Origin of the sequence: Castellaniella sp. (assembly GCF_004321985.1) — a bacterium.
Taxonomy (GTDB): Bacteria; Pseudomonadota; Gammaproteobacteria; order Burkholderiales; family Burkholderiaceae_B; genus Castellaniella.
The window spans coordinates 1-56,627 of sequence record NZ_SCQN01000022.1; the positions used below are offsets into that span (position 1 = coordinate 1).

51 protein-coding genes (1 of these 51 running past the window's edge) are annotated in these 56,627 nt (G+C 63.2%); 31 read left to right on the plus strand and 20 right to left on the minus strand.

The genetic code is table 11. The features are described from left to right. The 11 genes from EPN31_RS05570 to EPN31_RS05620 form a co-directional block, all read left to right on the plus strand. On the plus strand, positions 1–1,829 hold a 1,829-nt coding region (locus EPN31_RS05570; protein ID WP_291770607.1), incomplete at its 5' end, for a molybdopterin cofactor-binding domain-containing protein. After that, entirely contained in the window at positions 1,826–2,659 is an 834-nt protein-coding gene (locus tag EPN31_RS05575; RefSeq protein ID WP_291770608.1) for an FAD binding domain-containing protein, read from the plus strand. The genes EPN31_RS05570 and EPN31_RS05575, both read left to right, overlap by 4 nt. Further along, positions 2,643–3,167, plus strand: a complete 525-nt coding sequence (locus tag EPN31_RS05580) for a (2Fe-2S)-binding protein (protein ID WP_291770609.1) — start codon at positions 2,643–2,645, stop codon at positions 3,165–3,167. Before EPN31_RS05575 ends, EPN31_RS05580 begins: the two co-directional genes overlap by 17 nt. Further along, on the plus strand, positions 3,160–4,683 hold the full coding sequence (locus EPN31_RS05585; protein WP_291770611.1) for an AMP-binding protein: 1,524 nt from the start codon (positions 3,160–3,162) through the stop codon (positions 4,681–4,683). The genes EPN31_RS05580 and EPN31_RS05585 overlap by 8 nt, the downstream gene beginning before the upstream one ends. 62 nt (positions 4,684–4,745) lie before the next feature. Next, complete coding sequence (locus tag EPN31_RS05590; RefSeq protein WP_291770612.1) at positions 4,746–5,954, plus strand: amino acid ABC transporter substrate-binding protein; 1,209 nt, start codon at positions 4,746–4,748, stop codon at positions 5,952–5,954. A 72-nt stretch (positions 5,955–6,026) separates the two neighbouring features. Next, a complete protein-coding gene (locus tag EPN31_RS05595; protein WP_291770613.1) occupies positions 6,027–6,902 on the plus strand; it encodes a branched-chain amino acid ABC transporter permease in 876 nt (291 codons plus the stop codon). Next, positions 6,899–8,662 (plus strand): branched-chain amino acid ABC transporter ATP-binding protein/permease, encoded by a 1,764-nt coding sequence (locus EPN31_RS05600; protein WP_291770614.1) that lies wholly within the window; start codon positions 6,899–6,901, stop codon positions 8,660–8,662. Before EPN31_RS05595 ends, EPN31_RS05600 begins: the two co-directional genes overlap by 4 nt. After that, on the plus strand, positions 8,662–9,369 hold the full coding sequence (locus EPN31_RS05605) for an ABC transporter ATP-binding protein (protein ID WP_291770615.1): 708 nt from the start codon (positions 8,662–8,664) through the stop codon (positions 9,367–9,369). The genes EPN31_RS05600 and EPN31_RS05605 overlap by 1 nt, the downstream gene beginning before the upstream one ends. A gap of 43 nt (positions 9,370–9,412) precedes the next feature. Further along, positions 9,413–10,213: an SDR family NAD(P)-dependent oxidoreductase gene (locus EPN31_RS05610; RefSeq protein WP_291770616.1), complete on the plus strand. Its 801-nt coding sequence runs from the start codon at positions 9,413–9,415 to the stop codon at positions 10,211–10,213. Positions 10,214–10,263: 50 nt separating this feature from the next. Beyond that, positions 10,264–11,712, plus strand: coding sequence for an aldehyde dehydrogenase family protein (locus EPN31_RS05615; protein WP_367188296.1), 1,449 nt, complete (start codon positions 10,264–10,266; stop codon positions 11,710–11,712). 290 nt (positions 11,713–12,002) lie between these two features. Continuing rightward, positions 12,003–12,443 carry a MaoC family dehydratase gene (locus EPN31_RS05620; protein ID WP_291770617.1) on the plus strand — a complete coding sequence of 147 codons (441 nt, stop codon included), beginning with the start codon at positions 12,003–12,005 and terminating at the stop codon, positions 12,441–12,443. 4 nt (positions 12,444–12,447) lie between these two features. Here EPN31_RS05620 and EPN31_RS05625 read toward each other — a convergent pair whose 3' ends face one another. From EPN31_RS05625 to EPN31_RS05635, 3 genes are read right to left on the minus strand one after another with little or no spacing between them, the layout of a single operon-like run. After that, positions 12,448–12,981 (minus strand): flavin reductase family protein, encoded by a 534-nt coding sequence (locus EPN31_RS05625; protein WP_291770738.1) that lies wholly within the window; start codon positions 12,979–12,981, stop codon positions 12,448–12,450. Positions 12,982–13,001: 20 nt separating this feature from the next. Continuing rightward, entirely contained in the window at positions 13,002–13,637 is a 636-nt protein-coding gene (pdxH, locus tag EPN31_RS05630; RefSeq protein ID WP_291770619.1) for a pyridoxamine 5'-phosphate oxidase, read from the minus strand. Beyond that, positions 13,621–14,292 (minus strand): gamma-glutamylcyclotransferase, encoded by a 672-nt coding sequence (locus tag EPN31_RS05635; protein ID WP_291770620.1) that lies wholly within the window; start codon positions 14,290–14,292, stop codon positions 13,621–13,623. Before EPN31_RS05635 ends, pdxH begins: the two co-directional genes overlap by 17 nt. 103 nt (positions 14,293–14,395) lie before the next feature. On the opposite strand from EPN31_RS05635, the gene EPN31_RS05640 reads away from it, so the two are divergent. Then, positions 14,396–15,358 carry a tRNA threonylcarbamoyladenosine dehydratase gene (locus EPN31_RS05640; RefSeq protein ID WP_291770621.1) on the plus strand — a complete coding sequence of 321 codons (963 nt, stop codon included), beginning with the start codon at positions 14,396–14,398 and terminating at the stop codon, positions 15,356–15,358. Here the strand turns inward: EPN31_RS05640 and uvrA are convergent. Next, complete coding sequence (gene uvrA / locus EPN31_RS05645) at positions 15,345–20,996, minus strand: excinuclease ABC subunit UvrA (RefSeq protein WP_291770626.1); 5,652 nt, start codon at positions 20,994–20,996, stop codon at positions 15,345–15,347. The genes EPN31_RS05640 and uvrA overlap by 14 nt on opposite strands. A gap of 102 nt (positions 20,997–21,098) precedes the next feature. Between uvrA and EPN31_RS05650 the strand changes: the two genes are divergently transcribed. Then, positions 21,099–21,227, plus strand: a complete 129-nt coding sequence (locus EPN31_RS05650; protein WP_291770627.1) for a hypothetical protein — start codon at positions 21,099–21,101, stop codon at positions 21,225–21,227. Positions 21,228–21,350: 123 nt separating this feature from the next. Further along, positions 21,351–22,361: a glycosyltransferase family 2 protein gene (locus tag EPN31_RS05655; protein ID WP_291770628.1), complete on the plus strand. Its 1,011-nt coding sequence runs from the start codon at positions 21,351–21,353 to the stop codon at positions 22,359–22,361. A 46-nt stretch (positions 22,362–22,407) separates the two neighbouring features. On the opposite strand, the gene EPN31_RS05660 is transcribed toward EPN31_RS05655, so the two are convergent. Beyond that, positions 22,408–22,875: a hypothetical protein gene (locus EPN31_RS05660; protein ID WP_291770629.1), complete on the minus strand. Its 468-nt coding sequence runs from the start codon at positions 22,873–22,875 to the stop codon at positions 22,408–22,410. A 166-nt stretch (positions 22,876–23,041) separates the two neighbouring features. Between EPN31_RS05660 and ettA the strand changes: the two genes are divergently transcribed. The 4 genes from ettA (at position 23,042) to EPN31_RS05680 (ending at position 26,697) form a co-directional block, all read left to right on the plus strand. Further along, the gene (ettA, locus tag EPN31_RS05665; RefSeq protein WP_291770630.1) at positions 23,042–24,715 is read left to right on the plus strand and encodes an energy-dependent translational throttle protein EttA; all 1,674 of its coding nucleotides are present in this window, start codon (positions 23,042–23,044) and stop codon (positions 24,713–24,715) included. Between the two features lie 13 nt (positions 24,716–24,728). After that, positions 24,729–25,286, plus strand: coding sequence for an isochorismatase family protein (locus EPN31_RS05670; protein WP_291770631.1), 558 nt, complete (start codon positions 24,729–24,731; stop codon positions 25,284–25,286). Positions 25,287–25,417: 131 nt separating this feature from the next. Then, positions 25,418–25,645, plus strand: a complete 228-nt coding sequence (locus EPN31_RS05675) for a glycine zipper 2TM domain-containing protein (RefSeq protein ID WP_291770632.1) — start codon at positions 25,418–25,420, stop codon at positions 25,643–25,645. A 164-nt stretch (positions 25,646–25,809) separates the two neighbouring features. Then, positions 25,810–26,697: an AEC family transporter gene (locus EPN31_RS05680; RefSeq protein ID WP_291770634.1), complete on the plus strand. Its 888-nt coding sequence runs from the start codon at positions 25,810–25,812 to the stop codon at positions 26,695–26,697. Between the two features lie 61 nt (positions 26,698–26,758). On the opposite strand, the gene minE is transcribed toward EPN31_RS05680, so the two are convergent. The 4 genes from minE to EPN31_RS05700 all read right to left on the minus strand — a co-directional run bounded on the left by minE (position 26,759) and on the right by EPN31_RS05700 (position 30,504). Next, positions 26,759–27,031, minus strand: a complete 273-nt coding sequence (minE, locus tag EPN31_RS05685) for a cell division topological specificity factor MinE (protein WP_291770635.1) — start codon at positions 27,029–27,031, stop codon at positions 26,759–26,761. 2 nt (positions 27,032–27,033) lie between these two features. Continuing rightward, positions 27,034–27,849, minus strand: a complete 816-nt coding sequence (gene minD, locus EPN31_RS05690) for a septum site-determining protein MinD (RefSeq protein WP_291770636.1) — start codon at positions 27,847–27,849, stop codon at positions 27,034–27,036. Between the two features lie 113 nt (positions 27,850–27,962). Beyond that, positions 27,963–28,745, minus strand: coding sequence for a septum site-determining protein MinC (minC, locus tag EPN31_RS05695; RefSeq protein ID WP_291770637.1), 783 nt, complete (start codon positions 28,743–28,745; stop codon positions 27,963–27,965). A 7-nt stretch (positions 28,746–28,752) separates the two neighbouring features. Continuing rightward, entirely contained in the window at positions 28,753–30,504 is a 1,752-nt protein-coding gene (locus EPN31_RS05700) for a glutamine--tRNA ligase/YqeY domain fusion protein (RefSeq protein ID WP_291770638.1), read from the minus strand. Between the two features lie 33 nt (positions 30,505–30,537). Between EPN31_RS05700 and EPN31_RS05705 the strand changes: the two genes are divergently transcribed. From EPN31_RS05705 to ruvB, 4 genes are all read left to right on the plus strand, one after another. Continuing rightward, positions 30,538–31,863 (plus strand): cytochrome ubiquinol oxidase subunit I, encoded by a 1,326-nt coding sequence (locus EPN31_RS05705; protein ID WP_291770639.1) that lies wholly within the window; start codon positions 30,538–30,540, stop codon positions 31,861–31,863. Continuing rightward, on the plus strand, positions 31,860–32,909 hold the full coding sequence (locus EPN31_RS05710; protein WP_291770640.1) for a cytochrome d ubiquinol oxidase subunit II: 1,050 nt from the start codon (positions 31,860–31,862) through the stop codon (positions 32,907–32,909). Before EPN31_RS05705 ends, EPN31_RS05710 begins: the two co-directional genes overlap by 4 nt. Positions 32,910–32,913: 4 nt before the next feature. Next, a complete protein-coding gene (locus tag EPN31_RS05715) occupies positions 32,914–34,662 on the plus strand; it encodes a ClcB-like voltage-gated chloride channel protein (protein WP_291770642.1) in 1,749 nt (582 codons plus the stop codon). 85 nt (positions 34,663–34,747) lie between these two features. After that, on the plus strand, positions 34,748–35,815 hold the full coding sequence (ruvB, locus tag EPN31_RS05720; protein ID WP_291770643.1) for a Holliday junction branch migration DNA helicase RuvB: 1,068 nt from the start codon (positions 34,748–34,750) through the stop codon (positions 35,813–35,815). 137 nt (positions 35,816–35,952) lie between these two features. On the opposite strand, the gene recQ is transcribed toward ruvB, so the two are convergent. From recQ to EPN31_RS05755, 7 genes are all read right to left on the minus strand, one after another. Next, positions 35,953–37,821: a DNA helicase RecQ gene (gene recQ, locus EPN31_RS05725; RefSeq protein ID WP_291770644.1), complete on the minus strand. Its 1,869-nt coding sequence runs from the start codon at positions 37,819–37,821 to the stop codon at positions 35,953–35,955. Between the two features lie 5 nt (positions 37,822–37,826). After that, positions 37,827–38,408, minus strand: a complete 582-nt coding sequence (ruvA, locus tag EPN31_RS05730; protein WP_291770645.1) for a Holliday junction branch migration protein RuvA — start codon at positions 38,406–38,408, stop codon at positions 37,827–37,829. 16 nt (positions 38,409–38,424) lie between these two features. Then, a complete protein-coding gene (gene ruvC / locus EPN31_RS05735; protein ID WP_291770646.1) occupies positions 38,425–38,973 on the minus strand; it encodes a crossover junction endodeoxyribonuclease RuvC in 549 nt (182 codons plus the stop codon). Beyond that, positions 38,973–40,565, minus strand: a complete 1,593-nt coding sequence (gene purH, locus EPN31_RS05740) for a bifunctional phosphoribosylaminoimidazolecarboxamide formyltransferase/IMP cyclohydrolase (RefSeq protein ID WP_291770647.1) — start codon at positions 40,563–40,565, stop codon at positions 38,973–38,975. Before purH ends, ruvC begins: the two co-directional genes overlap by 1 nt. Before the next feature lie 45 nt (positions 40,566–40,610). Next, positions 40,611–40,847 carry a helix-turn-helix domain-containing protein gene (locus EPN31_RS05745; RefSeq protein WP_291770648.1) on the minus strand — a complete coding sequence of 79 codons (237 nt, stop codon included), beginning with the start codon at positions 40,845–40,847 and terminating at the stop codon, positions 40,611–40,613. Between the two features lie 17 nt (positions 40,848–40,864). Beyond that, positions 40,865–41,878 carry a tRNA dihydrouridine synthase DusB gene (gene dusB / locus EPN31_RS05750; protein WP_291770649.1) on the minus strand — a complete coding sequence of 338 codons (1,014 nt, stop codon included), beginning with the start codon at positions 41,876–41,878 and terminating at the stop codon, positions 40,865–40,867. A gap of 71 nt (positions 41,879–41,949) precedes the next feature. Further along, positions 41,950–43,101, minus strand: coding sequence for an FAD-dependent monooxygenase (locus tag EPN31_RS05755; protein ID WP_291770651.1), 1,152 nt, complete (start codon positions 43,099–43,101; stop codon positions 41,950–41,952). Positions 43,102–43,216: 115 nt separating this feature from the next. Here EPN31_RS05755 and EPN31_RS05760 point away from each other — a divergent pair, with 115 nt between their 5' ends. Together EPN31_RS05760 and EPN31_RS05765 are read left to right on the plus strand one after the other, a co-directional pair. Beyond that, positions 43,217–44,071 carry a cytochrome c oxidase assembly protein gene (locus tag EPN31_RS05760; protein WP_291770652.1) on the plus strand — a complete coding sequence of 285 codons (855 nt, stop codon included), beginning with the start codon at positions 43,217–43,219 and terminating at the stop codon, positions 44,069–44,071. Positions 44,072–44,179: 108 nt separating this feature from the next. Beyond that, positions 44,180–45,574, plus strand: a complete 1,395-nt coding sequence (locus tag EPN31_RS05765) for a M48 family metalloprotease (RefSeq protein WP_291770740.1) — start codon at positions 44,180–44,182, stop codon at positions 45,572–45,574. A 17-nt stretch (positions 45,575–45,591) separates the two neighbouring features. Here the strand turns inward: EPN31_RS05765 and EPN31_RS05770 are convergent, their stop codons facing one another. Genes EPN31_RS05770 through EPN31_RS05780 form a run of 3 tightly spaced genes read right to left on the minus strand, consistent with a single transcriptional unit; the run spans position 45,592 to position 47,206 of the window. After that, positions 45,592–46,014 carry a nuclear transport factor 2 family protein gene (locus EPN31_RS05770; protein ID WP_291770653.1) on the minus strand — a complete coding sequence of 141 codons (423 nt, stop codon included), beginning with the start codon at positions 46,012–46,014 and terminating at the stop codon, positions 45,592–45,594. Between the two features lie 7 nt (positions 46,015–46,021). Continuing rightward, positions 46,022–46,234: a zinc-finger domain-containing protein gene (locus EPN31_RS05775; RefSeq protein ID WP_291770654.1), complete on the minus strand. Its 213-nt coding sequence runs from the start codon at positions 46,232–46,234 to the stop codon at positions 46,022–46,024. Positions 46,235–46,285: 51 nt separating this feature from the next. Beyond that, entirely contained in the window at positions 46,286–47,206 is a 921-nt protein-coding gene (locus tag EPN31_RS05780; RefSeq protein WP_291770655.1) for a branched-chain amino acid transaminase, read from the minus strand. A gap of 124 nt (positions 47,207–47,330) precedes the next feature. Here EPN31_RS05780 and EPN31_RS05785 point away from each other — a divergent pair, with 124 nt between their 5' ends. After that, positions 47,331–48,704: a DEAD/DEAH box helicase gene (locus EPN31_RS05785; protein WP_291770656.1), complete on the plus strand. Its 1,374-nt coding sequence runs from the start codon at positions 47,331–47,333 to the stop codon at positions 48,702–48,704. Between the two features lie 20 nt (positions 48,705–48,724). Here EPN31_RS05785 and EPN31_RS05790 read toward each other — a convergent pair whose 3' ends face one another. Then, positions 48,725–49,099: a thioredoxin family protein gene (locus tag EPN31_RS05790; RefSeq protein ID WP_291770657.1), complete on the minus strand. Its 375-nt coding sequence runs from the start codon at positions 49,097–49,099 to the stop codon at positions 48,725–48,727. A 56-nt stretch (positions 49,100–49,155) separates the two neighbouring features. Here EPN31_RS05790 and EPN31_RS05795 point away from each other — a divergent pair, with 56 nt between their 5' ends. From EPN31_RS05795 to EPN31_RS05820, 6 genes are all read left to right on the plus strand, one after another. Then, a complete protein-coding gene (locus EPN31_RS05795) occupies positions 49,156–49,947 on the plus strand; it encodes an EI24 domain-containing protein (RefSeq protein ID WP_291770658.1) in 792 nt (263 codons plus the stop codon). Positions 49,948–50,081: 134 nt separating this feature from the next. Then, complete coding sequence (locus tag EPN31_RS05800) at positions 50,082–50,900, plus strand: molybdopterin-binding protein (RefSeq protein WP_291770659.1); 819 nt, start codon at positions 50,082–50,084, stop codon at positions 50,898–50,900. Positions 50,901–51,050: 150 nt separating this feature from the next. Further along, entirely contained in the window at positions 51,051–51,800 is a 750-nt protein-coding gene (locus tag EPN31_RS05805; RefSeq protein ID WP_367188298.1) for an IclR family transcriptional regulator, read from the plus strand. A 145-nt stretch (positions 51,801–51,945) separates the two neighbouring features. Next, complete coding sequence (locus EPN31_RS05810) at positions 51,946–52,521, plus strand: phasin family protein (RefSeq protein ID WP_291770662.1); 576 nt, start codon at positions 51,946–51,948, stop codon at positions 52,519–52,521. Between the two features lie 244 nt (positions 52,522–52,765). Then, positions 52,766–54,046 (plus strand): efflux RND transporter periplasmic adaptor subunit, encoded by a 1,281-nt coding sequence (locus EPN31_RS05815; protein ID WP_291770663.1) that lies wholly within the window; start codon positions 52,766–52,768, stop codon positions 54,044–54,046. Next, positions 54,043–56,627: the 5' portion of an efflux RND transporter permease subunit gene (locus EPN31_RS05820; protein ID WP_291770664.1), read on the plus strand. The gene runs 577 nt beyond the window's last position; 2,585 of the gene's 3,162 nt are visible here — the first part of the coding sequence; it begins with the start codon at positions 54,043–54,045; its stop codon lies beyond the right edge, outside the window. The genes EPN31_RS05815 and EPN31_RS05820 overlap by 4 nt, the downstream gene beginning before the upstream one ends.

Sequence of the window (56,627 nt, forward strand, 5' to 3'; positions counted from 1 at the left end):
TCGCGGTCGAGCTGAACCTGGATCCGCTCGATGTCATTCGCCGCAATCTGCTGACGCCGGACGTTTTTCCGTATCGTGCTCCGGCGGGGGCATTCATTGGATCGGGGAATTATCAGGAATCCATTGCTCTGGCGTGTTCACAGGGTAGGCTGGACGAGCTGCTGGAGAGGCGTGCGCAAGCGCGGGTCGAGGGGCGTCTCTATGGAATAGGATATACCGCCGTCGTCGAGCCATCGATTTCAAACATGGGCTACATCACGACAGTGATGACGGCGGAAGACCGCGCAAAGGCGGGTCCAAAGAACGGGGCCATCGCAAGCGCGACGGTCAGTGTGGATCCCCTGGGCAGCGTGACCGTCATCATCGATTCAGTCCCCGGCGGACAGGGGCACCGGACTGCGGCCGCACAAGTCGTGGCGGACGTGTTGGGACTGGATACGGATGATGTGATCGTCAATACCGAACTCGATACCCAGAAGGATGCCTGGTCGATCGCGGCGGGGAACTATTCGAGCCGGTTTGCCGGCGCGACGGCAGGCAGCGTGCATCTGGCAGCCGTGAAAATCCGCGAAAAGATGGCGGCCATCGCGGCCGATATCCTGAAGCAGCCCGTCGATACGATCGAGTTTGCCGACCATTCCGTGTTCTCACGAGTCGACTCCGGGCATTCGCTTCGGTTTCACCGGGTGGCCGGAACGACGCACTGGTCTCCTGGCACGTTGCCAGAGGGCATGGCGCCGGGCCTGAGGGAAACCGTGTTCTGGACGCCACCCCATGCGGATGCGCCTGACGAGCACGATGTGATCAACAGTTCGGCGGCCTATGGTTTCATCTTCGATATCTGTGCCGTGGAGGTCGATCGTGTGACCGAGCAGGTGCGCATTGACCGGTATGTCACTTCACATGATGCGGGCAGGATCCTGAATCCGGCTCTTGCGGACGGTCAGATTCGCGGTGGCTTTGCTCAGGGCATTGGGGCAGCGCTGCTCGAAGAATATGACTACGCGGCGGATGGCAGCTTTCTGTCCGGCACGTTCGCGGACTATCTCGTGCCCACGGCTTACGAGGTTCCGGACCCCATCATTGTCCATCTGGAGACTCCTTCGCCCTTTACGCCGCTAGGGGCCAAAGGTCTGGGCGAGGGCAACAACATGAGCACGCCGGTGTGCATCGCCAATGCAGTTGCGGATGCGCTGGGCGTGGCGGATGTCCGGCTGCCGCTGACGCCTTCACGTATCCATGCGCTTCGAGGCATTCCTGATCCGCAGCCGTCCGGTACATCCAGACAAGTTGTCAATCAGGTTCCGCCGCCGGCCGGAGACAGCGCTCTGGTCATGTCGGGGGCAGTGGATCTTCCCGCGCCGCCTGAACGGGTCTTTGCCGTGTTGCTGGATCCCGATGCGCTGGCCAGCGTGATTCCGGGCTGTCACCGTCTGGAGAGGATGGGTGAGAACCGCTTCAGTGCGGACATCACGATCGGTGTCGGTATCGTGAGGGCGCGTTACCGCGCCGAGATCGAGCTGGGCGATCTGAAGCCGCCTCATCAACTTTCGCTGGGCGGCAAGGGAATCAGTGCGCTGGGAAGTGCAGAGGGGCGTGGCACTGTTCGTCTGGTTCCGCTGGAAGGTGGAACCCGGCTGTCGTATGACTACGCAGTATCGGTCAGCGGCAAGGTGGCCGCCGTAGGTGGGCGGATGCTCGAAGGCGCGGCACGAATCATCCTGCGCCAGATGTTCGACCGCCTTGGCAGGATGGCCTCCACCGGCGGCGTGGCTCCACGTCTGTCCTGGTGGCGGCGTGTACTGGTGTGGCTGGGGATGCGTCCATGAAACCGGTTCCTTTTGATTATGTCAGGGTCGAAAAGATTTCAGAGATTTTCGATGCCTTCGACTCGTATGGACAGGATGCGCGCATCCTCGCGGGTGGCCAGTCGCTGATGGCAATGCTGAATTATCGGTTGGCCAGGCCCAAGGCGCTGATCGACATTTCTCGGTGTCCGGAACTGGCGTATGTGCGGGTCGAAAAAGGCGCCCTTGTCGTTGGTGCGGCGGCCACCCAGGCTAGCGTGGAATGGCGCGAGTCGCTCGAGCGAGAAGTGCCTCTTCTCAAGCTTGCTTTCCCCTTCATCTCTCATTTTCAGATTCGTAATCGTGGAACAGTCTGCGGATCCATCGCGCATGCCGATCCCAGTGCGGAACTTCCGCTCTGCCTGACGGCGCTCCAGGGCGAGGTGGTGTTGCTGGCGCGGCATGGCCAGCGCATCTTGAAGCCGGATGAATTCTTTACCGGGATGCTTTCGACGGCGGTGGAACCGGGCGAATTGGTGAAGGAAGTGCGCTTCCCGCTGGTAGCCGACGGACATCGGTACGCCTTTGATGAGGTTGCGATGCGACGGGGGGATTTCGCGGTAGCCGGCGTAGCCCTTGATGCGTCTCCGCTGGAAATATCCCTGACCGTGGGCGGGGTCGCAGATCGGCCCGTGCGCCGCACGTGGCCGAGTTCCTTGGCTGAATCGGACGTCGATGACGCACTCAATGAGTTTGCCTGGGATTTGCAGGCACAGAGCGACAGCCACGCCAGCGCGGAATACCGGCGCCATCTGGTGCGGGAATTGGGACGGAAACTCATTTTTGGAACACGCCATGAAACGGTATCTTAAAGACAATCCGCACCTCGTCGCCCTGACTTTGAATGGCAGGGAAGCCAGCGGCTTGGCTGAACCTCGCACGCTACTGTCTGATTTCCTGAGGCACACGCTGGGGGCGACGGGAGTGCACGTGGGCTGCGAACATGGTGTCTGCGGGGCGTGCACGGTGAAGATCGACGGAGTCGCCATGCGTTCGTGCCTTCAATTGGCGGTCCAGGCAGAGGGGTCTGTCGTGGAGACCGTCGAGGGTCTGAATCGGGACTGCGGGCAGGAGCTCAATACCCTCCAGCTTTCCTTCAAGAACCATCATGCCTTGCAGTGCGGCTTTTGCACGGCGGGAATCCTCATGTCCTGCGACGATTATTTACGGCGTGTCCCCAATCCGACTCGGGAACAGGTCAGAGACATGTTGACCGGGCACCTGTGCCGTTGCACCGGCTACACGAATATCGTGGACGCGGTGGTGGATGCCGCTGTTTCACACGATGAACAGCAGAAGGGGGAGGTTTGGCATGCTTGACCTGGGTCGTAGTTTCGTTGCTTCGGTGGAGAGGGACCCCGGCGCGCTGGCCATCGTGGATGCCGACCTGCATCTGTCTTATGGCGACTGGTTCGACCGTATCAGACGCATCGAAGGGGGGCTGGAGAAGCTGGGGATCGAGCATGGCGACCACGTGGTGGCCATCTTGCAGAACCGCTGGGAAATGGCGACCCTTCATTGGGCGTGCCAGTTGCTGGGTGCCATCATGACGCCGCTGAATTGGCGCGCAAAGGCCGACGAGGTGGATTATTGCTTGACCATTTCAGAGGCCAGGGCGGTCGTCTACCAGGACGTTTCCGAGGAAGCGGTACGCGCCGCGCCCGCCGCCGGTAAGCTTCCGAAGATATCCGTTGGCGATTTGTCGGGTGGAACGGTCCAGTTCGGGGAGCTGCTGTCGTCGAGCTACGCCGGGAATCTGGTCAATGCCGATGCCAGTGACTGGTCCCTGATGCTGTTCACTTCGGGGACGACGGGCCGGCCGAAGGGTGTTCCCCGACGCCATTGCCATGAGCGCTCCGCGGCACTTGCGCATATCGCCCAGAATCTGTACGGGCGCGGTGAGTGCACGCTTGGTGTCATGCCTCTCTATCACACGATGGGTGTGCGGTCGTTGTTGTCCATGGCCATGATCAACGGGTGCTTCGTTTGTGTTTCAAGATTTGATCCGGCGGCGGTGTTGCGGGTCATCGAGCAGGAGCGTGTCACCAACCTCTATCTGGTTCCGACCCTGTATCACGACATTCTCGCTCATCAGAATCTGCCGGCCACCGATATTTCTTCAGTGCGCAAGCTTGGTTTTGCCGGCGCTTCGATGACGGCCTCGCTGCTCAAGCGGCTGAACGAGACTTTCAAGCCGAATCTCTTCGTCAACCATTATGGTTCTTCGGAGGTCTACACCTGCACGATCGACCAGAACGCGGTTGCGAAACCCGGCAGTGCCGGGAAGGCGGGGCTCAATCAGCGCATTCGGGTTATCAAATTGGACGCCCAGAGTGGCGACGAGGTTGCCGGCGTTCGGGAAGAGGGGCAGATCATCGCGGACCTCGTGGGCGACGAGGCGTTCGAAGGATACTGGAAGCGTCCGGACGCAAACGAGAAAGCATTGCATGGTGGCTGGTTCCTGACGGGAGACCTTGGCTACTTCGATGAGGATGGGGATCTGTTCGTGACCGGACGGGTCGACGACATGATCATCAGCGGTGGCGAGAACATTTCTCCGACCGATATCGAGAGTCTGTTGTCCACGCACCCAGCTGTTGACGAGGTGGCTGTCGTCGGTTTGCCGGACCCCCGATGGGGTCAGAAGGTTGCGGCATTCATCAAGCTGAAGGCCGCTGCGACCAAGGATGATCTGGACGCGTATTGCCGGGAATCGGACCTGCCCAATTACAAAAGACCGCGTGAATACGTGTTTGTCGAAGAGTTGCCAAAGTCCGCCGTGGGAAAGATTCTACGCAGACTCATTGCAAAGGGAGCATCCGGAAAGCAGAGCTGATTTGCCGTTGCATGACCCGGGCTGCCGTTCTCGTTCTCGTCTTTATTGTATGGAGGAGTGACATGAATCTTAAAAAATGCACATTGGCGGTTTTCGCCAGCAGCCTGTTGTTCGTTTCCGCGCAGGCGGTTTCAAAGGTTGGTTCCTGCAATGATCCCATCGTTTTCGGGACCACGATTTCGGAGTCCGGTGCGTTTTCGACGTTAACGGACAACTGGAGCAAGATGACGGAGGAGTTTGCGAAAGAGATCAACGCATCGGGTGGCATCGAGGTAAAGTCCTGCGGCAAGAAGTTGCCGCTGAAATTCGTGATCTATGATGACCAGAGCATTCCATCGACAGCCGTGTCGTTGTATGAAAGGCTGGCGACGGTGGACAAGGTGGACTTCTTCGTTGGTCCGGACTGGTCCTCCATTGGTAACCCCGTGGCTGCCATTGCTGAGAAGCACAAGATCCCGATGGTGGCGGGGAATGTCGCCACACTGTCCATCTATCAGCACGGCTACAAATATCTCTTTGGGACACCTTACCCGGAAGTCCCGCTCTGGTCAGAGCGTTATTTCGATATGATTTCTAAGATGACGCCGAAGCCGAAGTCCATCTACTTCATCACGCAGGATAATCCGGTGATGCGGGCCATCACGGATACATGGTCCAAGAAGGCGGAAGAGCAGGGCTTGAAGGTCCTCTCGAAGGTCGTCTTTCCATCGGGCCTGATGGATTTCACAGGGATGCTCGCCAAGGTGCGCGCAGCCAAGCCGGATATCCTTTATATCAGCTCCTTTGATGGCGCTTCAGTTCCACTCGTCCAGCAGATTCGACAGCTCGGAATCCACGCGATGGATGTACATCACACGATGCTCACGGGATCGCTCTATCGGCAGGTGGGAAAGGACATCGAGGGTATGACCGGAGAACTCCCCTGGTATCCTGGCGTGAAGGGTGATTACAGCGATTTGGTGGAGAGCGTGCTGAAAAGATCGAAAGTTGACATGTTCGACGACATCTTCACGTTTGCGCGGGTTGCCTCTTATCTCGTGATGGTACAGGCCATCGAGAAAGCTGGTGTGGTGGATCGCGAGGCCGTCCGTCAGGCTCTGTACAAGGGCACGTTCAAATCACCGGCAGGGAATATCGTATTCTCGGACAATGGCTTCCCCGAGACCAACGGAGCTTTTACGCTTCAGATGCAACATGGCAAGCCTGTCGTCGTTTGGCCTTCCAGTGTGGCAACCGGCAAGGTGATCTGGCCTTCGCCTACTTGGCAATAATCGGTGGAAACCGCCTCCGGTAATGCGGTCCGCTTCGGGGGCGCTCCATCCTGAAATCATGGGTGTACGGTAATGCCTATCGAAGTCATCCTTCAGGTTCTAATAGGCGGTATTCTGCTGGGAGGCCTCTACGCGCTCATAGCGTTCGGGTTGTCTCTGATCTACGGGATCGTCAAGATCTTGAATTTCGCGCACGGGACCATGCTGGCGGTTTGCGGGATAGCCGCCAGCGTGTTGTATACCGGGCTTGGCCTGCACCCCTTGGTCATCGCGATCATCATCACGCCTCTCATGTTCCTTTTCGGGTATCTTTTTTACAGATCCCTGATCTACCCGCTGGAAAGCCGGAGTGAGTTCGAAAGCGTCGTTGGCAGCGTGCTGGTGACGGTCGGCGCCATGCTCATTTTGAGTGATGTCGCGACGTCTCTGGCGAGTGCGACACAACGGAATATCCAGCTTCCCTTCCATGCGATCAATCTGAACGGGATCGTGATATCCACGACTCAGATGTATGTCTTGCTGGGAATTGTGGTGCTAACGATTCTGGTGCAGCTTTTTCTGAGCAAGGCGTGGCTGGGCCGCGCAATCAGGGCGGTCACGCAGGATCGCGTTGGCGCGCAGATTTGCGGTGTGCATAGTATCAAGCTGAAAAGCATCACGTTTGCCTTCGGTTCAGCCACTGTCGCAATTGCCGCGATCCTGTACACCATGTCCTATCCGGTGAGCCCGTACATGGGGTTCCCTCTGACGGTCAAGGCATTCACGATCATCATATTGGGAGGTATCGGCAATCTTCGCGGGGCACTTTATGCCGGCGTTTTCCTTGGGGTGGCTGAGAGCATGACGAGCCTGTTCTGGGATGCCGAATGGGCCCCGGCGGTCAGCGTTGTCCTGATGTTGATGATTCTCATCATCTTTCCAAAGGCTAGCGGGCAGAGGCAGTCGTGAAAATAATCCATGGTAATCAGCTTCTGATCGCGGTCCCGGTAATATTGATCCTGGCCGCCGTGCCTATCTTTGGCAGTGTCTACGCTGTTTCCTTTTTGTTCAGTGTCCTGATATTTTATATATTGGCTGCCAGCTGGGACTGGGTCGCTGGCGAGATGGGCTACATCAATTTGGGGCATTATGTATTCTATGGTGTTGGCGCTTACCTTTTCTCGCTCTCTCTGGTGTCCGGCATTCCGATCTGGTTGTCCATACTGATCGCCTTGGTTGTGACGGGAGTCGTTGGGTTGTTGATTGCGTTTCCGCTGTTTCGCCTGCGAGGCGACTATTTTGCTTTTGCGACGCTGGCCCTTTTGCCCCTGTTCGAACTGATTGCCAGTAATCTCACCTCCATTACAAACGGCGTGGACGGTATCATTCTTCCGGCTGCCAATATTCTGACGCGGGCCTATTATCTGGCTGTCGTTCTGTGCGCGGTCACGTTCTTGACGACGCTCTGGTTGACGAAGCGCCGGTTCGGATACGAGCTCCGGAGCATCAGGAATGATGAGTCCATGGCGGAGATGGTTGGTGTCCGAATTACTCCTGTGAAGGTCTTGGTATTGGGGCTCAGCGCGAGTTTCGCGGCATTAGCCGGAGCCATTCAGGCTTGGCAGTTGAATTATATCGATCCCCGGACAGTGTTCGGTTTGGATATCGCACTCGTGCCGATTGCCATGGCGCTGTTTGGTGGCTCAGGGCTCCGTTGGGGCCCCGTCGTTGGCGTCGTGATTCTTGCCTTTATCCAGCAGTGGCTGCTGATCAACCTGCAGTTTCTTCATGTCGCGGTCTTTGGATTGATCATTCTTTTGATCGGCCGTTTCATGCCGGGTGGTTTGCTGCGGGCTACCTGGCTGAAGAGGATCCCGGCCTTGAATCCGTTGACCCGGGAGCATCATGAGTTTGTGGTTCAGGATGCGCTCATCGCAGCGCCCGCTGGTGCAAAGTTGCCTCTGGTGCGGGCGGCGGCGTCTGACAAGGCCGGACCTGTTCTGGAATGTCGGAACGTACGGATGGAGTTTGGTGGGAACATCGCGGTCAACGATGTGAGCCTGGTCGTGCAGCCTGGAGAGATCGTGGGGCTCATCGGACCCAATGGGTCGGGTAAGACGACGTTGTTCAACTGCATCTCCCGGGTTCTGACGCCTACTGCTGGAACGATACGGTTGGATGGTCGTGGCCTGGCCGCGCTTCGCCGAGACGAAATTGCTCAGCTCGGCGTGGGACGGACAAATCAGATCCCGCGACCTTTTGGCGATTTGACTGTCCGGGAGAACGTGGCGGTCCCACTGATGCATGGCAAGGGATGTCTGGAGCCTCGGGAAGCCCTTTCAAGGGCTGCCAGTTTTATTTCGTATGTCGGACTGGCCAATCGCATCGATGACAGAGCGGATGCGCTCTCCCTGCAGGAGAAGAAAGCACTGGAGTTTGCTAGGGCCATTGCGACACGCCCGCGCCTACTTCTGGTTGACGAGGTTGCGTCAGGTCTGACGCCTGTCGAGATCGACCGGTTCGTGGAGCACATCCGCGGTATCCGCGATGATTTTGGAATAACGGTCATCTGGGTCGAGCACATCTTTTCGGCGCTTGCAAAGGTTGTGGATCGGGTGGTGGTGCTCGAGCAGGGTACCTTGATCGCGGACGGGCCGTTGGAGTCGGTGATCCAGGACCAGCGTGTTCTGGACACGTACTTGGGCAGTGCCTTGAGGGAAGTCGCGTAATGCTTAAAGTCGAAGGTATTGCCGTCGATTACGGCAAGGTTCGGGCGCTGTGGGATGTCAGTCTCTTCGTGAGGGAGGGGGAACGTGTCGCGCTGTTGGGTGCCAATGGAGCGGGCAAGTCGACCACCGTCAATGCTATCGTGGGGCTCGTGCCCACGAGCGCCGGACACATCGCCTTTCAGGGTCAGCCATTGGCTCACCAGGATACGTCCGACACGATCGCGAAAGGGATTTCGCTGGTTCCCGAAGGACGAAGACTCTTCCCGGCCATGAGTGTCTATGAGAATCTCGCCATGGGGGCGTTCAGCCCGCGTTCCCGCAAGGGGGTCGATCGCGAGATGGAACGAGTCTTTGATCTGTTTCCGATTCTCAAGGAAAAAAGCTCGCAGAAGGCCGGCGAGTTGAGCGGCGGCCAGCAGCAACAGGTCGCCATCGGGCGCGCGCTGATGTCATCACCCAAACTGCTGCTTCTGGATGAGCCTTTCATTGGTGTCGCTCCCAAAGTTGTGGAAGAGATCCTCGACACGCTGAGGCATATCGGCACCAGTGGGGTCACGGTATTGCTCGTCGAGCAGAATATTCATCGGGCCTTTGGTTTTGCATCTAGGGCGTATGTGCTCGAAAACGGACGCACGGTGCTAGAGGGCGACTGTGGTGATCTGGCGGACAATCCGGAGTTCACGCGGAAGTTCCTGGGACTCAATTGATACCCTGAACGGAGCGGGGAATCCGAGCGGAGGCTGCCCAAGGGTGGTCGATTTCGTATGGCGAACAGGAGTGATGATGGCTGGGAATAGCAGGATCAACGGTAGTGTGGCGATCGTGACTGGCGCCTCCCAGGGAATTGGCGCGCAGTACGCGAAGACTCTGGTGGCTGAAGGGATTTCAGTGGTGATTGCCGATGTACAGGACGGGGAACCGCTTGCCAAGGAACTGATTGGGGTCGGTGGAGCGGCTTTGTACGTAAAGACAGATGTAACGAATCCGGATTCGGTCGGGGACATGGTGTCTGCCGCAGTCGCCAGGTTCGGTGGCGTGGACATTCTGGTCAATAATGCAGCGCTTTTTGGCAAGGTCGCGTTGAAGCCGTTTTCCGAGATCGATTCTCAGGAATGGGATCGCATGATGGCGGTCAATGTGCGCGGCAGTTTCGAGTGCGTTAAGGCCGTCTTCCCCGAAATGAAAAAGAAGAACTACGGGAAGATCATCAACATCGCTTCCGGCACGGTTTTCAAGGGTGCGCCCATGATGCTGCACTACGTGACATCCAAGGGCGCGATCGTGGCGATGACGCGCGCGCTGGCGCGCGAACTGGGTGCATATGGCATTCGAATCAACACACTGGCCCCCGGGCTGGTGATGAGCCAGAACGTGATGGAAAGCCCTTACTGGAAGGGGGACATCGTCGCACGAAACATTTCCAGCCGTGCGCTCCGTCGCGAGGCTACGCCAGAGGATATGTGCGGAACCCTCCTCTATCTGTGCAGTCGTGACAGTGACTTCGTGACCGGTCAGGTCCTGGTCGTGGATGGCGGGTCGGTCATGCATTAGGGTTGCCGCCTGGAATATTGATGCTTGTGTTTTGATTCTTTTGGACTGTCATGATGGATGCGCAGAATTTCATAAACGGTGGGTGGGTCGGTGCTGTCGGGCTCGCGAAATGCGAGAGTATCAATCCAGCCAACGGCGAGGTGATTGGGTCCTATCCCGACTCCACGATCGAGGATGCGCGCCAGGCGATTGCCTGTGCGGTGGATGCATTCAATCGGCCGGTCTGGTCCCATAGTCCTCGCCTGCGCCAGATGGTGTTGTTGCGCTGGGCCGACCGGCTCGAGTCCCGGATCGATGAGCTTACTCAGATCCTGACTCGTGAAAATGGAAAGGTCCTGGGCCAGTCGCGCGGCGAGATCGCCGGGGCGATTTCCGAGATCCGATACTATGCGGGTGTGACGCGTTTCATTCCTGGCCGCGCGCTGGAAGTGGAGCCCGGGGCCTATTCGACCGTGTTGCGGGAACCTGCCGGTGTGGCTGGAATCATCGTGCCCTGGAATGCGCCCGCGGTGTTGCTTGTCCGGGGATTGTGTCCGGCGCTAGCGGCGGGTTGTTCGACGGTGATCAAGGCCGCACCTCAGGCATCGCTGATCATGTACGAAATGATCAGGGATCTGTCCCTGGTCCAGGACCTTCCCGTCGGAGTAGTCAATATTCTTTTCGAGAAGGGGAGCGCGGTTGCGCACGGGCTGGTGGCGTCGCCGGATGTCGCCGTCATCTGTTTCACTGGGTCCAGCGCCGTAGGCCAGCAGATTATGGCAGCGGCGTCGTCGACGATGAAGAAATTGTCACTGGAGCTTGGCGGAAAGTCATGCGCCGTCGTCTTTCCCGACGCATCCATACCCGACGTGGCGGTCAAGTTGGCTCGGGCTTCCATGATCATTTCGGGCCAGCAGTGCACGGCTGCCAGGCGTGTGCTGGTGCATGCGTCCCGATATAACGAGATGAAGCGTGCGCTCTCGGAAGCCTTAAATGGCATGGTCGTCGGACCCGGCGTGGCTCCAGATTCCGATATCGGCCCACTTATCGATGAGGGCGCTCTGGCGCGCGTGACGGCGAGCGTAGCCAGGACGCTCGACGAATGCGATGAGGTCATCCTTCGCGGCGAGCGTCTTCATGGTGCGCTGTCGAAGGGGTTCTTCCTGTCTCCGACGCTGGTTGGCCACGGTGACAGTTCAGCCTTCTTTTGCCAGGAAGAAATCTTCGGACCCTTGGTGGTACTGGAGAAATTTGAGGATGAGGCGGAGGCCGTTGCACGGGCGAATCACACGGTTTTCGGGCTGTCCGCGAGCGTATGGACGAATGATGCCGCTCGCGCGCTCAGAGTCGCCCGCGCGCTGCGTGATGGCACCGTCTGGGTCAACGATCACAACCGACTGTTTGCCGAGGCTGAAACGGGCGGATATCTTCGCAGCGGAGTGGGCCGCCTGCACGGGTATGACGCGATGGCGGATTTCATGGAGCAGAAGCATATCTACATCAATGCTGGCGTTCTTTGAAGATGTTTGCAGCAGTGTGGGCAAGTGATCCCGGGCTTGTTCGGGCGGGTAATTGGATGACCGGAGTCCGTCCACGGGACGCAGTGTGCCGCAGCCGTACCCGTAGCGGGAATGCACTAGGCCGCGCATCCAGAGCTCTAGCGTAGGAGGAGCCTGGTCGTGGCAGACGCGCAGGTTCGCACGTGTTGAAAAATGTTAAGTTACCGGGTTGGGGCTGTGCTCCAGGATCCGTATGATGAATGACAAGTCACCTGCCACAATCGTGGTGGCGCGGCTGATTGGAGCATTGCATGAAATTCAAAGATTTTGAAGTGGGCATGGTGATTCGCCATGAGCCGGTCACGGTGACCGAAGAGGAAATGCTGGAATTTGCGCGCAAATACGATCCGCAGTGGTTTCATGTGGATGCGAAGCGTGCAGAAGAAGGCCGCTGGGGTGGCTTGATTGCCAGCGGCTGGCTGACGGGCGGTATCGCCATGCGCATGGCGGTGGATGCAGCCCTGAGCGACTCTGATTCGTTCGGCTCGCCGGGGCTGGAGCGGTTGCGCTGGGTCAAGCCCGTGCGTGCCGGGGATCGCCTGCGGCTGGAAGCCACGGTGGATTCCAAGCGCGTGTCGTCTTCGCGCAGCGACCTAGGCATCGTCCGCTGGACGTGGCGGTTGCTCAATCAAGCTGACGAACTGGTCTTTGAAACCGAAGCCACCAATCTGTTCGAGATCGTGCCCTCGTAGGGCCTCAATTCCGCGACAGAGGCTCGCTGGCCGGGGTCAGGTCGAAGTCCCCGGCGTGATAGATCAGCGGTGCCTTGGGCTGGTAGTGGCAATGTTCCACCTGGCCCACGAAGATCGTGTGGTCGCCGGCGTCATGGTGCTGCGTGTTGCAGCATTCGAACCATGCCGCGCAGCGCGGGTCTTCCAGCATCAGGGTGCCGTTGGGCGCCCGTCCCAGCGCGAGCCCGGCAAATCGCTCGGCATGTGAACCCCGTGCAAAGCGCCGGGCCAGATTCACCTGACTGGCGGAGAGCACATGGATGACGTAGCGATCCAGTGCCAGAAAGGCGAGGCGCGAAGCGGCGGAATGCGTGAGCGTCCACAGCACCAGCGGCGGATCCAACGAAACCGAGCTGAACGAGCTGATGGTCAACCCCAGCGGCACGTGGGTTTCAGGGTGTTCCGCCGTGATGATGGTCACGCCGGTCGGAAACCGGCCCAGTGCCGAGCGGAAGTATCGGTCCTGGAAATCGGCAGCAGCTGCGGGGGTATGAGCCATGGTGGCGGTCGCCGGGATGGTCATGGAGCGATGCGCGTAATGGTCCAGGTCCCGTCACCGGCGGGGGTGTAGACCAGGCGGTCGTGCAGGCGCGAGGGCCGGCCTTGCCAGAATTCAACGCGTTCGGCGCGTAGGCGGAACCCCCCCCAGAAGGGCGGACGTTCTGGGTGGTCCCCCAGTTGCAGGGTCAATTCGCGCACACGATCCGCCAGATCGTCGTGGTTGATCGGGCGGCTTTGCGGCGACGCCCAGGCGCCGATGCGCGAGCCCAGCGGCCGGCTGTCGTAGTAGGCGTCGGATTCAGTCTCCAGGATGCGGCTGACGCGGCCTTCAATGCGCACTTGCCGCTCCAGTGGTTCCCAGAAGAACAACAGGCTGGCTTGCGGGTTGGCCTCCAGTTCCTGGCCTTTCCTGGATTCGTAATTGGTGAAGAATACAAAGCCCTGGTGGTCGTAGCCCTTCAGCAGTACGGTGCGTGCCGATGGGCGCGCCTGTGTGTCGGCGGTGGCCAGCGTCATGGCCGTGGGTTCGGGAACCTCGCTGTGCAGGGCCTGCTGAAACCACCGGTCGAACTGTTCGTACGGATCTGCAGCTGCGGAAGACTCCAGCAGTTCGAACTTCTGGTAGGTTTGGCGGATGTCAGCGGTTGACGGCATGGTGAACGGTCTGGTCTGAAGAGGTGGAAAGCCGCAGTGCGCGGGCCAGCGTCCGCAGTCTTTGGTCATAGATGCCGGCCGCATCCAGAGCATCCGCAGTCTGCAGCACATAGTCCAGACAGGGGCCGTAGCGGCCGCGTCCCTGGCGGACGACGCCGACGGTCTGTTCCAGACTCAGGTCGGGTACGTAGCTGCTGTCGCTGCGGTCCATGGTGAAAACCAGTGCGGGAACGACGCCTTGTGGCGTGTGGCACTTCAGCCAGCGCGGGATGTAGGCGGCGCTGGGCATCTCGCGCACCCAGAGGGCGCGCATGATGTCCGGGACGCCATCGCTCGCGACGCGGTAGACCCGGCCGGCACACGATCCGCCCAGTCCCAGGCTGAACACCAGCCCCGGCCGTTCGGGTGTGCCGCGATTCACGCGTGACCACAGGCAAAGGGCCCGGTGGTAGCCGTGGATACGCCCAAGCCGGGCTTCCTGGTAGGGGAATTCGGTGCGCCAGATCAAGGACCCATAGCCGAAGATCCACAGATCGGAATGGCCATCCCAGTGTTTCAGTGTCCGGGCGATCGATTCCTGGTGCCAGGCCGCGTCGCGTAGCTGCAGGGCCTCTGGGGGCGGCGGCAGTCGGTGGGGGCGGGCAGCGGCGTTCACGGGTTGTTCGGGAATCTGAATCGGATTGCTTCCTATTGTAGGGGAGTTCGCCGTCGGCGACTAAAATGAGGCCGAATACACTTTGCTGAGGCCTGCTCAAGCCATGTCCGACGTTCCATCGTTTCCCCCTCTGCTGGTCGCGACGGGCGGCGGTGGTTGCGCGGCCGAGGGATGCCGCATCCCTTCAGCCGCCATTGGGGCGGATGAAGTAGACAGTGCCCGCCGGTTCGGCGGCCTGGATCGTCTGTATGGCGCCGGCGCTTTTGACGCGCTGTCGCGTCTGCATGTGGTGGTGGCCGGCATTGGCGGGGTGGGCACCTGGTGCGTGGAGGCCCTGGCCCGTTCGGGCGTTGGGGCCCTGACGCTGGTGGATCTGGACCACATTGCGGAGTCCAACGTCAATCGCCAGGTACACGCCCTGACCAGTACGCTGGGGCAGTCGAAGGTGCTCGCGATGGAGGCGCGGATCCGCGACATCGATCCCCTGTGCTGCGTGCGCTGTGTGGATGATTTCGTGGATCCCGGCAATCTGGCCGATATTCTGGTGACGCCGCCGGCCCCGCCCGCTTTGCGCAGTGTGCTGGTGGACTGCACGGATCAGGCATCGGCCAAGATCGCGATGATCCTGCACGCCCGGGCACTCGGGTGGCCTCTGCTGGTGTGCGGAGGCGCCGGAGGCAAGACGGATCCCCTGGCCCTGCGCGCCGGGGATTTGGCGGACGCCGTGAATGACGCCCTGCTGGGCCGGATCCGTCAGGAATTGCGCAAGCGCCATGGTTACCCGAAAGGCGGCGCGGCGGGCGGTAAGCCCCATCATCGTCCACCGCGCATGGGAATCTCGTGTCTGTGGTTCGATCAGCCGGTGGTGTTGCCGGCTGCCTGGACACACGAGGCCGCAGTGCCCGGTCTGGGCGGCGCTCCGGCCGCGACCCCCGCCGTCGCCGCGCCGTCGGGTCCGCAGGGTCTGTCGTGCGCGGGGTATGGCTCGGTGGTGACGGTGACGGCAACCATGGGCATGGCAGCCGCCGATTGGGCGATCCGCAAGGGGTTGTCTACCGCTTCATGAATTCCGCCAGGATCCGCCCGGTGTGTGTGGGGCTGGTGCACAGGTGTTCCGGGCTACCCTGGGCCACGACGCGGCCGCCCTGGTCGCCGCCTTCCGGACCTAGGTCCACAATCCAGTCGGCTTCGGCGATCACGTCCAGATTGTGCTCGATGACCACCACGGTATGACCGGCGTCCACCAGACGGTGCAGGACGTGGATCAGCTTTTCCACGTCAGCGGTGGACAGGCCGACGGTGGGCTCGTCCAGCACGTAGAGCGTGTGCGGGATGCGGGATGCGCGGCCCGTGCGCAGCACGCCTTCATCCAGATGGGCCTTGGTCAGCTCGGTCACCAGCTTGATGCGCTGGGCCTCGCCGCCGGACAGCGTGGGCGAGGGCTGTCCCAGCGTGAGGTATCCGAGGCCCACGTCCTGCATCAGTTGCAGGGCACGAGCAATTTTGCGGTGGGCCGCGAAATGCCCGACGGCCTCGTCGACTTCCATGCGCAGCACGTCGCCGGCACTGCGTTCGTGCCAGTGCACGTCCAGCGTTTCCTGATTGAAGCGCGCGCCATGGCACGCATCGCAGGGCACCTTCACGTCCGGCAGGAAGCTCATTTCGATGGTGCGCATGCCCTGGCCCTCGCACTCCGGGCAGCGGCCTTCACCGGTATTGAACGAGAACCGTGAGGCTGTCCAGCCGCGCAGGCGCGCCTCCCGGGTGCTGGCGTAGAGCTTGCGGATGTCGTCCCAGAATCCGATGTAGGTAGCCGGGCAGGAGCGCGGTGTCTTGCCGATGGGCGTCTGGTCCACTTCCAGCACCCGGTCCACAACGTCCCAGCCGCGAATCTGGCCGCATCCCCGCCAGTTTCCCGTGTCGACCCGGCCCACCTTGCCTGCCAGATTGTCCAGCAGGACTTCGCGCGCCAGCGTTGATTTGCCGGAGCCCGAGACCCCGGTGATCACATTCAGCCGCCCCAGCGGAATACGGGCATCGGCATGGTTCAGGTTGTGCAGCGTGGCGTCCAGGATCTCCAGCGATGGGGTGTCGGGCAAGACTTCACGCCGTCCGTTCATGGGGTGCGCCAGCGGCTCCCGCAGGTAGCGGCCAGTCAGCGATGCGGGATTGTCGATGATGTCCTGGACAGTGCCCTGCGCCACCACCATGCCGCCGCGTGTCCCGGCACCCGGGCCCACGTCGATGACGTGGCCGGCGCGGCGGATGGTGTCTTCGTCATGCTCGACCACAACCAGTGTGTTGCCATTGCCTTCCAGGCGGGCCAGTGCATCCAGCAGGATTCGGTTGTCCCGTGGGTGCAGGCCGATGGTGGGTTCGTCCAGGACGTAGCAGACGCCCTGCAGATTGGAACCGAGCTGAGCCGCCAGGCGGATGCGCTGGGCTTCGCCACCCGACAGAGTGGGGGCGGCCCGGTCCAATGCCAGGTAGCCTAGCCCCACGTCCATCATGAAGTTCAGGCGGCTGCGAATTTCGCTCAGGATGTCACGGGCGATCTCGGCCTCGCGGCCGCTCAAAGAAAGCCCCAGGAAGAAGCGCTGCGCGTCGCTTACGGGCAGCGCCGCCAGTTCGGCAATCGAGTGCTGGTGCCACTGGAAGGCGAGCGCCACGCGATTCAGCCGCTGGCCGTGACACTGCGGGCAGGTTTGCAGAGCCTGGCTGTCGTCTTCCAGCCAGGTGTTTTCTTCTCCTGTCTGGTCCTCCGTGAAGCCCAGCAGTTGTACGCCGGTGCCGAAGCATCCGGGGCACCAGCCGTGGCGGGAGTTATACGAAAACAGACGGGGGTCTGGCTCCGGAAAGCTTGTCCCGCAATTCGGGCAGGCGCGCTTGATCGAGAAAGTCAGCAGCGTCTGGGCTGGCGCGGGACCCACTGTGCGCCGCGCCTCCAGCGTGGCGGCGCCCGGCCGGGTCAGCCCCGTCAGTACGCGGAAGGTCCCGTGGCCCAGGGTCAGCGCCGCGCGCACGGCGTCGCGCAGTCCCGCTTCGTCGCGCGCGTCCACCATCAGATCGCGCACTGGGAGCTCGATAGTGTGTTCCTGGAACCGGTTCAGGCGTGGCCAGGGGCTCACGGGGATGAAGTCGCCGTCCACCCGCAGATGGCTGTAGCCGTGCGAGCCCGCCCATTTGGCGATTTCTGTGTAGTAGCCCTTGCGCGCCACGACCAGCGGCGCCAGCAGCCCGATGTGGTCGCCCGCGTGATCGCGCAGCAATTGCGCGACGATCTGCTCCGGGCTCTGGGGTGCCACCGGGACGTGGCAGTCCGGGCACATCTGCGTGCCCAGGCGTACATAGAGCAAGCGCAGGAAATGGTGGATTTCCGTCATGGTGGCCACGGTGGACTTGCGCCCGCCCCGGCTGGTGCGCTGCTCGATGGCCACGGTGGGCGGGATTCCGTAGATGGCGTCCACGTCGGGCTTGCCGGCTGGCTGCACGATGGCGCGCGCGTAGGCGTTGAGTGATTCCAGGTAACGGCGTTGGCCTTCGTTGAAGAGAATGTCGAAGGCCAGCGTCGATTTGCCTGAGCCGGAAACGCCCGTGATGACGGTGAATTCGTTGCGGGGGATGTGGACGTCGATGCCCTTCAGATTGTGTTCCCGGGCATTCAGGATGTGGATGTCGGGGCTGGCTGGCGTGTGCGGGCGGGCGACAGGTTCGTGCAGGGTCAACCCGTGGGTATCCATTTCGCGGGTGTAATCGCTCAGTGCGCGTCCTGTGTAGGAATCGGTGCAGTGCATCACATCGTCCGGGGTCCCCTGAACGATGATTTGGCCGCCCTGGTCGCCGCCTTCGGGGCCCAGGTCCACGATCCAGTCCGCAGCGCGGATCACGTCCAGATTGTGCTCGATGATGAGCAGCGAATGGCCGGCCGTCAGCAATTTCCGGAAGGCGCGCATCAGCCGCGCGATGTCGTCGTAATGCAGCCCGGTGGTGGGTTCGTCGAACAACAGCAGGCTGCCCTTGCGCACGCCCTGTGGGGCTCGCGAGCGGGCTGCCTCGGCCAGGTGGCCGGCGAGCTTCAGGCGCTGGGCTTCGCCGCCCGAAAGTGTCGGGACGGGCTGCCCGAGGCGAACGTATTCCAGCCCCACGTCAGCCAGGGGCGCGAGACCCCACTGCACGTCACGCAGTCCCTTGAAGAATTCCAGGGCCTCGCTCACCGTCATGTCCAGGACTTCGTCGATGGACGCCGTGCGCCCCATGTGTTCGATACGGACTTCCAGGATCTCCGGCCGGTAGCGGTGGCCGTTGCAGTCCGGACAACGCAGGTAGACGTCCGACAGGAATTGCATCTCCACGTGTTCGAAGCCTGTGCCGCCGCAGGTCGGGCAGCGGCCGTCGCCGGTGTTGAAACTGAAGGTGCCGGCGGTGTAGCCGCGCTCGCGAGACAGATCGGCGGCCGCAAACAGCTTGCGGATGGCGTCGAAGGCCCCCACGTAGCTGGCAGGGTTGGATCGCGCCGTCTTGCCGATGGGTGTCTGGTCCACCAGCACAATGTCGGCGAGCCGCTCCGCGCCCAGCAAGGCGTCATGTTCCCCAGGCGCGTCCGTGGGCCGACCCAGACGCTTGCGCATGGCTGGGTACAGCACGTCCTGGACCAGCGTGGATTTGCCCGATCCCGAAACGCCGGTGAGGCAGACCAGGCGCCCCAGCGGGATAGCGAAGTCCACATTCTTCAGGTTGTTGGCTCTGGCGCCCTTCAGCAGCAGCCTGGGCGTGTTGTCGGCCACCGGCATGGGCCGCGGGGCTTCAATGTGCCGGCGGCCGCCAAAGTATTCGCCAGTCAGCGTATGCGCGGATGCCAGCTCGGCCGGCGTGCCGTCGAACACGATTTGCCCGCCGCGTTCACCCGGCCCCGGGCCGATGTCCAGGATCCGATCGGCCGCCACCATGACCTGGGGGTCGTGTTCCACGACGACCAGGGTGTTCCCATGGTCGCGCAGCCGCTGCATGACTTGCACGATGCGGTGGATATCCCGGGGATGCAGCCCGATCGAAGGCTCGTCCAGCACGAATAGCGTGTTGACCAGCGAGGTGCCTAGCGCGGTAGTCAGGTTGATGCGCTGGACTTCGCCGCCGGACAGGGTCCGGCTCTGGCGGTCCAGCGACAGATAGCCCAGCCCCACGTCGCACAGGAAGCGCAGCCGCGTGCGGACTTCGGCCAGCAGCTCGGCCAGCGCTTCGTCCATGACCTGGCCCAGTTCGATGTGCTCGAACCAGTCCCGGACTCGTGCAATGGGAAGTTCCATCAGGTCGTGGATGCCCAGGCCCGGCAAGGCCGCCAACTGTTCGATTGTCCAGGACACCCCAGCCGGCAGGAACCGGGGGTGGCCGGCGATGGGTTCGGTGCTGCGGCCCAGGCGCCACAGAGTGGCGTCGGGCTTGAGCCGTGCTCCCCGGCAGTGCTGGCAGGGCGTGTAGCTGCGGTATTTGGACAGCAACACACGCACATGCATGCGATAGGCCCGGGATTCCAGCCAGTCGAAGAACCGTTGTACGCCGTACCATTGGCGCTTCCAGGCCGAGGGACCGCCCTTCCAGTCGGGTGTGCCGTGTATGACCCAGTCTTTTTCCGTGGCGCTGAGCGTGTCCCAGGGGACGTCCAGGCGCACCCCGGCCTGGGGCGCATAGCGCTCCATGTCGTCCTGGCACTCTTTGTAGCTGGCGGTTTGCCAGGGTTTGATGGCGCCTTCGCCCAGGCTGCGTGTGCCGTCCGGAATCACCAGCCCATAGTCGATGCCGATGACGCGGCCGAATCCCTTGCAGTGCTCGCAGGCCCCGAGCGGCGAATTGAAGGAAAACGTGCTGGGTAGTGGAGTGGTGTAGGCGATGTCGCAGCGGGCACAGTGCAGCCCGGAGCTGAAGCGCCATTCTTCCTCGTGGTCCTCGAACAGCGCGTGCACACTGAGGTGGCCGTTACCCTGGCGCAGCGCGGTTTCCAGCGCTTCGTTCACCCGGGCAGGTTCTGCGGTTCCCAGTCGGAAACGGTCCTGGATCACCTGGAGGACCCGCTTGCCGTTGCGGCCCGTGGATGGCCCTTCGTCCTCCGGTTCGGCGGGATCTTCGTCGGGGCCCTCCGTCGCGCCGGCGGTGACTGGTTGCCGATCATAGGTCCGGGTGTAGCCCTGTTGTTCCAGGAAACCTCGGACTTCGGCTTCGGTGAAATTGGCGGGCACGGTGATGGGGAAGCTCACCACCAGCCGGGGGTCGGCTTCAGCGCACAGAGTCTGGAGCTGTTGCTGGATGCTGGCCGGGTTGTCGCGGTGCACGGGACCCGCGCATTGCCGGCAGTACAGATGCCCGGCACGCGCATAAAGCAGCTTCAGGTGGTCGTTGAGTTCCGTCATGGTTCCCACGGTGCTGCGCGAATTGCGCACCGGGTTCACCTGATCGATGGCGATGGCTGGCAGGATGCCGTCGATCCGGTCGACCTGTGGCTTGTCCATGCGGTCCAGAAACTGGCGCGCGTAGGGGGAGAAAGTCTCGACGTACCGGCGCTGACCTTCGGCATACAGCGTGTCGAAGGCCAGCGAGCTTTTGCCCGAGCCCGAGACGCCCGTGACGACGGTCAGTTCTCCGGTCTGGAAGGTGATATCGAGGTTCTTGAGATTATTCTGGCGAGCGCCAAGGATACGGATGGGAGCGTTCATGGCCTCATCATAATCCGGCCATTCGGATGTCAGGGTGCCCAGCAAAGTTTGTTAGAATGGTGTGTTTTGCTTTCATGCCCGCCCCCATTTCAGGAGATCCTCATGGCCGAAATCAAACGCACCCGGCGCAATACGCTGGAGCGCCGCTGTCTTGGCAAGTCCTTCAAGCGCCTTTTCATCCATGCGCCGAAGAGCGTTTTCAAGATGCTCGAGAAGGTCAAGCGCGTCTGACGACCCGCGCGGGACCGTATTGTTTTCATACAATTCGGTCTCAGGGAAACCACGGATCCAACGGTTCGTGGTTTTTTTTTGCAGCTATCATGGGGGCTCGGAAATCGAAAGGAGCTGACCGGCATGGCATGCTGGCGTCATTTGTTTTCCGTCGTTACCCCAACATACAACCGCGCCAGCACACTGGATCGGGTGTATCGGTCCCTCCAGGAGCAATCCTTCCAGGACTTCGAGTGGGTGGTGGTGGATGACGGGTCGACGGACCATACCCGTACCTTGGTACAGGGGTGGCAACAGGAAGCCAGCTTTCCGATCCGTTACGTCTGGCAACCCAATCAACATAAGAAAACGGCTTTCAACAACGGCGTGCGCCATGCGCGGGGCGAATGGCTGGTGGCCATCGACAGCGACGACGAACTGGATTCGAACGCGCTCTACCACATGTCCTGTGTCTGGGAACAGATCCCGCCGTCTGCGCGTGGACGATACGTGGCGATTACCGGCCTGTGCGCCGGGCCGGACGGCCGCATCGTGGGCGACATGTATCCTCAGGACGTGATGGACGTCAGTTCGCTGGACATGACCTTTCGCTACCATGTGCGTGGGGAAAAGTTCGGCTGCCTTCGTACCGATGTGCTGCGCCAGTTTCCGTTTCCCGAGGACATCCCCGGCTTCGTGCCCGAAAGCCTGGTCTGGAACGCGATTGCGCGGGCGGGCTATCTGACCCGCTTTGTCAATCAGGTCTTCCGGGTCTATCACGACAGCGCTGACAGTCTTTCCCGCCAGGGACGGGCTGCCGGTGGCGGGCGGCACGCACTGGGCCTGTGGCTGTTGGCGCAAGATACGCTGGAAAACTGCCTGCCCTGGTTCCGCTGCCAGCCGGCATCCTTTTTTGCCGCAGCGGCGCGCTATACGCGGTTTTCGCTGCACATGTGGCGCCGTGGCATCCGTCGCCCGCCCGGGCGGGCCCTGACGCACTTGGGCGCGCGCCTGATGGTGGCTGGTTGTGCGCCGTTGGGTCTGGCGCTGTTCATCCGGGATCGTCTGCGGGAAGGCCCCGATGATCGGGAACGGAATCGCCCCAGCTGTCCCGCTGTTTCGGCTTCAAAGAGCCACGGGAAGCAGAAGACGTAGGAATCGCCTCATGCGGGTCGACTCGCCAGCAGGCGTGGCGACTCGTTCAGTGTGTTTCCGGTGGCCCCTGATCGTCGTCATCCTCCAGATCGTCACGACCGTCCTGTTCCGGCGCGGGCTCGTCTCCCAGCCCGAATGGCAGCAGTTCTTCCAGCGTCTCCGACCAGCCGATTTCTTCGCCTTGGGCGTCCACCTTCACGAAGCGTGCGTCTTTCTGATCCGACAACTGGATCGCCCACAGGAACTTGCAATCCAGGGGGGTACCGTCGCTGAAGTTCAGCCCGCCCTGGCTGCCCAGGATGCGGGCATCGGGGCCACCTGCCTGGACGTGGGCGATGTCCTCATCCGTATCGGCGGGATCCAGCGGGATCGCGAAGAGAACCCACTCGAAGCCCTCGCCAGGTTCGGCAACGACCTCTGCAATCACGGGTTTGCCCAGGTAGGCACAGAGCGCGTCAGCGGTGCGGCCTAGCAGTGCGGTTTCGTCGGGGGTGAAGGCGAGAGGCAGAGGCATCGTGCGGACTCATCGAAAAAGGGGGCGGCAAGAGTGATTTTACGGGTTTCGGCTGGATGTCGGCCAGTTGCCAGGAGCAGCCGGATTGGGTTTTGCCCGGGTTGCAGCCTACAATCGTCCTGTCGCGCGGTTGAATCCTTCGGCCCGCAGTTTTGACGGTTGCTTGATGGCACAGTACGTATATTCCATGAACCGGGTCGGCAAGATCGTGCCGCCCAAACGCCAGATCCTGCGGGATATCTCCCTGTCTTTCTTCCCGGGCGCCAAGATCGGCGTGCTGGGCCTCAATGGCTCCGGCAAATCGACCCTGCTGAAGATCATGGCGGGGGTGGACACTGACATCGAAGGCGAGGCTATACCCATGCCGGGGCTGAAGATCGGCTATCTGCCCCAGGAACCGCAGCTGGATCCGGAACACACGGTTCGCCAGGCGGTCGAAGCCGGACTGGGCGAGGTCTTCGAAGCTCGCAAACGGCTCGACGAGGTGTATGCGGCGTATGCGGAACCCGATGCGGATTTCGATGCGTTGGCCGCTGAACAGGCTCGGCTCGAAGCCGTGATTGCAGCCTCCGCCACCAGTGGCAGCGATGACATCGAGACCCAAATGGAGATCGCGGCGGACGCTTTGCGTTTGCCGGCATGGGATGCCGTTGTCGGCCACTTGTCGGGCGGTGAAAAGCGCCGCGTGGCGCTTTGTCGGCTGCTGCTGTCCAAGCCGGACATGCTGCTCCTCGACGAGCCCACCAACCACCTGGATGCCGAATCGGTGGAATGGCTGGAGACTTTCCTGCACCAGTTTCCCGGTACCGTGGTGGCCGTGACCCATGACCGGTATTTCCTGGACAATGTGGCCGAATGGATCCTGGAGCTGGACCGCGGCCACGGCATTCCCTGGAAGGGCAACTACAGCTCTTGGCTGGAGCAGAAGGAAGACCGGCTCAAGCACGAAGAGGCCGCCGAATCGGCGCGCCAGCGTACCATCAAGAAAGAACTCGAGTGGGTGCGGCAGAATCCCAAGGGCCGCCAGGCCAAGGCCAAGGCGCGCCTGGCTCGCTTCGAGGAATTGTCCTCGGTGGACTACCAGAAGCGCAATGAGACCCAGGAAATCTTCATTCCCGTGGCCGAGCGCCTGGGCAACGAGGTCATCGAATTCCGTGACGTCGCCAAGTCCTTCGGTGACCGCGTGCTGATGGATGGCCTGAGTTTCAAGGTTCCGGCCGGCGCGATCATGGGCATCATCGGGGCGAACGGTGCGGGTAAGTCCACGTTGTTCCGCCTGATCACGGGCGCGGAAAAACCGGATTCCGGCGAAATCGTGCTGGGCCAGACCGTGAAACTGTCCCACGTGGATCAGTCGCGCGGCTCGCTGCCGGACGACAAGACAGTCTTCGAGGCCATCTCCGATGGCGCCGACTTGCTGACGGTCGGCCGCTTCGAGATGTCGTCGCGGGCTTATCTGGGGCGTTTCAACTTCAAGGGGGCCGATCAGAACAAGCGGGTGGGCAAGCTGTCCGGGGGCGAGCGTGGCCGCTTGCATCTGGCCAAGACATTGATCGCGGGCGGCAACGTCCTGTTGCTGGATGAACCCTCGAACGATCTGGATGTGGAAACCCTGCGCGCGCTGGAAGACGCGCTGCTGGAATTCGCCGGTTGCGTACTGGTGATCAGCCACGACCGCTGGTTCCTGGACCGGATCGCCACGCACATCCTGGCTTTCGAGGGGGATTCCCGCATCGTGTTCTTTGATGGAAACTATCAGGAATACGAGGCCGACAAACGGGTGCGCCTGGGCGAGGAAGCGGCGCGGCCGCATCGCCTGCGGTACAAGGCCCTGAAATAGAGCAGGGGTTGCAATGAAGGCGGTCACTGTTGATTCGGCGCTGTTGGCGGCTCATCGCAGCCTGTTGCTCATCGTGGACATGCAGGACAGGCTTTTGCCCGCCATCGATGATGCCCAGGCACTGGTGCGGCGCGTGGCGCGGTTGGCTCAGGCAGCTCGGCTGCTGTCCGTGCCGGTCTGGGCCACCGAGCATTGTCCGGATAAGATTGGCCCGACGGAGCCATCGCTCGCGGTTCACGTGGACAGGGTCCGGGCCAAGACGCATTTCAACGCCTGCCGCGAGCCCGATTTTCTGGCGCAATGGCCTCGCGGGCGGACCCGCGTGTTGTTGACAGGCACCGAAGCCCACATTTGCGTGTTACAAACGGGGCTGGGCTTGGCTCAGGCAGGGTACCGGCCTGTCCTGGTGACGGATGGCGTGGGTTCGCGTCGGCCCGAGGATCAGTCGATCGCCTGTCAGCGCTGGCGGCACTACGGGCTTGAAACGATCACAATCGAGATGGCCATCTACGAGTGGCAGGAAACCCCGGCGCACCCGGCGTTTCGGGATGTACTGAAGCTTGTGAAGTAGGCCATGGGCGCCCGGTGTCCGAAACAAATGTAGTGTCGGCTCACAGTTTCGGCGGGTGGGCTGGTATATAAAGGTATCGACGGTGCCTCTGTGGCATTCCGGACATCATTCCATTCGAAAAGGAGAACTTCATGACCCTCACGACATTCGGAAAACTGAGCGTGGCCGTGCTGCTGGCCACCGCCATGGCCGGGTGCTCCTCTTGGGACAACATGAGCTATCGGCAAAAATCCACCGTCACAGGCGCTGGCCTGGGCGGTGTGGCGGGTGCCGTCATTTCCGGTGGCGGAATCCTGGGTACTGTGGGTGGCGCGGCCATTGGCGGCATCATCGGCGACCAGATCGGAAAAAATCGATGAAGCGCAGCCCCGGTCCGGCGCTTTGATCGCCGCGGGCGCCCTTCGGGGCGCTTCTTTTTTGCCTGGCGCGAACGCCGGGCCGGCCGTAGCGGGCGATCCAGGGTGCGGGCCGATGCCGCGCTGTACACTCCAAGCTTTGTGTCGATTGATCCCGCGGCCCCGCCATGCTGCTCACCCTGCTGAACATCGTCCTGCCCGTGTTTGCAGTTGCCGCCCTGGGATCCGTTTTCGGACGCCGCCAGACGCGGCTCCCGGATATGGGGTTCATCAACCACGCCAATGTGGTGGTGTTCTGCCCGGCGCTGGTGTTTTCAGCGTTGCTCGACAATCCGATGAATCTGTCGCAGGCCTGGCCGCTGGTCGCCGCGGCTGCCCTCATCATTCTCATCCCGGGGTTGCTGCTCGCACTGGTGCCGCCTCTGACGCGGACTCGTGCCGGGTTCCTGGTCCCCGGCATGTTCCGCAACACGGGCAACATCGGTATTCCGATCATGATGCTGGCCTATGGCAAGGATCTGCTGGGCGACATTGTCATTCTGTTTGTGATCTCCAACCTGCTGCAGTTTTCCATCGGGCTGATGCTGTTGTCGCCGGGTGGCAATCGATGGTTGTGGCTGAAGAACCCCAATATCTGGGCGGCGGTGCTGGGGGTCGCGTTGGCGCCTTATCGGGCGTGGATTCCACAGTTCGTCACGACATCGGTGGATCTGACGGGGCAGATCGCCATCCCGCTGATGCTGTTTGGCCTGGGGGTGCGCCTGTCGCAGGACCGTATCGATCAGATCGGGCTGGCGCTGAAGGTCAATGGCCTGTATCTGCTGGCGGGGCTGATCACGCTGCCCATCGTGTTCTGGTTGCTGCCACTGACCCCGGAATGGATGCGGCTCGTGTCCCTGTCGGCGATGCTGCCGCCGGCGGTCCTGAATTACCTGCTCAGCGAGCAGTACCGGGTGGAGCCCCGGACAGTGGCCGGCGTGGTCCTGCTGGGCAACATCCTGTCGGTGGCGACGGTACCACTGGTCGTATGGGCCACACTGACTTGGTTGCAGTAGGGAAGGCATGCCGCTCCACTGCGTGGAGGGGAGCCTGCGAAACAGGTGTGTCGGATCGCGTTCAGGCCGATGGCCGCGGCTGGGCTTGCGGCATCTCGATCTTGACTTCCAGGACTTCCAGCGAGTCCTGGCGGTCCAGGTTGACCTTGATGTCGTCGGGGTTGACGTTCACATACTTGGAGATTACAGCGATCAGTTCCTTCTGGAGCTGAGGCAGGAAGTCCGGACCGTTACTGCCACTGCCGCGCCGGTTGATCAGGATGAGCTGCAGCCGGTCCTTTGCGATGCTGGCGGACGATTTCTTCTCACCGCGTAGGAAATCCAGGAAAGACATGATCATTTCCCCCCGAACAGGCGCTTGAACAGGCCGGGCTTCTCGTAGTCTACGAAACGCAGCGGTTTCTCTTCGCCGAGGTAGCGCGCCACGACGTCCTGGTAGGCGTCGGACACCTCGCTGTCGCGGATGTGAATGGCCGGGATCCCCTGGTTGGAGGCTTGCAGCACGATCTCGGATTCGGGGATGACGCCGATCAGCCGGATGCGCAGGATGTCCTCGATGTCGTTCAGCGACAGCATCTCGCCCTCGGATACGCGCTTGGCGTTGTACCGCGTGAGCAGCAGGTGCTCCTTCACGGGGTCCTCGCCGCGCTCGGCCCGGCGTGATTTGGCCGACAGGATGCCCAGAATGCGGTCCGAATCGCGCACCGATGAGACTTCAGGGTTGGTGACCACCAGGGCGTCATCCGCAAAATACGCGGCCATCAGCGCACCCGTTTCGATGCCGGCGGGGGAATCGCAGACAATGTATTCGAAGTCCATTTCGGCCAGGTCTTCCAGAACCTTGCCTACGCCATCGCGGGTCAGGGCTTCCTTGTCGCGTGTCTGGGAGGCCGGCAAGATATAGAGGTTTTCGAGCTGCTTGTCGCGAATCAGGGCCTGGTTCAGCGAAGCCTCACCCTGGATCACGTTGACGAAGTCGTATACGACGCGACGCTCGCAACCCATGATGAGGTCCAGGTTGCGGAGTCCGACATCGAAATCAATGACCACTGTCTTGTGACCGCGCATGGCCAGGCCGGCCGAAAAACTTGCGCTGGAGGTTGTCTTGCCCACGCCTCCCTTGCCGGAGGTGACTACAACGATGCGCGCCATGGTGAATGGTTTCCCCTCTGTTCAAAATTCATGACATCGTAAAGCAAAAAGCCGGATTCGATGAGAGCCTGCCTTCATCGCGTGTGACGGATGGTATCCGGTTCCCTTTGTGGTCAAAGTGATCCGTCCGATTCATCCAGCGTGCGGATGCGTAGTGTGTCGCCGTCCAGGGAAACCTGGGCAGGCCGGTTCTGCAGGCTGTCTGGCAGGCGCGTCTCGATCACGCGATAGACGCCAGCGATAGCCAGCAGCTCCGGATCCAGTTGGGTGGTGAGGATCATGGCATCGGTGCGCCCGTGGGCGCCTGCCATGGCCTTGCCCCGCAGCGGTCCGTAGACGTGGATATTGCCGTCGGCGATGACCTCGGCGCCCTGACTGACCATCCCCATGACGATCAGATCGGTGCCCTTGGCGTAGATGCGCTGGCCCGAGCGCAGCGGGTGGCGCACCACCAGCGTCTCGCCGGTAGCGGCTGCGGAGGTAGCGCCGTCACGCTCGGCTGCTACGGGTTTCTCGGTTGATGCGGTCTTGCGGGCGGCCTGTGCAGGTTTTGAAGTTCTGCTGCCCGATCCTGCTGTGGCTGCCGGGCTCGCGGAAATGTCGAGCGGAGCCAGGCCCGATTGGGCAGCTTGTGCTTGCAATTCAGCGCTGGCGTGTACGCCGATGGGGTGCAGGTGGTGCCGGCGCAGCGCGGCAGCCAGCGCCTCCCAATCCGGGGATTCGGTCAGTCCCTGGGCGTCGATGACGACCGGTTCGTTCTCGTAAAACGCCCCCGCCTCGCGCATGCGGGCGTCCAACGCTGTTACCAGTGTGTCGGTATCCTGGTCGTGCAGGACGGCCCGCAGGGCGTAAAGGGTGGCGCTCTTGAAATCCAGGGCAGTGGATGTTTTGGCCATATGCGTCCTATGCCCAGGTATCGCGCAGCGTGGCCGCACGGTTGAGAATGGGGTGATCTGGCGATGACAGTTCCCGGTCGGCCACAAAGTAGCCCAGGCGTTCGAACTGCCAGCTGGCGCCAGGCTCGGCCCGGACGCCTGGCTCCAGCCAGGCCCGGACTGTACGGCAGGAATCCGGGTTCAGGGCCTCGAGGAAGTTTCGGTCGCCGCCGTCGGGGTGTGGGTCGGCGAACAGACGGTCATAGAGGCGGATCTCCGCCGGGACGGCGTGCGCGGTGCTGACCCAGGTGATGGCGCCCTTGACCTTCACACTGTCGGCACCGGGTGTGCCGCTACGCGTGTCAGGCAGGTATTCCGCGTGGACCTCGATGATCTCGCCTTGGGCGTTCTTGACGCAGCCGGTGCAGCGCACCACATAGCCGTATTTGAGCCGCACCAGATTGCCGGGGTACAGGCGGAAGTATTTCCGCGGCGGTTCCTCCCGGAAGTCGTCGCGTTCGATCCAGAGTTCACGCGTCAGCGGGAATTCGCGGCGCGTGCTCTGAGGGTCGTGGGGATTGCTGGGGGCCGAGCACATCTCGGTGCGGTCGGCCGGGAAATTGGTCAGGACCAGACGGATAGGATCCAGGACGGCCACGGCCCGAGTGGCGACCGGATCCAGATCGTCCCGCAGGGCCTGTTCCAGGAGGCTGTAGTCGATGCGGGAGTCGGACTTGGAAACGCCCAGACGCTCGCAGAACAGGCGGATGGCGCCGGGCGTGTAACCGCGCCGACGTAGCCCGACCAGTGTGGGCATGCGCGGGTCGTCCCAGCCGCTGACGTGGCCTTCTTCGACGAGCTGGCGCAGCTTGCGCTTGCTCGTGACCACATAGCTCAGGTTCAGGCGGGCGAATTCGTGCTGGTGAGGCAACGGCTCCGCCAGTTCGCCCAGTTCGGCGAGTTTCCGCAGGATCCAGTCGTAGAACGGGCGCTGATCTTCAAATTCCAGCGTGCAGATGCTGTGGGTGATGCCCTCCAGTGCGTCTTCGACCGGGTGGGCCCAGGCGTACATGGGGTAGATGCACCAGGCATCGCCCGTACGGTGGTGGCTTGCATGGCGGATGCGGTACAGCACAGGGTCGCGCAGGTTGATGTTGGGTGAGCCCATGTCGATGCGCGCGCGTAGTGCCATGCTGCCGTCCGGATGCCGTCCGGCCCGCATTTCGCGCAGCAGTGCCAGTGACTCCGCCGCCGGGCGGTCACGCCACGGGGAGTTGATGCCGGGTTCGGTCAGCGTGCCGCGCGTGGCCCGCATTTCATCGGCCGATTGTTCGTCGACATAGGCGTATCCAGCCTGTACCAGCGATTCGGCGAAACGGTACAGCGTCTTGAAGTAGTCGCTGGCGAAGTAGCGATGTTCCGTGCCATTCTGCGTCCAGTCGAAGCCTAGCCAGCGCACTATGTCGGCGATTGCCTGGACATATTCGTCCTCTTCTTTCTCGGGGTTGGTGTCGTCGAACCGCAGGTGGCAGATACCCTGGTAGTCGCGGGCCAGGCCAAAATTCAGGCAGATGCTTTTGGCGTGCCCGATGTGCAGGTAGCCGTTGGGTTCGGGCGGAAAGCGCGTGCGGATGCGGGCCGGGTCGATCTCGCCGGCCTGGCGGACTTCGGCCGGGCTGGGCGGCGGTGCCCAGCGCCGGTTCTGATACAGCCCCGAGCCCAGGTCATTGTCGATGATGGTGCGCAGGAAATTCGAGGCGGGCACGGTATCGGTGGTCATACTTCCGGGTCATAATCTAAACTAGCGCACATTATGACGCAAACCGCATGGGTTCTGTCGTTGACCCAGTTTTACCTGAGTCTGGGGTTCGTGCTGTTTTTCCTCTCTCTGGAACTGGGCCTGGCTTGGGTGCTTTTTGGACTCAGGCTGCGTGCGCACCGCAGCACGGCGGCGCTGCTCGCCTATCGGTTCTGGGTGCGGGTGTTCGCCCTTACGCTGATGCTGGGCTTTGGTGCCAGTCTGCCGCTGCTGCTGCAGTTCGGCACCCTGTGGCCGCGCATCATGGATCGCGCTGGCGAGGTCGTGGGCCCGCTGGTGGCCATGACCGTGCTGACGGCTTTTGTCTTCAAGTCCTGTTTCCTGGGTGCCATGCTGTACGGACAGCGCTCGCTGTCGGACCGGACGCATACGCTGGTAGTGGCCATGGTGGCGGTGGGGACCTCGCTCACGGCTTACTGGATTGTGACGCTACTGGCCTGGATGCAGTGGCCGGTAGGCACGACACTGTCCGAGAACCACTATCAGATCTCGGATTGGTTCGCTGTGATGGGCGGTGCCGCGCCTGCGCTCTTCGGGGTGCTGCTGACGGGCGGCATGGTTCTCGCGGCGACGCTGATGCTGGCAGTGACGGCCGTGCGGACCGATACTCGCCCCAGCGACGAGGGAGACCGCAGTGTCTACGCAGTCGGGCTGTGGCTGCTGCTGATCGCGCTGGTGCTGCAGGCACTTCTCGCAGCCAAGCTCGGCCTCGAGCTGCTGCCGGTCCAGCCGACGCGGCTGGCTGCGGTGATTCCTCAGTGGCGCAGCGGGTCGCCGGATCGCCTGACACTGCTGGCGTGGCTGGACCTGGATGCGCTGCGCAATGCATGGGCGCTGTATGGCCCGCAGGGCTCGGACTGGATGCCGCAGGTGCCGGGCTGGTTGAAGGGGTTGAAGGACCTGGCCGGCGTCAGTCCGCCCGTCTGGCCGACCTACGTATCGGCCCGCCTGGCGGTCATGCTGACGCTGCTGCTGGCAGTGGCGGCATTCTGGAGCCTCTGGCGCGGTTCCCGCCAGCATTACGAGCCGGACGTGCTGACCGCAGGTGGCCGCGTGCGCCTGCGCGTCATGATGTGGGGCGCCGTGGTCCTGCAGGCGGCGGGTTGGGCACATGTGCTGGTGGGCAGCCTACCCTATGCCGTCTACGGCACGATCACATTGCGTGAAGTCGGCACGACCCAGAACCAGGAGACCTTGTGGGGCGGCCTGGTGCTGCACCTGATCGTCTATGCGGTGCTCGCGCTGGGGTTTCATCAACTGCTGCTGCACACCACCCGGTTTGGCGTGGTGCCAGTTGCCCGACATCGGGGGCGCGCATGATCGAATCGCTGGCAGCGGCGCTGGGCTTGGGTGCGCAGGACCCGGCGTTCTGGATGCCGCTGGCCCTGATGGCCGTGTTTTTTGCCACGGTGGTCGCCGGTGTGCTGCTGGACGGCTTCGACATCGGTGTGGGCTGTGTGTCGCTGGTGGCGCCGCGTGCCTTGCGCCCCCGCATGTTGTCGCTGCTCGTACCATGGCGGGATGCGAATGAATTCTGGCTCTTTCTGGGGGTCGGGTTGTTTGCGGGGGCATTTCCCTACGCCTGGTCTCAGACGCTGGGGCGCCTGTATGTGCCGTTGTCCCTGCTTGCCCTGGGTACGCTGTTGCGTTCGGCCTGCTTCGAGTGGCGGCTGCGGGCGCCCGAGCAGCGTCAGCGGCGCTGGCAACTGGGGTTTGGCGCCGGGTCGGTGCTCACGGCGTTCGCTCACGGGTACATGCTGGCGAGGATCAGCGTGGCCTATGAGAGCGGCCCCGGCTATACCGGGTTTGCGCTGCTCATGGGGGCTTGCTCGGTAGCGGGATACAGTCTGCTGGGAGCGACCTGGCTCATGATGCGTGAAGCAGGCGAACTGCGGATCCGGGCGCTGCATTGGGCGCGCCGCACTTTGCGCTGGAGCGCGGTGGGGGCGGTGGGGGTTGCCGTGGTGCTGGATTTCTCCAATGCCGGCGTTTTTCTCAAATGGGGCGACGGCGAGCATTGGCGTGCCGTGGGCTTCGTCTGGGGAACGCTGCTGCTGTGCTTCGTGCTGACGGAGATGACGCTTCAGCGGCTGATGAACCGTAGCTATCGAGCGTCGGCCGCGCCGTTTGCGCTGGTGCTGCTGATCTTCCTGGTGGTGCTGGGCGGCTTGGCCTACAGCTTCTTCCCCTATCTGGTGCTGGATGAGGTCACGCTGTGGGATGCGGCCGCCCCTGTGGCCACGCTGCGGTTGGCGCTGTCCGCCACGGTCGTGGCGTTGCCCGTGGCCCTGATCTTCAACCTCTGGGTGTACTGGCGCATGTTGGGTCTGTCGCGTCCGCCACGTCCACCGGATTTCCGGGGCTGACCTCGTGCACTTCCCCCGGGCCCTGCTGCGTGCGGATGGCGTGGTCGCCATGCTGTGCTGGGCTGCTCTGGCCGGAGCGGGCGGAGCGGTGGTCACCATTGCCTTTCATGCCGGCATCCATCTGATCCAGCAGCTTTACGCCGGGCAGTCCGGTTCCATCGTCCAGGTCACGCGAAGCCTGTCCTGGGGGATGCGCCTGGTGATTCCGGCCGTGGGGGGGCTGTGCGCGGGGTTTCTGCTGCAGGCGGCGCACAAGGTCTCCCACGATCCACATTCGAGCTACATGGAGGCCGTCGCCATCGGTGATGGCCGCATGTCCATCCCGCAGGGGATCCTGCGGTCCCTGTCGTCGCTGTGTACCGTCGCCACAGGAGGCTCCATCGGGCGCGAAGGCGCGATGGTGCATCTGGCCTCGCTGGCTGCTTCCGGGCTGGGACGATTCCTGCACATCGATACGGCCCGTCTGCGCCTGCTGGTGGCCTGCGGGGCAGCGGCCGGGGTCTCAGCCGCATATGGCGCTCCCATCGCCGGTGCGGTGTTCGTGGGCGAGATCATCCTGGGATCCATGTCCTTCCAGAACTTCGGTCCGCTGCTCATGGCCGGCACAGTCTCCAGCCTGGTGATGCATCTGAGCGGCGAGTACGTCGCCCGCTACCCCATGCCGGACCTGCCGCCGGTCTCGGCTGAAATCATTCTGCCTTGCCTGGCCCTGGGCATCATTGCCGGGGTGGGGGCCGCCCAGTTCCTGCGGTTCGTGCACGTCGTGAAGACGCTGTTCGAACGGACGAAGCTGCCGCTTTCGTTGCGCCTCGCGTTGGGTGGGCTGCTGCTCGGTGGCGTGCTTACCCAGGTACCCGAGATGGCCGGCAACGGCAACAGCGTGGTGGTGGCATTGCTGCACGGCTCCTGGGTCTGGCAGACCGTCCTCTGGATGCTGTTGTTCAAGGTGCTGGCCACGGCACTGACGGCTGGGTCGGGCGCCATTGGCGGCGTGTTCACGCCCACCCTGTTCGTGGGGGCGGCATTGGGCATGTTGTTTGCTCAGGTGCTGACCGGTGCCTGGCCCGTGCTGGCCGGGCATGGCACTACGCTCGCTCTGGTGGGCATGGGGGCCTTTCTGGCAGCTGCCACCAGTGCGCCCTTCATGGCCATTCTGATGGTGTTCGAGATGACGCTGAGCTACCAGATGGTGCTGCCGCTGGTGCTCGCCTGCGTGGTGGCATATTTCGTGTCGCGCGGCCTGGCGCAGGCCGTGATGTATCAGGTGACTTTGCACCATGAAGAAAGCCAGGCCCTGCGCCAGCAGTTGCGAACGGCCCGGCTGGACAGCCTCATGCGGCCAGCGCAGACCGTGATTCACACGGATGCCCCGGTGCGTCGGGCACAGGAGATGTTCCTGGATTATCCAGTGCGCTATCTGTATGTCACGGACGCCAGCGATGTCTGGCAGGGTGTGATTGCGCAGCAGGACCTCACCCGCATGATGCTGGGCGAGGTCGATGTGCAGTCCAAGACCTGCGGCGAGGTGCTGCGGCTGGATTTCGTCAAGCCGCTGTATCCCGATCTGAGCCTGGATGAGGCTCAGATGCAGTTCAGCGCCTTTCGCGGCGAACGCCTGCCGGTGGTGAGCCGTGAGGCACGGCCCCGATTGCTGGGCGTGGTGTACAAGTCCGAGCTTCTGGAACGCTATTCGGAATTGAAGCGGGCTGTCGATAGCGAGGATGATTTTGTCCTGTCGCCTCGGCGACGCTAGTGCCGGGTGGCACCGGCGCCTTTCAGTGCGCGGGCACAGGTGTTAGCATACCCCCCATCTACTGGATATCAGCACAGCATTTTCCATGGCCATTCAAGCGGATTCCCTGTCGTCTTCCCCCCAGGACACCCGTCTGGTGGCGCCCGATATCGAATCGTTCACCGAAGATTCCATCGAGCGGGCGCTGCGCCCCAAGACCCTGTCCGATTATGTCGGCCAGCCGCGGGTGTGCGAGCAACTGGGCATTTTCATCGCGGCGGCGCGCCAGCGCAGCGAGGCGCTGGATCATGTGCTGCTCTTTGGTCCGCCGGGGCTGGGCAAGACCACGCTGGCCCATATCGTGGCCCACGAAATGGGCGTGCAGTTGCGCCAGACATCCGGGCCGGTGCTGGAGCGCCCAGGGGACCTGGCGGCGATGCTCACCAATCTGGAACGCAATGATGTCTTGTTCATCGACGAGATCCACCGCCTGTCGCCGGTCGTCGAAGAAATTCTCTATCCGGCGCTGGAAGATTTCCAGATCGACATCCTGATCGGCGAGGGTCCGGCCGCCCGTAGCGTCAAGATCGACCTGCAGCCTTTCACGCTGGTGGGCGCCACGACCCGGGCCGGCATGCTCACCAATCCGCTGCGGGACCGCTTCGGCATCGTCTCGCGGCTGGAATTCTATTCGGCAGAAGACCTGACTCACATCGTCCGGCGCAGCGCGGGGCTGCTGGGGGCCGAGACTTCTCCGGAAGGGGCCGTCGAGATCGCTCGTCGTTCACGCGGGACCCCCCGCATTGCCAATCGCCTGTTGCGTCGCGTGCGCGACTACGCAGAGGTCAAGGCGGCGGGCCGCATCGACGTGAACACGGCCCAGGCCGCGCTGGCCATGCTCGAGGTCGACCCCGAAGGTCTGGACCTGATGGATCGCAAACTGCTCGAAGCCATCGTGCACAAGTTCGATGGTGGGCCGGTGGGGGTGGACAGCCTGGCCGCCGCGATTGGCGAGGAACGCGACACCATCGAGGACGTCATCGAACCCTACCTGATCCAGAACGGCTATCTGCAGCGCACCCCGCGCGGCCGCGTGGCCACGCGCCGCTGCTGGGAACACCTGGGGCTGAAGGCGCCAGTGTCGGGTAACGCGCCCGATCTGTTCCGCGGCTGACCTCCGCTTAGCCCGGGCTGCGGTTCACACTGCTGTACCTGGGGGTGTTCTATTACGCACCGCCCAAGGCCATGAACCGGCCGATCTACTCCTATTCGCAGGTGATCGTGGCGTGGTCGGTCTGGTATGTGGCAGCATCACTGGCCGTTGGTTGAATCCATCAGGCAGGCGACCACGTCGGGGCCGTAGGCTTCGCGCTTGCGTATCCCCACGCCGCTGATGGTGCCCAGTGCGTCCAGGGTCTGGGGCTGTTGCAGCGCGATGTCGCGCAGAGTCGCGTCGTGGAAGATCACATACGCAGGGACGCCGTGCGTCTTTGCGACTTGGGCGCGCCAGGCGCGTAGCCGCTCGAAGCGCTGCTGCGCGTCGGGTGGCAGCGCGGCGGCCAGGTCGGCGCTGCGGGCGGATCGCCGGCCGGACTTCGCGTGCGTTTCGTGTGCGACCGGCCGCAGCATCAGCGTGCGTTCGCCTTTCAGCACGTCCCGGCTGGCGGGGGTCAGTGCCAGCGTGCCATAGCCCTCCAGATCGACCGTCAGCAGGCCGAGAGCGAGGGCTTGGCGCAGGATGCCGCGCCACGCTTCGGTGGTCAGGTCGGCGCCTACCCCGAAGACCGTCAGTGACTGGTGGTCATGCTGTTTCACACGGTCCGTCATCTGGCCCCGCAGGATGTCGATGATATGTCCGCCGCCGAAGCGCTGGCCGCGTTCTCGCCAGAGCCGGTAGATCGCGGACAGCAGCTTCTGGACGGCGATGGTGCCGTCCCAAGTGGTGGGTGGCTCCAGGCAGGTGTCGCAGTTGCCGCAAGGTTCCACTGTCTGCCCGAAATAGGCCAGAAGCTGCTGCCGGCGGCAGGTGACGGCTTCGCAGAGGGCCAGCATGGCGTCGAGCTGCCGGACCTGTCGGCGCTGATGCAGGGCATCGCCTTCAGACGCGTCTATCATGCGCCGTTGCTGGACCACATCTTGCAGCCCGTAGGCGAGCCAGGCATCCGCCGGCAGGCTGTCGCGGCCTGCTCGTCCCGTTTCCTGGTAGTAGCCCTCGATGGACTTGGGCAAATCGATGTGGGCGACGAAGCGCACGTCGGGTTTGTTGACGCCCATGCCGAAGGCGATCGTCGCCACCATGATGATGCCGTCTTCGCGCAGGAATCGCGCCTGATGCTCGGCGCGTGTCGGTGCAGGGAGTCCGGCGTGATAGGGCAGCGCCGTGAGGCCGTTGCGATTCAGGAATTCGGCCGTGTCCTCGACTCGCGATCGCGATAGGGCGTAGACGATGCCGCAGTCCCCGCCGTGCTCTTCGCGGATGAAGTTCAGCAGCTGCCGCCGGACCTCGTGTTTTTCGACGATGCGATAACAGATATTGGGGCGATCAAAGCTGGCGATGAACTGTGGCGAGTCCTGCAGGCTCAGGCAGGTGATGATGTCGGCGCGGGTAGCTTCGGTCGCTGTGGCAGTCAGCGCGACTCGCGGGACTGTGGGCCACCGTTGCGCGAGAATGTCCAGTTGCTGGTACTCGGGCCGGAAGTCGTGTCCCCATTGCGAGACGCAGTGCGCTTCGTCGATGGCAAAGAGCGCGATACGGCCGCGCGCGAGCAGCTCCAGACAGCGCGGCGTGAGCAGCCGTTCGGGGGCGATGTAGAGCAGATCGAGCTGGCCGCGCAGATAAGCCTGCTCGACTTCTCGGGCAACTCCCGGTGTTTGCGATGAATTCAGGAACGCGGCTCGCACGCCCAGCTCCTGCAGCGCGTCGACCTGATCCTGCATCAGCGCGATGAGGGGTGAGATCACCACCCCCGTGCCTGGGCGCACCAGCGCCGGGATCTGGTAGCACAGCGACTTCCCGCCCCCCGTAGGCATCAGCACCAGCGCATTGCCACCGTCGATCAGTCGTTGGACGATGGCCTGTTGTTCGCCGCGGAATGACTCGTAGCCAAAGACCTGTTGGAGCGCATCCAACGCCGTGGCCAGGGGGGGGCGGTCCAGGTCGGCGTCGAAGAGGGTGGACATTCGGGTCACGCGCGCGACAATGTCTTCAGCGCATGGCGGATGCTGTCGGAAATGCTCAGACCCGCCGGCAGCGTGGCCATCGCCTTGCGGGCTTCAGGAGCCGAGTAGCCCAAGGCTTGCAGCGCGTGCAGCACGTCGTCATCGCCAGCGACCGAGGTTCCGTCGGCGCGCGGTGCGGGTGCGACCGGGCCCAGCTTGTCGCGCAGTTCCAGCAGCAGACGCTCGGCCGTTTTCTTGCCAATCCCCGGGACCTTCACGAGCCGTCCGGATTCCTGGCGCTCCACGGCGTCGGCCAGGTCCTCGACACTCAGTCCCGAGAGTACGGCCAGCGCCGTGCGGGCTCCGATGCCGGTGACCTTGATCAGCGCCCGGAACGCACGCCGTTCCGCTGGCGTTGCGAACCCGTACAGGACATGGGCGTCTTCGCGGATCGCCAGGTGCGTGTGCAGGGTGACGGTCTGGCCCACGGCCGGCAGCTTGTAGAGCGTGCTCATGGGGACGTCGATTTCGTAGCCCAGGCCACCTGTTTCGACGCACAGCGTGGGCGGAGTGATTTCGCGCAGGATCCCGGTGATGCGGCCTATCATGGCGTCGTGTTTCCTTTCAGGAAATGAGCCGCCCGGTGCGCAGGCGCCGGGTGCGGGGTGAGAGGATTTCTGGGGCCAGCGCCTGGAGGCGCCCAGCCAGGGGTGCGCAGTGGGCGTGGCAGATCGCACAGGCCAGCGCATCGGCGGCATCAGGGGCGGGCGTGCCGTCCAGGGCCAGCAGGTGGCGCACCATGACCTGAATCTGTTCCTTGCTGGCGTGGCCGGTACCCACCACGGCCTTCTTGATCTGCAGCGCGGTGTATTCCTGGACTGATAGCCCCGTGTCGGCCAGCGCGCACAGGGCGGCGCCGCGCGCTTGTCCCAGCAGCAGCGTGGAGGCGGGGTTCTTGTTCAGGAAGACCTTTTCCATGGCGGCCTGGTCGGGGTGTGCGTCGCGCGCCACCTCGCGCAGGTTGTCAAGAATCACCTTCAGGCGTTCGGACAGGGGCTGCCCGGCAGGCACCACGATGGTGCCGCTGGCGACGTACCACAGCCTCGCGCCGCTGGCTTCGATGACGCCGAAGCCGGTGCGCCGCAGACCAGGGTCGATCCCCAGAATGCGCATCAGTGGCGGAAATGCCGTGTGCCGGTGAAGACCATCGCGATGCCGCGCTCGTCCGCTGCTGCAATGACTTCTCCATCACGGATGCTGCCGCCCGGCTGGATCACGCAGGTGGCGCCTGCTTCGGCCACCACATCCAGCCCGTCGCGGAACGGGAAGAAGGCGTCGGAGGCTACAGCGGAGCCCTGCAGGCTCAGGCCGGCCTTCTCGGCCTTGATGGAGGCGATGCGGGCAGAGTCGATGCGGCTCATCTGGCCGGCACCCACGCCCAGCGTCATGCGCTGGCCGCAGAACACGATGGCATTGGATTTCACGAAGCGCGCCACGTTCCAGGCGAAGGACAGGTCCTGCATCTGGGCTGCGGTGGGTGCGGTGCGCGTCACGACCTTGAAGTCGGCCTCATGCGCCACCCGGCTATCGGGGTGCTGGACCAGCCAGCCGCCGCCCACGCGCTTGACGTCGAATGGGTTTTGCGCCTGGCCAGGCTTGACTTGGAGGACGCGTACGTTCTTCTTTGCGGCCAGCACCGTGAGTGCGGCATCTGTGTAGGCAGGGGCGATCAGGACTTCCAGAAACTGTTTACCGACCGCCTGCGCGGTTGCTTCGTCCACGGCCTCATTGAAAGCGATGATGCCGCCGAAAGCTGAGGTCGGGTCGGTCTTGAAAGCCTGCTGATAGGCCTGCAGCGGCGTGTCCCCCAGCGCGACGCCGCAGGGGTTGGCATGCTTGACGATCACGCAGGTCGTGGTGGGGAAGCTGCGCACGCATTCCCAGGCGGCGTCGGCGTCGGCGATATTGTTGTAGGACAGTTCCTTGCCCTGGATCTGGTGGTAGCCGGCCAGCATCCCGTCGCCGACCTGCAGGTCGTGGTAGAACGCTGCGTCCTGGTGCGGATTCTCGCCGTATCGAAGCGCCTGTTCGCGCTGCATCTGTATCGTCAGGACACGTGGCCAGGTCTCGCGTTCGGGTACCGATTGTGGTGCTGGCTCACGGGATGCCAGACTACTCAGGTAGGCGGCGATGGCGCCGTCGTAGGCGGCCGTGTGAGCGAAGGCTTTGGTGGCCAGCTCCAGACGCAACGCGTAGGACGGTTGATGGGCGGGGCCGTCCATGTCGGCGAGTACGCGCGGGTAGTCGGCGGGGTCGATCACCACCGTGACGCCGCCTTGGGGCGATCCGTGGTTCTTGGCGGCCGAGCGCAGCATGGAAGGTCCGCCAATGTCGATGTTTTCGATGGCATCGGCCAGCACGCAGTCCGGGCGCGCGATGGTCTTCAGGAACGGGTACAGGTTCACGACCAGCAGGTCGATGGCCGGAATGTTTTGTTCCTTCAGTGTCTGCATGTGGGCCGGATCATCTCGGCGGGCCAGCAGTCCGCCGTGGATGCGCGGGTGCAGCGTCTTGACGCGGCCATCCAGGATTTCGGGGGAACCGGTGTGGTCCGCGACTTCCGTGACTGCGAGCCCCGCTTCACGCAGTAGCCGGGCCGTGCCGCCGGTGGACAGCAGCGACACGCCGCGATTGGCGAGTTCCCGGGCAAATTCGACGATGCCCGATTTGTCGGACACGGAGATCAAGGCGGTCTGGATGGTCATGTTGGCGAGGCGGAAGAAAGGAATGGAAGAAGGCGCGGTGGCTGGTCAGGCCGATATCTGGTGGGTCTGGAGCTTTTTTCGCAGGGTGCCGCGCGTGATCCCCAGCATGTCGGCGGCGCGTGTCTGGTTGCCGTCGCTGCGCTCCAGGGCGACCTGCAGCACCGCTCGCTCCACGCACAGGTTGACCATGGAGAGCAGATCGTGCGGGGCCGAGTCGCCGAGATCGGCAAAGTAGCGTTCCAGTTGGTTGCGGACGGCTTGTTCCAGAGGGGTGGTGCTCATGTCGAAAGGTCGGGGTTTCAGTGGAGTTCGGTCATTCGGGGTAGTACGGGGGCATCCGAAGCGTGTTCGTCGAGCCAGTGGCCCAGCATCGACGTCTGTTCTGTGGTGCTGTCCACCGCCATGATATCTGCAAGCAAGGGCTCTGATCCGGGCAGGTCGCCCAGATACCAGCTGATATGCTTGCGGGCGCTGCGCACGCCGGTCTGTTCGCCGTAGAACGTGTAATGGTCTTCAAGGTGGCTGAGGAGGTGTTCGCGCAGTTCTCCGTAGGTGGGCGGCGGCAGGTGGGTTCCGTGTTCCAGATAGTGCGCGATCTCGCGGAAGATCCAGGGTTTTCCTTGGGCGGCGCGCCCCACCATGATCGCGTCAGCCCCGGTGTAATCCAGCACCTCGCGCGCCTTTTCGGGTGTCGTGATGTCACCGTTGGCGATCAGCGGGATGTGGATGGCGGCACGGACCTCGCGCAACGTCTCGTACTCGGCTTCGCCAGTATACAGGTCGCAGCGCGTGCGGCCGTGCAGGGTGAGTGCTGCGATGCCGCACGCTTCCGCCAGCCGGGCGATCCGCACGGCGTTGCGGTTGCTGCGATCCCAGCCGGTGCGCGTCTTCAGCGTGACGGGGATGCCCAGCGGGCTGCACGCATCCACTACGCGGCTCAAGATGCGAGCGACCAGCGGTTCGTCGCGCAGCAGTGCCGAGCCGGAGGCGACATGGCAGACCTTCTTGACCGGACAGCCCATGTTGATGTCGATGATCCGAGCGCCTTTGCGGACGTTGTAGAGCGCCGCCTCGGCGAGCATGTCCGGGTCGGCTCCCGCGATCTGGACGGCGACGGGGTCGGGTTCACCTTCGTGGTCGAGGCGGCGGGAGGTCTTCACGCTGTCCCACAGGGCCGGGTTGCTGGCGGCCATTTCCGAGACTGCGTACGCGGCACCCAGTGCCTTGCACAGGCGCCGGTAAGGCCGGTCGGTCACCCCTGCCATGGGGGCGACGCAGACGGCGTGGGGCAGGGTCCAGGTTCCGATTCGCATAGTGGGGATTGTAGAACGCGTGGGTGTCCCGTTTGGTGGATCTGTGCTCGCGGGGTTGGCCAGGCGGGGCGCTAAAGCCGCTGGCCCTGCATCAGGTGGCGTGCGAGCGGCTTGCGCAGGACCGGAAGGACGTCCAGGGCGAGCAGCGCCAGCCCGCAGGCGTGGCGCTGCAGCGGGTTGGCGGTGGCAAAGAGTCTTGGCAGACTGTCGGTGATCGCCAGTGTCAGGCTGCGGTCCAGCCGCCGCTGGTGGGCGTAGTGGTCCAGCAGATGCTGGACCGGCGTTCCCGCTGCTGCGAGCCATGGGTGCAGGATGGATGACAGCTGTGCCACATCGCGCAGGCCCAGGTTCAGGCCCTGGCCGGCCACCGGGTGCAGCGTCTGTGCGGCGTTGCCTACCGCCACGATTCCGGCGCCTTGCAGGCTGGGTCCGGCGTGCAGGGACAGCGGGAAGGTGTGGGTGCCGCTCAGTCGCTGCAGGCGCCCCAACCGCAGGCCGAATGCGATCTGCAGCTGGGCGTCGAAGGCAGTGGCTGAAAGCGCCGCCAGCTCCTCGGCGCGGGCGGGTGACACGCACCACACCACGTTGTAAAGATCCTGGCCAGCAGGGTGCGGCAGCAGCGCCAGCGGCCCGGTTTGGGTGAAGCGTTCGAAGGCGCGTCCGGCGATAGGTGTCTGGGCCCGGACGGTCGCCAGCACGGCGTGCTGGCCATATCCCCGCATGAGTCCCTGCGGCTGCTCACCGTCCGAGAGCAGCACCACCGAGGCGGTGATGTCGCCGTCGGCTGCCCGCAGCTGGACAGGCTGGCCGGGCCTGGGACGCGCAGGGCGCTCGGTCAGACGCGTCAGCTTGCTGCGGGCGACAGCGGCGTGCAGCGCATCGAGCAAGTCATCGTAGGCCACCACGCTGCCCAGGCGCGGCGCGTCGAGTTCGGACTGGTCGATCAGCGTACGCCCCAAGTGCCCGGCTTGGGATACATGCACGGTCAGGATGTCCGCTGAGTGGGCGGGCCAGGCGCCGAGCTGTTCCAGCCATTGTCGGCTGCCGTGGTTGAGCGCCAGCGCACGTGGGTCCACGGACTTTCCCGGTGTGCGTGGCTTGGGGGCCGGCCCCATGAGCGCAATGCGCGTCGGATCTGGCGCGTGCCGGGCCAGACTCAGCGCCAGCGCGCACCCGACCGGGCCACTGCCCAGGATTGCGATGTCGTAGGTGGTGTGAGCCATGGGGATGGTAACGGCGAAAAGCGTTCATTTTAGAATGCTTTAAACTAAGAATCCTTTGAAACGGGATCCCTGGCCCATCGCGGATCTCTGGGCCCAACTGGATACTGCTGTCATCATGGATCTGCTCACCTGGCTGCAACCCTGGGAGTTTTCTCCCACCCTGGTGCTGGCGTTTCTCGTGTCGGGCTGGCTGTATGGGCGGGGCTGCAAGGCGCATCGTGTGGGGAAGGTTCGCCAGACACTGTTCTGGGTGGGGTGGGTCATCCTGTATCTGTCGCTGCACACCCAGCTGGACTACTATGCCGAGCGCATGTTCTTCATCCACCGGCTGCAGCATTTGGTGCTGCATCATCTGGGGCCGCTCATCGTGATGAGCAGCTACCCCGGCCAGGTCATGCGGGCGGGTCTGCCACAATCCTGGCGTACGTGGCTCGCAACTGCTCGCCGGCGGCGCGGACCGATCCGTGTCCTGGAGTCGCTGGCAACCCATCCCATCCTGATTCCGATGCTGTTCCTGGCGTATGTCCTGGTGTGGGTCGAGCCCACTGTGCAGTTCTACTCCATGCTGGATTGGCGCCTCTACCGCTTCATGAACTGGGGCGTGGTGGTCAGCGGCATGCTGTACTGGAACCTGATCATGGATCGCCGGCCACATCCGCCGGCGGCGATGGCGGCCGGCTGGCGGGTCTTTTCACCGATCTTCACCATGGCGCCGCAGATGGCTGCCGGCGCCGTGATCGCGCTTTGTGGGCATGACCTGTACCCTGTCTTTGACCTGTGCGGCCGGGCGTTGCCCGGCTTCACCGCCATGGATGACCAGGTGCTGGGGGGGCTGATCATGTGGGTGCCGGCCGGCCTCATCGAGGCTTACGGGCTGCTGTATGCCCTGGGCACACTCATGCGGCTGTCCGATCGCAATCGTCTGCCTCCGCCCCGGCGGCTGGCCAGACGGGTTGTCCACGGGGCCTGAGGACGGACCGTGGACCATTGGGTCCGAACCACCGGTTGCAGCCTGTGCCTGACGGCGGCGGTGGCGTTGTCCGCCCCGGCTTGGGGACAGCCCATCGGGCTGCCCTCGATGGGGGCCACGTCGGCGGCCGAGCTCTCTCCGGCAGTGGAACACATGCTGGGCGAAGCCATCATGGAGCAGGGGCGCCACGATCCCACCTATGTGGCTGCGCTCGACATCAACCAGTACCTGACCGGTGTCGGGCGTCGCCTGGCTGCGCACGCGCCCCAGGCGCTGAGCCAGCCCATCACGGTTTTCGCGATCCGCGATCCGTCCATCAACGCCTTTGCATTGCCCGGCGGCTACATTGGTGTCAACAGCGGCCTGGTCGTGGGGGCTCAAAGCGAGTCCGAGCTTGCGAGCGTTCTGGCCCACGAGATCGGCCACGTCATGCAGCGTCACATCGCACGTGGCATTGCCCACGAGTCCCAGGGCACTGGAATGATGGTTGCGAGCCTGGTCGGTGCACTGCTCGCGGCCCTGGCGGGCCAGGGCGATCTGGCGATGGGCGTGGCGGCCTTTGGCCAGGCGGCGACCATCGACCGGCAACTGGGTTTTTCGCGCAGCGCTGAGCAGGAGGCCGATCGGGCTGGTTTCCAGATGATGCGTGCCGCCGGCTTCGATCCGCGCGGGATGCTGGACATGTTTCGCCGCCTGATGAATGCAGCCAGCCTGAACGAAGGCACGGGCGGCGCCTATGCCTCCACGCACCCCTTGTCGATCCAGCGTCTGTCCGATATCGAGAATCGCCTGTCCGAATTGCCCCCCGTACAGGTCAGACCTGATCCGGAGTTCTGGTTCGTGCGCACCCGGCTGGCGTTGCTCCAGGCCGTTAGCGGCGACAGCCGCCGCAACCTTCAGCAATCTCTGCGCAACGAAGCCGGCACACAGCAGGGCATGCGCAAATCGGCCGCCCTGTATGGGCTTGCCATGCTGGACCGGCAATCTGGGGATATCGCCGGCGCCCGGTCCTATGTCGCTCAGGCGCAGGCGCTGCAGGACTCTCCACAGCTGGCCATGCTGGCCATCCAGCTGGCCGCTGCCCAGAGCCCCGCAGCTGCCGAGGAAGTCAGCGCGGCTGCCTGGAAGCGGTGGCCGGACAGCCAGGGTGTTGCCGATGGCCGGGCCCATGCTTTGCAGGCCGCCGGACGGGATCAGCAGGCCGTCGCCTTTTTGCAGGCCAGGATCCGCCAATGGCCTGATGTGCCCGAGTTCCAGAAGTCGTTGGCCGACGGGCTGAATCGCCTCGGCCGGATGGCCGAAGCACATGAGGCCATGGCTTCGTATTATGAGCAGACCGGCGCGCTGCCGACAGCGGTCGAGCACCTGGAGCAGGCTCGCAAGCTCTCGCGGGATTTCTACGTCCAGTCAAAGCTGGATGCCCGGATCCGCCAGGTGCGGGAACACCTGAAGACGCAGCGGGCGCTGCTGGCCCCTTACAGGAACAAGTCTGACGGTCAGTGATCCCGTCGTCGGGCGCGTCAATGAATCGTGCGCGAAGAGCTGGGAATGTCCAGCAGCGCGGCCTCGCGCGGCGCGGGCGAAGCGTGATGCACGATCAGGCGCCAGCCGTCGGGCCCTTTCTGGTAAACGTTGGTGGTGAAGAAGTTCAGGGTGTCCTTGCCGTGCGGTGTATCCACCGCGATCTGCTCGATCAGGATGTGTACGGCATTCATCACGCCCACGATGGCGTGGACTTGCGACGGGAAGGCGGCGACGGGGCCATTGGCGAAAATGTGTTCCCAGGCATCCTGGATGGCGCGCGGGCCCAGCGCGCGCAAGCCGCCCGGATGGACGCATGCGACGTCTTCGTCGTCTCCCCAGACGCGCATCATGAGCGCCGTGTCACCTTGGCGCATGGCCTCGTAGAACGCGGCTTCAGCTTCCTCTGGCGAGGGGAACATGCGGGGCTCAGTGGTGTCCGTGGACTTTTTCGCCCTCGCGCAGCGCGTATTGCGCCCCGCAGTACTGGCAGCGTGCGACGTGGTTTTTCACGACTTCGATGTAGATGCGCGGGTGCATGCTCCAGAGCGGCGCCTTGGGGCCCGGGCAGTAGACCGGCAGGTCTTCGGCGCCGACGTAGATGATGTCCTGTTGTTTGGCGGATTCGGGAGCGCTGCTCATGAGGGATTCCTGAAAAAGAGGCGGCGGGCTGCCAGGCCCGCCTGAAAGCGTTCAGACTTTGAAGAGCCAGTAATGGTATTTGGGGGTCTTGCCGGACACTGCGTCGAAGAAGGCTTTTTGCAGTTGTCCCGTGATCGGGCCGCGTTCGCCGGCGCCGATCTGGCGCCCGTCGATTTCACGAATGGGCGTGACCTCAGCCGCTGTTCCCGTGAAAAAGACCTCGTCCGCGATGTACAGATCGTCGCGCGTCAGACGCCGCGAGACCACCTTCAGGCCCATGTCCTCAGCCAGCTGGTGGATCGATGCGCGCGTGATCCCCGTCAGTGCACAGGCGATGTCCGGTTCGTAGAGCACGCCGTCACGCACCATGAAAATATTTTCCCCCGAGCCCTCGGCGACGAAGCCTTCGGTATCCAGCAGGATGGCCTCATCGTAGCCGCTGTCCAGGGCCTCCGCGTTGGCCAGGATGGAATTGGCGTAGGTGCTGGCGACCTTGGCACGCGGCATGGTGACGTTGACGTGCTGGCGAGCAAATGAGGAGATCTTCACCCGGATGCCCTGTTTGAGGGCTTCTTCGCCGAGGTATGCTCCCCATGGCCAAGCTGCGATGGCCACATGGACCGACGCGCCCTTGGGCGAGACCCCCATTTTTTCCGAGCCGTAGAACACCAGTGGCCGGATGTAGCAGGATTCCAGTTCGTTGCGGCGCACGACCTCGATCTGCGCGTCCGAAATGGCTTCGCGAGAATAAGGGATCTTCATCTGATAGATATGCGCTGAATTGAACAGGCGCCGCGTGTGGTCCTCGAGGCGGAAGATCGCCGTGCCGTGATCGGTCTTGTAGGCGCGGACCCCCTCGAAGACCGCCAATCCGTAGTGCAGGGAGTGGGTCAGGACGTGCGTGGTTGCCTCGCGCCAGGGCACGAGCTTGCCGTCATACCAGATGAAGCCGTCACGATCAGCCATCGACATGGTCGTCTCCTAGGGTGCGATGCCGCCATTGTAGCAATTGCCCGGGCCACCGCGATGCACGTTAAAATAAGCGGTTCATGAACGCGCACCGCCGCTTTTTGAGGCTGCGCACCTTTTGATTCGAATGACCGATTCCATCTCCCACGATTCCTCCGAACCCGCCGTGGCGTTCGCTCAGTTCGGCCTGCATGCCGGCATCATGCAGGCTGTGGCCGACGCCGGCTATACGTCGGCGACGCCGATCCAGGCGCGCGCCATTCCGGTCGTGATGGCCGGGCGCGACGTCATGGGCGCCGCCCAGACCGGTACCGGCAAGACGGCGGCGTTCGCGCTGCCCATCCTGCACCGGCTGATGCCGTTTGCCAACTCCAGCGCTTCGCCGGCCCGCCATCCGGTGCGTGCGCTGATCCTGACACCCACGCGTGAACTGGCCGATCAGATTCACGCCAACGTCGAGCAGTACAGCAGCCATGTGCCGCTGCGCACGACGGTGGTCTTCGGCGGGGTCGACATCCGCCCGCAGCGGGATGCGCTGCGCGAGGGTTGCGAGATCCTGATCGCCACGCCGGGCCGGCTGCTGGACCACGTCGAACAGCGCAACGTGAATCTGGGCCAGGTCGGGATTCTGGTGCTGGACGAAGCCGATCGCATGCTTGACATGGGGTTTCTCCCGGATCTGGACCGCATCTTGCGCCTGTTGCCGGCCGGGCATCAGGGCCTGCTGTTCTCGGCCACGTTCAGCCCGGAAATCCGCAAGCTGGGCCGCGGTTTTCTGCGTTCGCCGGTGGAAATCGAAGTCGCGCCGCCCAATGCCACCGCCGACACGGTCAGCCAGATTGCCTATCTGCTCGAGGGCGAGGCCAAGCGGCGGGCAGTGGTGCATCTGGTGAAATCCCGCCAGTTGACGCAGGTCATCGTTTTTTCCAACACCAAGATCGGCTGCAGCCGGCTGGCGCGCCAGCTCGAGCAGGACGGCGTACGCGCCGAATCCATTCATGGCAACAAGACCCAGATCGAGCGCATGAAGGCGCTGGACGCCTTCAAGGCTGGCACCCTCGAGGTTCTGGTGGCTACCGACGTGGCCGCGCGGGGCCTGGACGTGGCCGGCATCCCTTGCGTCATCAACTACGATCTGCCGCATAGCGCCGAAGACTATGTGCACCGCATCGGCCGCACGGGGCGGGCAGGTGCCCAGGGCGAAGCCATCGCGCTGTATACCGCCGAAGAAGAGCGGTACTTGTTGGGGATCGAGAAACTCATCAAGATCCAGATTCCGCGCGGCGAGCTGGACCTGCCCCGTGCTCCGCGGCGCAGTCCGGCACCTGTGCGGCGTGGCCATGGCGCAGGCTGGCGCCCGGCCGAGGTGCCCGTCGATGATTTGTTCACCAAACCTTACGTGCCTTCGGTGGCCAGCCATCCCGCATCAGTCGGGGACTCGTCGCCCGCCTTGGTTCCGATGCGCCGAGCGGTAGGCGTGCTGCTCGGCGGAAAAAAATAACTTTCTGTCCGCTGCGGGGTTTACTGACCCAGTTCGTCCAGTCTTCCGGGCCCAGCGTCCACGACAGGCAGTTGTGGGGCACGCTCGATGAGCCTTCTCAGATGTTCGATCTGCGGCAATTGCGTCCCCCAGAAGCGGGTGCCTTGGCGGTCCTGGATCAGGATGGTCGGAAAATTCTCAATGTCTTCGTCGCCCAGCCAGTCGGGACTGTCTTCCACGTCCACCCAGATGAAGGTCCATTGCGGGAGCTGGTCCGCCAGCGTTTCGAAGGCAGGCCGATACGCATCGCACGTCCGGCACCAGGCCGCGCAGTAGCACGCGACCCGGTTGCCGGAATCGGCCGCCATGCGTGCCTGAAGGGCGTCCGGTTCGGTTGCGGGATTGAACAATTTCATGCAGACAACACTCGAATGAATTTCGTAACATTGTAGATGTTTGCCTGGAGTGCCAGATGACTCGTCAAGACCTTGCCCTGCGTGAATCCAGAACCCCCAATGGCCTGACCCTGGTGGGGCAGGCCTTTCGCCGCGCGGTGGTCAGCCAGTTCCACCCGCGCATGATCGCCGCCTTGTTTCTGCCTTTCATCATCGCGTTTCTTGGTGCGGTCCTCCTGCTGTGGCTGTTCTGGACGCCGGTGACGGGCTGGATGGATCAGGAGGCCTCGTCATGGGGGCTCTTCAATACCGTTGATGGCTGGCTGGTGGCCGTAGGGCTTTTTTCGCTGAAGCTGTGGCTGATCCCGTTGCTGTCGGCCGGACTGCTGCTGCCGATGGCCGGGATCCTGGGCCTGGTGATCGCCGCCATTTTCGTCATGCCCATCGCCTTGCATCACCTGGAGGCACGTGACTATCGCGGGCTGTCGCGCCAGGGGGTTCATGCCACGGCGCTCGGAACCTGGAATGCGATCTGGGTGGGGGTGTTGTTCTGCCTGGGCTGGCTCTTCACCATGCCGCTCTGGCTGGTGCCGCCATTTGCCCTGGTGCTGCCGGTCTTCTGGTGGGCCTTTGCCTTGAATCGCATGCTGAGGGTGGACGCCATGGTGGAACACGCCAGCCTGGCCGAGCGCCGCCTCCTGTGGCGCCGCCATCGCCGCCAGCTTTGGCTGTTGGCCGCCGGCCTGGCGGTGTTGAACCTGATCCCGCTATTCTGGCTGGTCATGCCGGTGTATTCGGCGCTGGTCTACGCCCATTTCTGCCTGGATGCGCTGAGCCGGCTACGGGCGGAAACCGTGCTCGAGGTCTGATCTACTCGATGTCCTGGTGTTGCGGCACGGTTCCCCTGCCTGCCGCTGCCGAGGCCCGGCGCACGCCACTGTGTTGGATGTAGGATGTGTCATCTTGCCCGCACGTGCGGGAGACCTTCAATGGAGTGGACTTCATGGTCGTCGATACCCGGAATGCCCCAGTGCCGCATGTTCGCCTGATCGCAATCGGTGATGAAATTCTTTCGGGACGTCGCCAGGACAAGCACTTTTCCAAACTGATCGAGCTGCTGCAGGCGCGCGGGATGAAGCTGCGGGCTGCGGAGTTCGTCTCCGATGACGAGGACGACATTGTCGAGTGCCTGATTCGCAGCTTCGCGACGACGGACATCGTGTTCTGCTGCGGCGGGATCGGCGCCACCCCTGATGATCGTACCCGCCAGGCCGCCGCCCGTGCCCTGGGCGTGCCACTGCAACTGCATCCCGAGGCCGAGCGCCTGATTGGCGAGCGGTGTGCGGAAATGGCGGCCAAGGGCCAGGGCAGCGCCGACATGACCACGTCCGAGAACCGGCAGCGCCTGCAGATGGGAGTATTCCCCCAGGGGGCGGAGATCATCCCTAACGCGTACAACCGGATTCCGGGGTTCTTCATTCGCAACCATAGCTTCATGCCGGGGTTCCCGGTCATGGCGCACGAAATGATGGCCTGGACACTGGATACCCGCTATCCGCAATGGCATCACCACGATGCGTGGGTGGAGCATTCGTTCCTGGTGTTCGGACTTCCCGAATCGCGCATCACCCCCGCTCTGGAGTTGCTCGAGCAGCGCTGGCCGGGCATCCACATCTTCAGTCTGCCCAGCGTGGGCGAGGCGGGTGGTCACCCCCATATCGAGCTGGGCGTGAAAGGCGCTCCTGACGCAGCGGCCGAAGCGCTGGAATGGCTGCGCGCCCAAGTCCTCCAGGTAGGTGGTCGTCTCAACCCCCCCGCCTGAAAAGTGCTTGCCATGTGCGCCAGAATTTCATAGTATGGAATTGTGGCATTGCAACATCGTTTCCTCATGGCGCACATTCCGACTTCTTCCGCTTCTGCATCGCTTGCGCACGCCCCCGGGATCGTGCCGCCTCACCATGACTCCGATGCGGTGACCATCCAGGTACTGGACCGGGCCATGCGCATTCTCGACGTCCTGGCCGGACAGCGGGACCCTGTGACGTTGAAGGAACTGTCGGCGGCTACGGGGCTTCATGCCTCCACGACCCACCGCATCCTGGCGGATCTGTCCGTCGGGCGGTATGTAGAGCGCGTGGACAGCGGCCTGTACCGGCTGGGCATGCGCCTGCTGGAACTGGGCTCGCTGGTAAAGGGGCGGCTGGACGTACGCGCCGCATCCCTGGTGCCCATGCGCGAATTGCACCAGAAGACCGGCCAGACGGTGAACCTTTCGCTCGCGCAGGGCGATGAGATCGTCTATATCGAGCGGGCCTGGAGCGAACGCTCGGGCATGCAGGTGGTGCGTGCCATCGGTGGGCGCGCTCCTCTGCACCTCACCTCCACCGGCAAGCTGTTCCTGTCCACCTGGGATGCTCGAAGCATCCGCAGCTATGCCATGCGCACGGGCCTGGCGGGTACTACCCGCAACAGCATCACGCAGGTTGATCCTCTCGATCGCGAGCTCGCCCTTGTGCGCCGCCATGGCTATTCACGCGACAACGAAGAGCTCGAACTCGGGGTACGCTGCATTGCGGCCGGCGTGTATGACGACACGGGTGCGTTGCTGGCGGGGCTGTCACTGTCAGCGCCAGCAGAACGCATGCGCGATGAATGGATTCCCTTGCTCATGTCGACGGCTGCCAGGATTTCCGAAGCGCTGGGATACGAGCCCAGGCATTAATTTGTTGCGTTGCAACAAAAGTGCTTGACACGGCCGTTCAATCAGATAGAATTTCGTTTGTGCATTGCAGCAATTCGCTGTGATCGAGAAGGTGCCAGGCGTCTTGCCTCAGAGGAAACCTTCTATTCATTGACAAGGAGTCATCATGAGCGCAACCCCCCAAAACCTGCTGGCTGGTCAAAAGGCCATCATCGACAACCTGCTGGCTGTTCAAGGCACGTTCTTCGACGGCTTTGAAAAGCTGGTCGACCTGAACCTGAAGGCCACCCGTGCCGCGCTGGAAGATGCAGCGCAAAAGTCGCAGGAAGCCATCGAACTGAAGGACGCGCAGGAATTGCTGGCCTTCACTTCTTCGCTGGTGCGCCCCGAGCAGGCCGTCTCTTATGGCAAGGATTTCTACGAGATCGTCTCCGGCATCCAGGGTGACCTGAGCAAGCTGACGGAATCGCAGCTGTCGCAGGGCCAGCAACAGGTCGCCGACGCGGTCGAACAGTTCGCCCGTAATGCCCCGACTGGTTCCGAAGGCGCAGTGGCGCTGCTGAAGTCCACGCTGGCCACGGCCACCAATGCGTATGAGTCTGCCGCCAAGGCTGCCCGCCAGGCTGCCAGCGCAGCGGAATCCAACATTGCCGCCGCGACCAACGCTACGCTGAAGGCTGCCGCTGACGTGAACAAGGCCACCAAGGCCACCACGCGTGCCCGCCGCACGGCCGCTAACTGATCGTCTGAGTCCCGGCACTGGCACCCGGCTGGTTTCGCCGCCGGGTGATCCTGCCGGTGCACGGACCGGGTGACCGATTGAACCCTGGAGCGTTCCGCTCCAGGGTTTTTTCATGGGCGTTCACAAAAACCCTTCGGGGATGCCACATCGGCGGATTGTTCCTCGTATACTCGCTCAGGACTCCGCACCGCGTTGCGCGTCAGTCCCGTCCGCGCGGCCTGATCTGGGCTCCGCGGATTTGTTCGTGGTGACCGTCGATCTGAGAGAGCCCTCGCCGATGTCTTCCGTGCGCCGTTCCGTCCTGTTGTTTGGCCTGCCACTGTTTCTGCTGCTGTGCGCCGTGCTTTGGTGGCTGAGTCGGCCCGTGGCTTCGCCCACTTCGTCGGCGCCTCCCGCAGCGGATGCGGTTTTGGTCCATACGACGCAGGTTGCTGCGCGGAATGTTCCGGCCCGTGTTCTCGGGATCGGCGCAGTACAGGCCTGGTCCACGGTGACCGTGCGGTCCCGTATCGATGGCCAGCTCGAATCGGTGGGCTTCCACGAAGGTGACATGGTCCATCAGGGCCAGCTCCTGGCGCGGCTCGATGACCGCGTCCAGAAGGCCCAGCTGGCCCAGGCCCGTGCACAGCAGGCGCGTGATCAGGCGCAATTGGACAACGCGCACCGGGATCTGGCCCGCTACACTGAGCTGGTCCGCCAGTCGGCCATCCAGCGCCAGACCCTGGATACACAGCGGGCGCAGGTTGCCACGCTGGAGGCCACCGTACAGGCGGATCAGGCCCAGGTGCAGTATGCCCAAGTGCAGCTCGATTACACCCGCATCGTGTCACCCCTGACGGGGCGCACCGGCGTCCTGCAGGTGGACCCCGGCAATCTGGTGCATTCCACGGACGTCAACGGCCTGGTGGTCATCAATCAGATGGAACCCATCGCGGTGAGCTTCACCGTCCCGGACACCCTGTTTCCCGAGGTTCAGGCCGCCTCGCAAGCGACAGTAGCCTCGCCGGTTCCAGCAAGCTCGCAGGTTCCAGTTGCAGAGGCGGGCACGGGCCGGGGCAAGGATGCGCCAGCCGCGCATACCAGGCCTCTGCCGGTCGAGGTCTACGTCCAGGGCAAGACGGATCTGCTCGGCAGCGGCACCCTGGTCCTGATCGACAACCAGATCGACAGCGCCAGCGGCACCCTGCGTCTGAAGGCGAAACTGGACAATCCTGCCTATCGGCTCTGGCCGGGTCAGACCGTGGATGTGCGCCTTATCCTGGGTGACAGGCCCGGCGCGTTGGTGGTGCCGGATGCGGCCATACAGCGTGGTGCCGAGGGCCTGTATGTGTATGTCGTCCAGGGCGACGATACGGTCAGCGTGCAGCCGGTCTCGGTGCTGGTGTCTCAGGATGGCCTGTCCGTGATCTCCAAGGGCCTGTCGGCCGGACAGCGTGTCGTGGTCGATGGTCAGTACAAGCTGCGGCCGGGCCTGAAGATCGCCGAGGCTCCGGCTGAAACCGCTAAAGCCGGAGCGGCATCTTGAGCATCTCCGCGCACTTCATCCGTCGCCCCATCGGGACGTCGTTGCTGGCGCTGGCGCTGTTCCTGGTGGGCGCGGCGGTCTTCAACCTGTTGCCGGTGGCACCCTTGCCCCAGGTGGATTTTCCGACCATCCAGGTGACGGCCAAGCTGCCCGGAGCCAATCCCGAGACCATGGCGACCAGCGTGGCGCAACCCCTAGAGCGGCAGTTCTCCACCATTCCCGGCCTGGTGCAGATGAGTTCCCAGAACGCACTGGGCTCCTCGAGCATCACCCTGCAGTTCGACCTGAATCGCAACATCGACGGGGCGGCCCTGGACGTACAGACCGCTATCAACTCGGCGGCCCGGCAGCTGCCGGCCAATCTGCCCAGTCCGCCTACCTTCCGCAAGATCAACCCGGCGGACTTTTCCATCCTGATCCTGTCGGTGCAGTCCGACGTGCTGCCCATTACGGTAGTCAACGACTATGCCGACAATATCCTGGCGCAACAGCTCTCGCGCGTGCAGGGCGTAGGCCAGGTCAATATTTTCGGGCAGCAGAAGCCCGCCATCCGCATCCAGGTCGATCCGCGCAAGATCGCGGCGCTGGGTCTGGATCTGGAATCCATCCGTGGGGTGATCGCGACCATGACGGTCAGCCAGCCCAAGGGCACGATCGACGGCCCGCAGCAAAGCTACACGGTCTATACCAATGACCAGATCCTGGACGCTTCCCCCTGGAATGACGCCATCATCGCCTGGCACAAGGGTGCGCCCGTCCAGGTTCGGGATATCGGGCAGGCCATTGCCGGGCCGGAGGACGCAAAGCAGGCGGCCTGGGCGTTTGCGGGAGCCGGAGCGGGTGTATCGGACCGGGTGATCGGCGGTCGCTCGCTGGTCGTGGGTGTGACCAAGGAACCAGGCGCCAACGTGATCGATACGGTGGCACGTATCCGCGCGGAGCTGCCCGGCATCATGGCCTCCATGCCGGCCAGCGTCCACGTCAGCACGCTGATCGATCGCACGCAGAACATCCAGGCTTCGGTGCACGAGGTGGAGTTCACCCTGCTGCTGTCCATTGCCCTGGTGGTGGGCGTGATCTTCATGTTCCTGCGCAATGTGGCGGGGACGCTGATTGCGAGCGTGGCGGTGCCACTTGCGCTGATGGGGACTTTTGCCCTGATGTATGTGGTGGGCTATAGCCTGGACAATCTGTCGCTGATGGCGCTCACGATTTCGGTTGGGTTCATCGTCGACGACGCGGTCGTCATGCTGGAGAACATCTGGCGGCACATCGAGGAAGGGATGAAGCCCATGGAGGCGGCGCTGAAGGGCTCCGACGAAATCGGTTTCACCATCGTGTCCATTTCCGTATCGCTCATGGCGGTCTTCATTCCGTTGTTGCTCATGGGCGGGATCGTGGGGCGGCTGTTCCGTGAATTCGCCGTCACGGTCGTCATGACCATCGTGATCTCTGTGATCGTGACGCTGACGCTCACCCCGATGCTGTGCTCCAGATTCCTGCGGGATCTGCAACATGTGCAGCATGGCCGTGTGTATCGTGGTTTCGAGCGGGGTTTCGATCTTCTGCTGGGGGGCTACCGGCGAGGCCTGGACGTGGTGCTGAACCACTCGTTCGTCACGCTGCTGGTGTTTCTGGCAACGGTGGCGGCTTCGGCCGCCCTGTTCATCGTGATCCCCAAGGGCTTCTTTCCGCAGCAGGATACCGGGGCGATTTTCGGGATCGCGGAATCCTCGCAGGACAGCTCCTTCGAGGCCATGAACCAGCGCATGATGGCGCTTGCCGACATCCTGCGACAGGACCCGGACGTGGCCGCGTTCGGCATGACCAGCAATGCGCCGACCTTCAACAATGGGCGCTATTTCATCAGCCTGCGGGCGCGCGAACAGGGGCGCAAGGCTTCGGCCGATCAGGTGATCCGCCGCCTGCGGCCGAAACTGGACAAGGTTCCGGGCGTGCGGCTGTTCATGCAGGCCGGCCAGGACATCAATGTGGGCGGGCGCCTGTCACGCACGCAGTACCAGTACACGCTCACCAGCCCGGATCTGGACGAGCTCAACATCTGGGCGCCGCGTTTGCTGGAACGTTTCCATACGCTCGCGCCGCTCACGGATCTGGCGACTGACCAGCAGAATCACGCCAATACAGCGGTCGTCACCATCGATCGCGCGCGGGCCGCCATGTTCGGCATCACGCCAGCCATGATCGACGGAACGATCTACGATGCGCTGGGCCAGCGCCAAGTGGCGCAGTATTTCACACAGGTCAACAGCTACAACGTGGTGCTGGAAATCACGCCTCAGTGGCAGCGGCAGCCCGACGTGTTCTCGCATCTGTACATCAAGTCGCCCCTGACGGGCGAGCAGGTGCCGCTCTCCAGTCTGGTGAAGGTCGACACTTCGAAACCCGGCTATCTGTCGATCAATCACCAGGGGCAGTTCCCGGCCGTGACGATTTCCTTCAACCTGTCGCCCGGCTATTCGCTGGGCCAGGCGGTTGATGCCATCAACAAGGCCGAGGCTTCCATGGCAGTGCCGTTGTCGATCCGTGGATCATTTCAGGGCACAGCCCAGGCCTTCCA

What these genes read in the sequence shown, in the direction of transcription:
- EPN31_RS05580 (WP_291770609.1), top strand. Translation starts at nt 2,643, where the DNA reads ATGAAACGGTATCTTAAAGACAATCCGCACCTCGTCGCCCTGACTTTG.
- EPN31_RS05640 (WP_291770621.1), top strand. Translation starts at nt 14,396, where the DNA reads ATGTCCGACGTTCCATCGTTTCCCCCTCTGCTGGTCGCGACGGGCGGC.
- EPN31_RS05755 (WP_291770651.1), bottom strand. Translation starts at nt 43,101, where the DNA reads ATGGCTCACACCACCTACGACATCGCAATCCTGGGCAGTGGCCCGGTC.
- EPN31_RS05795 (WP_291770658.1), top strand. Translation starts at nt 49,156, where the DNA reads ATGACTCGTCAAGACCTTGCCCTGCGTGAATCCAGAACCCCCAATGGC.
- EPN31_RS05590 (WP_291770612.1), top strand. Translation starts at nt 4,746, where the DNA reads ATGAATCTTAAAAAATGCACATTGGCGGTTTTCGCCAGCAGCCTGTTG.
- purH (WP_291770647.1), bottom strand. Translation starts at nt 40,565, where the DNA reads ATGACCATCCAGACCGCCTTGATCTCCGTGTCCGACAAATCGGGCATC.
- EPN31_RS05775 (WP_291770654.1), bottom strand. Translation starts at nt 46,234, where the DNA reads ATGAGCAGCGCTCCCGAATCCGCCAAACAACAGGACATCATCTACGTC.
- ruvA (WP_291770645.1), bottom strand. Translation starts at nt 38,408, where the DNA reads ATGATAGGCCGCATCACCGGGATCCTGCGCGAAATCACTCCGCCCACG.
- ettA (WP_291770630.1), top strand. Translation starts at nt 23,042, where the DNA reads ATGGCACAGTACGTATATTCCATGAACCGGGTCGGCAAGATCGTGCCG.
- EPN31_RS05785 (WP_291770656.1), top strand. Translation starts at nt 47,331, where the DNA reads ATGACCGATTCCATCTCCCACGATTCCTCCGAACCCGCCGTGGCGTTC.
- EPN31_RS05605 (WP_291770615.1), top strand. Translation starts at nt 8,662, where the DNA reads ATGCTTAAAGTCGAAGGTATTGCCGTCGATTACGGCAAGGTTCGGGCG.
- ruvC (WP_291770646.1), bottom strand. Translation starts at nt 38,973, where the DNA reads ATGCGCATTCTGGGGATCGACCCTGGTCTGCGGCGCACCGGCTTCGGC.
- EPN31_RS05575 (WP_291770608.1), top strand. Translation starts at nt 1,826, where the DNA reads ATGAAACCGGTTCCTTTTGATTATGTCAGGGTCGAAAAGATTTCAGAG.
- EPN31_RS05655 (WP_291770628.1), top strand. Translation starts at nt 21,351, where the DNA reads ATGGCATGCTGGCGTCATTTGTTTTCCGTCGTTACCCCAACATACAAC.
- minE (WP_291770635.1), bottom strand. Translation starts at nt 27,031, where the DNA reads ATGTCTTTCCTGGATTTCCTACGCGGTGAGAAGAAATCGTCCGCCAGC.
- EPN31_RS05745 (WP_291770648.1), bottom strand. Translation starts at nt 40,847, where the DNA reads ATGAGCACCACCCCTCTGGAACAAGCCGTCCGCAACCAACTGGAACGC.
- EPN31_RS05780 (WP_291770655.1), bottom strand. Translation starts at nt 47,206, where the DNA reads ATGTCGATGGCTGATCGTGACGGCTTCATCTGGTATGACGGCAAGCTC.
- EPN31_RS05705 (WP_291770639.1), top strand. Translation starts at nt 30,538, where the DNA reads ATGACGCAAACCGCATGGGTTCTGTCGTTGACCCAGTTTTACCTGAGT.
- EPN31_RS05700 (WP_291770638.1), bottom strand. Translation starts at nt 30,504, where the DNA reads ATGACCACCGATACCGTGCCCGCCTCGAATTTCCTGCGCACCATCATC.
- EPN31_RS05680 (WP_291770634.1), top strand. Translation starts at nt 25,810, where the DNA reads ATGCTGCTCACCCTGCTGAACATCGTCCTGCCCGTGTTTGCAGTTGCC.
- recQ (WP_291770644.1), bottom strand. Translation starts at nt 37,821, where the DNA reads ATGTCCACCCTCTTCGACGCCGACCTGGACCGCCCCCCCCTGGCCACG.
- EPN31_RS05625 (WP_291770738.1), bottom strand. Translation starts at nt 12,981, where the DNA reads ATGGCTCATACCCCCGCAGCTGCTGCCGATTTCCAGGACCGATACTTC.
- EPN31_RS05675 (WP_291770632.1), top strand. Translation starts at nt 25,418, where the DNA reads ATGACCCTCACGACATTCGGAAAACTGAGCGTGGCCGTGCTGCTGGCC.
- EPN31_RS05595 (WP_291770613.1), top strand. Translation starts at nt 6,027, where the DNA reads ATGCCTATCGAAGTCATCCTTCAGGTTCTAATAGGCGGTATTCTGCTG.
- pdxH (WP_291770619.1), bottom strand. Translation starts at nt 13,637, where the DNA reads ATGCCGTCAACCGCTGACATCCGCCAAACCTACCAGAAGTTCGAACTG.
- EPN31_RS05810 (WP_291770662.1), top strand. Translation starts at nt 51,946, where the DNA reads ATGAGCGCAACCCCCCAAAACCTGCTGGCTGGTCAAAAGGCCATCATC.
- minD (WP_291770636.1), bottom strand. Translation starts at nt 27,849, where the DNA reads ATGGCGCGCATCGTTGTAGTCACCTCCGGCAAGGGAGGCGTGGGCAAG.
- EPN31_RS05790 (WP_291770657.1), bottom strand. Translation starts at nt 49,099, where the DNA reads ATGAAATTGTTCAATCCCGCAACCGAACCGGACGCCCTTCAGGCACGC.
- EPN31_RS05770 (WP_291770653.1), bottom strand. Translation starts at nt 46,014, where the DNA reads ATGTTCCCCTCGCCAGAGGAAGCTGAAGCCGCGTTCTACGAGGCCATG.
- EPN31_RS05615 (WP_367188296.1), top strand. Translation starts at nt 10,264, where the DNA reads ATGATGGATGCGCAGAATTTCATAAACGGTGGGTGGGTCGGTGCTGTC.
- dusB (WP_291770649.1), bottom strand. Translation starts at nt 41,878, where the DNA reads ATGCGAATCGGAACCTGGACCCTGCCCCACGCCGTCTGCGTCGCCCCC.
- minC (WP_291770637.1), bottom strand. Translation starts at nt 28,745, where the DNA reads ATGGCCAAAACATCCACTGCCCTGGATTTCAAGAGCGCCACCCTTTAC.
- EPN31_RS05660 (WP_291770629.1), bottom strand. Translation starts at nt 22,875, where the DNA reads ATGCCTCTGCCTCTCGCCTTCACCCCCGACGAAACCGCACTGCTAGGC.
- EPN31_RS05650 (WP_291770627.1), top strand. Translation starts at nt 21,099, where the DNA reads ATGGCCGAAATCAAACGCACCCGGCGCAATACGCTGGAGCGCCGCTGT.
- EPN31_RS05765 (WP_291770740.1), top strand. Translation starts at nt 44,180, where the DNA reads ATGGGGGCCACGTCGGCGGCCGAGCTCTCTCCGGCAGTGGAACACATG.
- EPN31_RS05760 (WP_291770652.1), top strand. Translation starts at nt 43,217, where the DNA reads ATGGATCTGCTCACCTGGCTGCAACCCTGGGAGTTTTCTCCCACCCTG.
- EPN31_RS05710 (WP_291770640.1), top strand. Translation starts at nt 31,860, where the DNA reads ATGATCGAATCGCTGGCAGCGGCGCTGGGCTTGGGTGCGCAGGACCCG.
- EPN31_RS05620 (WP_291770617.1), top strand. Translation starts at nt 12,003, where the DNA reads ATGAAATTCAAAGATTTTGAAGTGGGCATGGTGATTCGCCATGAGCCG.
- EPN31_RS05585 (WP_291770611.1), top strand. Translation starts at nt 3,160, where the DNA reads ATGCTTGACCTGGGTCGTAGTTTCGTTGCTTCGGTGGAGAGGGACCCC.
- ruvB (WP_291770643.1), top strand. Translation starts at nt 34,748, where the DNA reads ATGGCCATTCAAGCGGATTCCCTGTCGTCTTCCCCCCAGGACACCCGT.
- EPN31_RS05670 (WP_291770631.1), top strand. Translation starts at nt 24,729, where the DNA reads ATGAAGGCGGTCACTGTTGATTCGGCGCTGTTGGCGGCTCATCGCAGC.
- EPN31_RS05800 (WP_291770659.1), top strand. Translation starts at nt 50,082, where the DNA reads ATGGTCGTCGATACCCGGAATGCCCCAGTGCCGCATGTTCGCCTGATC.
- uvrA (WP_291770626.1), bottom strand. Translation starts at nt 20,996, where the DNA reads ATGAACGCTCCCATCCGTATCCTTGGCGCTCGCCAGAATAATCTCAAG.